Source organism: Spirosoma endbachense (assembly GCF_010233585.1).
Lineage (GTDB): Bacteria > Bacteroidota > Bacteroidia > Cytophagales > Spirosomataceae > Spirosoma > Spirosoma endbachense.
Genome location: NZ_CP045997.1, coordinates 1,165,244 through 1,222,914, shown reverse-complemented (window position 1 = coordinate 1,222,914; position 57,671 = coordinate 1,165,244). Strand labels below are relative to the sequence as shown.

Here is a 57,671-nt window from a genome sequence, read left to right as displayed (position 1 = left end):
ACCCTGGGTAGAACCCGAAGACGTTTCGGCTATGGTTCTCTACCTGGTTTCCGACGGAGCACGATACATAACCGGTTCGCAGTTTGTGCTGGATGCGGGCCTGCTGACACGGTAAGAAAGCGGATAAGATTTTACCCGATGGCGATGTATCTTGCCAATTCATTCAGAATCGATAGTGCTGTATGCGTTTCCGACGGATCGAAGAAAAAGATGCGGATGTAGTTTGGGACATCGTCAGCCACATTATTCAGACAGGTGACACCTGGGTTTTCGCTCCTGATTCGTCACGGGAGAAAATGCTTGACATTTGGTTCGACCCACAGAAGTACGCATATGTCTGTGAGCTGGAAAACGAAGTAGTCGGCACATTTTTTATCAAAGCCAATCAGCCCGACTTGGGTTCGCACGTAGCCAATGCGGGTTATATGGTGAAACCTGAATGCAGGGGCCGTGGTATAGCCGAAGCCATGTGCCGTTTTTCGCTGGATGAAGCCAGGCGGTTAGGCTTTAAAGCCATGCAGTTCAACAGCGTTGTCAGCACAAATGAGGTAGCGATCAGGCTTTGGAAACGGTGTGGTTTTGAGGCTATTGGTACGCTGCCCAAAGCCTTTCACCACCAGACATTAGGCTTTACCGATGCGCTGGTTATGTATCAGTGGCTGGAGTAAAGAGACATCCTGTTTCCCATTGTTTCCCTATCTGGCAAACGCTATCACTTCCGCTATAGTCCCACAAGTCAATTGCCTTTTGGTTATGCTGATCATGCAGCATCAGGCCACCAGTAATCTGGCCAGCAATTAACCTCCCCTCAACACAGAATCTTACCCGTAAAGGCGTTTTTTTACCCATAAACACACGGCTATCTATAAGTCGACACCAGCCTGTGTTCATTATTTTGTTAGTTTTGGAAATGTCAATATTAAATTAGTGTTAATAAATTATTAACAAATTGTTAAGAAATATGAAAAGACATTTCCGTTCATTTACCCTCAAAAGGCTATCTCTGAGTATGATAGCCTTTTTGATTTCTGGGTTTTTGTGGGCCCAGACAGCTATTCAGGGAACGGTCCTGGATGCTAAAAAAGAGCCATTAGTGGGTATAAACGTTCTCGTAAAAGGAACCACTCGTGGAACGGTTACCGATGTTACCGGTAAGTTTTCGGTGAATGCTGACCCTACAGCAACGCTCATTTTTTCGGGTGTTGGATTTGTCAGGCAGGAAGTGCCCGTCGGGAATCGAACCGAACTTTCGGTAACACTGGCCGAAGACAACGCCGTGCTGAGTGAAGTAGTCGTAACGGCCCTCGGTATCAAGCGCGACAAGCGTTCATTGGGGTATTCAATCCAGGAATTAAATGGGCAGGACATTTCAACGGCCAAAGAAGCCAACGTAGCCACTACACTGGCCGGAAAAATGGCGGGTGTTCAGGTAACTCGCTCAGCGAATGGCGCAGGCGGCTCGTCGCGGGTGATCATCCGGGGTGCTAACTCCCTCGTTGGAAACAGTCAGCCACTGTATGTCATTGACGGTATTCCAATGGACAATCAAAATCCAAAGGCCCCCGGCAGCACGGGCGGTATTGACTATGGCGATGGAATTTCCAATATCAACCCTGAAGATATTGAAACAATTTCCGTGTTGAAAGGACCCAACGCGGCAGCCCTATACGGTCAACGGGGTAGCAACGGCGTTGTTCTGATTACAACCAAATCGGGTAAAAACCGAAAAGGCATTGGTGTTAAATACGGTATCGATTACTCGCTGGGCAATGCCTTGGTTTTGCCTGATTTTCAGGACGAATACGCACAGGGACTGGATGGCACCTTCACAAATTTCCGGGGTAACGACGGCAAAATTTACACCTGGGCTGCGGCTCAGGCAGCTGGTATTCAGGGCATTCCCAAGATGAGTGGTGGCCGCGATCGCTTCACCCGAGCCAGTTGGGGCCCTCGCATGGATGGTCAGCAGTATGAAGATCAGTGGGGCAATGTGTTGAGTCTCACACCGCAGCCAAACACGTTTCAGAAGTTTTTCAATACCGAAAAACAGATGGTCAATAACCTGAGTCTGGAGGGTGGGAATGATGCGGTGAGCTATCGTCTGGCTTATTCCAATACGAACATTAATGGCTATGTGCCTACCAACACCCTCAACCGCAATAACATCAGCCTGCGCACCGTGGCCAAAGTAACATCGAAGCTGGAAGCTGATATTAAAGTCAACTACATTGCTCAGGCGGGGGTAAATCGCCCTACGGTTTCCGATGCCGCCGATAATCCGGCTTATATTTTCATCAGCCAGCCAAGAAGTATGCCAATGGATATTCTGGCGAACTCGGCCTGGACTGCCGCCGATATTGCCAAGCAACTCGGGTATGGTACTACCGCTTTTGTTGGTCTCGAAAAGACGTATGCAACCAACTCATCGACTGCCAATCCCTACTGGACGATGACACGTACACGCAATTCCGACGATCGTCGTCGTATTATTGGCCTGGTTAAATTGAGTTATCAGTTCAATGACTGGATTCGCCTGACGGCCCGGACCGGAACGGATTTTTATACCGATCAGCGTTTCCGGTATCGCGACAAAGGTACCTACGTAACCACCAACAAAAATGGCGACATCACGGAAGAAGTTACGCGTACCCGCGAGGATAACAGCGATGTTTTGCTGTCACTTACACCCAAAATTTCGGAGGATTTTTCATTCGGTTTAAACATTGGCGCCAACCATCAACGCTATTATTCCCGTACAACCGGAAATACGGGCAATGAATTTATTGCACCCAACCTGTTCATCATCAACAACACACTAACGAATTCGTATGTATTTGGCCTTACCGAGTCGTCGATCAATTCGGTGTATGCATCAGGATCGGTAGGGTATAAAGAGATGGCCTTTATTGATTTTTCGGCCCGCAACGACTGGTCGTCGACACTGTCGCCAAAAAACAATTCGTTCTTCTATCCCGCCGTCAGCGGCAGCCTGATCCTGACGGATGCCTTTCGTTTACAGAGTCCTACACTGAGTTTCCTGAAAGTGAGAGCATCATGGGCACAGGCAGGCAGTTCGGGCAGTCCGTATCAACTCAACGGAAATTACTCCCTCGATCAATACACCCAGGGCGGCATCCCCCTCGCTTCGTTTGCATCGACCATTCCCGATCCAAACCTGAAAAACGAGTTGACCACATCAACAGAATTTGGCGTCGAAGCCCGTTTGTTCAAAAATCGCCTGGGCCTGACGTTTGCGTATTACAATGCCGGAACCAAAAATCAAATTCTGAATGTGCCTTTACCCCCGTCGAGTACGTTTACATCGCGGTTGATCAATGCAGGGGAAATTCGTAACCACGGTATCGAGTTGTCTTTCAACGCAACGCCCGTTAAAACGGCATCTGGTTTCTCCTGGGACGCTACGCTGAACTATTCGCACAATCGGAACGAAGTGGTTTCGCTGGCAGAAGGCGTTTCAACGTACATTCTGGGTAGCGATCGGGGTGTACAGGTTATTGCGACTCCGGGCAAGCCTTTTGGTACGATTCTCGGCAATGGCTTCCAGTGGCTTCGGGATGGGTCAGGAAACCGGATCATCGATCCGGCAACGGGCCTTCCGGTGAAAACAAACGCCAAAATCCTGTACGAAATGGGCAATGCATTGCCTAAATGGATTGGTGGTTTCAACAACGTATTCCGTTACAAAGGCCTGATGTTGTCAGGTCTGATTGACGTCAGCCAGGGTGGCAAAGTATACTCGCAGAGCTTACGCGAAGAATTGATTTACGGAACGATCAAGAAGACGCTGCCAGGCCGCGATGGAAGCTATGTGGCGGAAGGAGTTGTCGGTTCGAAATCGGCCGATGGCACCTGGACCGGAACCGGACAGGCCAATACCAAAACCGTACGAGCGCAGGATTACTGGAACGTTGTGGCTCCCGATAAAGACAATGTTGTATCAGAAGAGCTTCTCAATGACGCCAGTTATGTGATGCTGCGGGAAATGACGCTCAATTACAGTATTCCAGCCAAGTGGGTCAACAAAACGCCCTTCCGCAGTATCCGGGCGGGTGTCTATGGCCGGAACCTGTTCTATTTACAGCGCAAGACGGATGGATTTGCTCCAGAAGCCTCCTCCTTCAACGTCAACAATTCTTCATTAGGTCTTGAATCGACGGCCTTACCCCTACTTCGGTATTTCGGCTTTAGTCTGAATTGTGAACTGTAAATCGTACCCTGAATCGATACGATTCTTTACTCCAAACTTGATTCGTCAATGAAAAAAATACTGACACCCATTTATATAGCTGCAACTCTGTTATTATCGCAGGCCTGTACGGATGACTTTGAGAAAATAAATACGCCACCAACTTCGGTCACAACAATTGATCCTGGGCTGGTGCTGTCGAAAGTTCAGCGCGATGCTGCCTTTTCGGAAGGTTTTGAATACCCAAATAACCAATTTGGCTCCTGGATACAGCAATGGGCTGGCGGAGTACTGATTTCAAGCTCGCGCTATGTTCAGCAGGCCGATACTGACCTCTGGGCGAGTCATTACGTCTATCTGCGGAATATCAGCCAGATCAGAAATCAGTTATTGAAAGGACTGGAAAACGATCCGAAAGGCCGTACCAAGCTAGCCATTGCCCGGATTGTCGAGATTTCGATTTGGCAGCGGCTAACCGATTTATTCGGTGACGTACCCTATTCGCAAAGTGCGCTGGGTGTCGAAAATGTGAATAACCAACCCGCGTTCGATACGCAGGAATCTATTTATAAATCACTGATCACCAGCCTCGATGCGGCTATTTCGCAGCTCAATGCGGCTGACGATAGTTATGGCACAGCCGATTTTTACTACAAAGGCGATGTGACAAAATGGAAGAAATATGGCAACTCACTGAAGCTTCGATTAGGGATGCGCATTCGCTACGCCGATGCGACTCTGGCTCAGAAAACCGTTACCGAAGCGATGGGCCAGCCGTTGCTGGAATCGAACGCCGACAATGCGGCCATTCCAACCTACAACGATGCGACCAACGCCAACGTCCACCCTGTACTGAACCATTGGCTGGCTGGAAGTCCTGACCTGAAATACCTGGCCGATACGTTCGTGAACCAACTGGTAGCAACCAGCGATCCCCGATTGCCACGCCTGGTTGAACCGACTGTCAATTCTGTAAAAGCCGGAAAACCGGCCTTCAAAGGGATTGGCGTCGCCCTGACTGATGCGCTGCTCAAAACCATCATCAAGGACGATTACTCGACGGCTTCGCAGACAACGTTTTTCAATAAAGCGTACTCACCCGCCATTCCATGCGCTCAATTTACCTTTGCTGACGTGAGTTTTTACAAAGCTGAAGCCGCTCTTGAAGGCTGGGGCGCAACAACCGATCAGGCCGAGAAATTCTATCAGGATGGTGTAAAAGCAGCTATGTCAATGGCCCCGTATAATGTAACAACGATTCCGGCCACCTATACCGAGTTATCATTTACGGGTTTGACGAAAGAACAAAAACTCGAAAAAATCGGTACCCAAAAATGGATTCAGTTGTTTGGGCGTTCCTACGAAGCCTTTATTGAATGGCGGAGAATGGGCTATCCAAAACTGGCTCCCGGCCCAAATCCGGGCTCGACAAATGGACAAATTCCCCGTCGGTCGGTCTATTCCACTCAGGAAGCATTGCTTAATAAAACCAACTATGATGCGGCTGTAGCTCGATTTGCCAGCGGTGATTCGTACCTGAGCAAAGTATGGTGGGATAAACGCTAACTACCAGGCAGGTTCAATACGTATCGCTCGATCAGTGGAGGCCGTTTCAGAAGTAGCTGAAACGGCCTCTTTTTATACCATTGGCAACAACGGAAACGGCCCCATCAATACCTGCTGCACCTCATTGGGCGGCAGGTTGAGCCACTGCTGCAATACCGTCGCGTAGACCGAACGGAAATCATACTGCATGGCCACATTATCATTGACCGTTGCGGTGGTAGGCAGTTGCGGATTCGTTCCAATAACACCTGCCTTAACCACATTTCCAAAGTAAAAAACCGGAGCAGCCGCACCATGATCAGTGCCACCGCTGGCGTTGGATTTGATCCGGCGGCCAAACTCGGAAAATGTCATACCCATCACCCGATCAGCTACGTTCAGTCCTTTTAGGTCGTCCATAAAGGCCCCGACGGCTTCCGATACCCGGCGCAGCAATTGTGCGTGTGTGCCCGTAGTCGTATCATCGGGCTCGGCTTGTTTCGCATGCGTATCGAAACTGCCGGTACTCACCAGATACACCTTTGTCCGAAGCCCACCCGCTACCAATCGGGCAACGATTTTCAACTGATCGGCAAGCGGGTTTTTGCCGGGCGCGGGATATTTTTCCGATTGTCTGGTTATGCTCAGCGCGGCTTTCTTAATCACTCCAGCATATTGATCGGTTTTCTGCGACACTTTTTCGAGGTACGCCAGTTGTTCGCCCCAGCGGGTATTACTCGTTGCATCGGTTTTGTCCTCAATCAGGTTATAGAAATTGGCCGGATTACTAATCGCCAGTCCCATCGTAAAGGCCGGGCCCTGAAAAGCCGAAGCCACTACCGAACCAACCTGAATTGCCAGCGGATCGGGCATGATTTCATTAGGGTACTTATCCGGGAAACCCGGAAACGAATCGTTCAGATAACGCCCGGCCCAGCCCGTATTCAGCACTTTGTCGGAGTCAGAGCCGGTCATCCAGATGTCGGTAGCCCGAAAGTGAGAGAAATTAGGCTTAGGATAGCTTACAGCCTGCACAATGCCCGCTTTACCCTCGTTGAATAACTGCTGAATTTCTGCAAGCGCAGGGTGCAGAGCCATGGCGTCGGCACCGTTGAGTTTCAGAACTTTGTTTTGTGGCAGAGCGATATTGGGTCGGGCCGCCTGATACGCGCCATACTGATCGACAGGAATAACCGTATTCAATCCATCGTTTCCGCCGTTGAGCTGAATAAGCACCAGTACCCGGTCATTAATCTGTTCATGACCAGAGGCAGGCATCAGCGATGTCTGGGCTATTGCCTTAAGCGAAAACCCGTTCAGAAACTGGGGCAATAACACCCCGCCTACCGCTGTGTTTTTTATGAAGTCTCGTCGTTTCATAGGTAATGAGCGAAAGAGTCAATGAGCAATAAAATAGCATAAGCAATTCACTCTTTCGCTCATTCACTCATTCACCATTAGGTTAACTGATACTGCGGCAAATTCATCAGGTACTTGTATAAGCTCTTTAGCTTGCGGGTCACATTGGTTTTGTTTACGGTATCATCGGGTTTGGCAGTCAGGTTTTGCCAGGCCTGCGTCCAGTAATGATCCGACATCATGTCCTGCAAACCCGACAACAAAATGCTGGTTTTGATGTACTGTTTGTCTTTTTCGGGCAGTTCCAGCATATACAGTCTCCGGACAGCATCGTCGATGAGCGCAACCGGATCGGCAGGATTTGGCAGTGTTTGGGTAAATGTCAGTACATCTATAGCCAGTTTTTTGCCATTACGCCCAATGGCACCGTTGGTCATGCCATCCGTAAATACGTTACGCTTAGGCAGTGTATCGGAGTTTACCCAGAGCTTATCGAACATCGGTTCCTGATAGTAGGCAGGCCAACCAGCCACGTTGGGTGGATCGCCAATATTCTGCTGCATGGCCGCCGTCTGATTTTGAACGGCCAACCACAAACCGTATTGATCAGCGTAGTCTGTAGATTCGGGGAAAGCGATACCAAACTCGCGGCAAAGGCCCACCGTATAGTCGAGCGGACTTTTGATCATGGCGCCCCGATTCATGGCCTCGAAAAAGTGCTGGCTGCCGAACAGCTCGCATAATACGGGTTTGATCTCATAGTTATTGGCCCGAAAAACGTCGGCCAGGGGCGTAATGATCGTCGCTTCAGTATTGGCATCAATCTGGTGATAAACAAAAAAGCGGTAGAGTTTCCGGCAGATAAACCGGGCCACTTCGTCCTGCGCAAAAATCATTGTCAACAGGTCGTCCAGTTCCTGTTCACCATCGGGGCCACGCCGTCCTTTTATGGTTGTGTTCTGATAAAATCCGGAGAACGTTTTGTCACTACTGTCGTGTCGGCCCGGATCAAAAAGGCTAACGAACGTAATGGTATCGTTTCGAAAGCCAGTGAGCACTTTAGCCGCTGCTTTCACGTCGGCTTCGGTATACTGCGAACCCGGTCCTTTTCCGACCGTAAAGAGTTCCTGCAACTCACGACCGTAGTTTTCGTCTGGTGCTTTTTTGTTGCTGGCCGTACCGTTCAGGTATTTCAGCATGGCCGGATCTTTGGTTATCGCTTTTACCAGTTCTTTAAAATTGCCCAGCGCGTGCTGACGCAATAGCGCATTGTGCCGGTAACACATCAGCGCATTGTCGACCATATTTGCCTCGGTGGCGAAATGATTGTGCCAGAATACGACCATTTTCTCGCGCAACGTCCGGTTCTGATTCAGCATCAATCCCAGCCACCAGGCTTTAAATGAGTTTCTACGCCGACCATTGTTCGTGCCATCATAGTTGATGGATGTTGTCCAGGTCTCGCCAGGCATAATCTCATCGTCGGTAAACTTGTTGTCGTTGTAGTTATTGATCGGCGGAGGTGGGGCCGGTTCGTCGGCCAGAAGTTCCTTAAGTGCCTTGCGTGGTGTGAGCGTACGAACGTGCACGACATCATCGGGCTTTGCCCCAAACATAGTCCGTTTCAGCAAATGCTTTACGTCTTCATCACTCCATTTCCCACGAAATGTTTCCAGTCGGGTTGTGGCTTCTGTGCTTTCCATACCGTTGATTCGTTGATGGGTCACGACTCTTCAGATAGGTATCTAACACAAATCAGCACCTGAGTGGCTCATTTTTAACAAAAGTTTAACCATTCAGGAGCATTTTTCGCTGATCATTCAGCGGTTCAACCGCCGGAAAATGCACCCATTGCTTTCCCATTCGCTCAGCCAACATCCCATTCCCGCCACTCATCAAGCGTCCAAACCGTTCCAGTAGTTTGCATTACATAGTACCAACTACTGCCTATATCTTTGTTTCACCAACCGGAAATAACCCGGCTAGATTTTAAACTGAAACAAAAAACACATAAATCATGAAAACGCTCATCAAACCCCTGCTTTTGACCCTTTCACTGGGAATCCTTACCTCATTCGCTTCGTTTTCTGAAGCTAAACCAGGTCGTCCTGCTACAGTCGCTTCGTATAAATCGGGTATTTACACGACCCTGGCCGGGAAGTTAAGCATTGCTCTCGACAAAGAAACTGGTGGTACTGTCGATGTTCGTCTGAAAAATTCGGATGGTTCGGTCGTGTACAGCAAACACCTGGGTAAAAATGAAAGCAAGTACCGGACCCGCCTGAACCTGAGCGAACTGCCCGACGGCGTGTATCAGGTAGAGATTACAAATGGCGTCGAAACAACCACGCAAAACGTGACCCTGGCAACTCAACAACCAACAACACCCAGCCGCGTTGTTGCTATTAAATAACGGTTTGCACCTGATCATCTGCAAAAATCCTCGCCTATTCTGATGGGCGAGGATTTTTCTTTTTAGCCGAAAAGAAATCCACTCATTTTAAACCGGTTTCGCTGCAATTCAGGTATCCTTTAGGCTGGTCTGGTGATTTTATCGTAGTTCGTCATCGGTAATATGCCAAGTTTAGCATCCCAGAAATCGCCTGAACTCACATGAACCGCTCATCCACAAAAGATAAATTTCGGATGCGTACACTTCGTCATCGACTCGCTATTACTTGCTTAGGCTTAGTTCTGGCCGTTGCTACCCTTGCGCAACCATCTGATTGTACGCCCGACTATGCTCAGCAAGTTTCCACACCCTGGAAACGTCAGGCGGCTGTAGCAACGAAGCTAAACACCAGCTTTCCGAAACAGTCGTTACCCGCCATCAATGCGCGTCAGGAAAAGTTACTGGACTTGTTTCAGCATGCTTACCCAAATCCCAGAGGTCTGGAAGCTCGGGCTTATCGTAATTTTTATAGTTCCCCGGATAATTACAGACCAGAGCCGACGGGTTCACCTTTACATTACTCGGTGGTCACCTATTACAAGCATTTCTGGTGTTTTAAAGGTAAAGTTGAGCTTTCGGGGGAAACCGGCACCTGGCTCGAATGCTACGTCAATATGCTTTGGCGATTCATGGATTCGATCGGGAGTGAGTTTACACTCCCGAATGGCCAGGAAATTTATTTCATGCCTGATAAAACGGGTGAGCTTAAAGGGTATCCGATCTACAGCACCCAACGCAATGACCGGACCAACCCGCGCGAATCGATCATCATTACTGCCGATGGCCGCTTACCTGTTCGACCAGTTAGTCAGGAGGAGTTTGTTCGATCGCTACAGCGTACACTTCAGCAATGGATAAAGGAAAATGACGAAACAACGGTACAACTTGAAGCGTCCTTAAAAGAATCGACGGCCTATGCCGATAAAATTCCGTTCAAGACAGAGGCTGAACGCCAGAAATACAAGGATGATAATCGGCGAAGCGTAGAAGATGGTCGTAAAATCCGGGATAAAACCGCTCAGAAAAACCGTATTCGTTATCAGGAATTAGAAGCCATATTAGCTGCTATGACACCTGCCCAGCGGTCCTCTCAGGCTATTATCGAGCATGCGACGGGTATGCTGCTAAACGAGCGTGGGCAGGGCACATTCGACGAACAGGCCAAAAACGGTCGCCCGCTCGTTACCCATGATTTTAAGTATCCCGATCCGAAATTACCGCGTCATGCCATTCAGTTTGTGCAATTATGGTTGCGCTACGAAGACGCGCCAGACATGGTGGCTAAACGAGAATTAATGCGCCAGTTTCGACAAAACATCGATCTGGACGGTTTCAGGGCATTAGTCGAGAAGAAATAATTTACCAGCAGAATACTTAAAAAGCAGAAATCAGTCTTTTCATTAATCTTAACTGGCCTTATTCTTAATCAAAAAACACCGGGTCGGCCTACCAATAGGCGACTGATGGGCCGATAATCGGTAAACATAATGTCGGGAGCAACATAACCTGGTTTTACAGGCTCCTCCCTGACCAGATCGGTGCTCAGGTATTTTTTGTTACTGTCGCACAGAATAGTCACAACGCGGGCATAGGGGCCCAGTTCACGCTGAAGATTAATGGCCCCAATCAAGTTAGCTCCCGATGAGATCCCGACGGCTACACCCAGTTGTAGGGCCAGTTTCTGAGCCACCAGAATAGAATCGCCATCGCTGGCCTGCACCACCCGATCCAGCTCATCCAGTTTCAAAATATCCGGAATAAACTCATCGAAAAAACCCTGAATCCGGTGGGTTCCCGTTTTGTAGCCTACCGATAATGTTGGCGATTCGGCGGGTTCAAGTGGGTGAATCCGAATATCAGGCTTCCGGGATTTAAGATAGCGTCCAACGCCCATCACCGTACCGCCCGTGCCAACTCCGGCCACAAACGCATCCGGTGTAATATCAACACCCTGTAGCTGCAACCAGATTTCCTTTCCCGTAGTCAGACGGTGCGCTTCGGCATTATACTGATTAGCGAATTGACGAGGTAAGAAAACGTGCGGATCGCTGGCAGCTAACTCTTCCGACCGCCGGATGGCACCCATAAAACCGCCCTCTTCCTTTGTAAACAGAACAATATCAGCACCCAGACTCCGAATAATATCAATCCGCTCCTGACTGATGCCTGCGGGCATAATGATCGTTACAGGATGGCCCAGTGCCCGTCCTACCGCCGAAAAGGCAATACCCGAACTGCCACTGGTCGCTTCTACAATGCGGTCGCCCGGTTGTATATGCCCCTGCCGGTAGGCTTGATGAAGAACATGCAAAGCCATTCGATCTTTCATGCTACCCGTCAGGTTGTAATGTTCACACTTAACATACAACGAACGGGGTTGCCCCTGATCGGTATAAAATAATTCCAGCATCGGCGTATTGCCAACCAGATGCCAGAGGTGTTCAAACTTTTCCTGAATAGCCGGTTTCAACCCGGTTTCGATCGATGAATTCATAAAAACCACGCCCTTAACAGCACTACGGACCAATTGCAGGCTGGATTTGGCTTACAACTTAATCATTAGTGAGCAAAAAAATGCCATAAGTCAGCATATAGCTGACTGGATATGATTGGTCATCCATTGATTTCAATTGTAGCCCGTGTTAAAGTTTACCTTTTGAGCAATTCTTCGAAATAGTAGTAAGTACATTTAACAACCTTTTAATTAATGTTTTGCCTGTTTTAGCTGATGGGCGTTGTTACTTTGCTAAGTTCACTTTCGATCGAATGCTGGTAAAAAGAATCCTATACAGCCTACTATGCATGGGTTATACAAGTCTGGGTGTGTTGGCCCAGGCTCCCCTAACGTTACGCCAGGCCCTGCAGCAAGTTCGTGCCAATAGCCCTGCCTTACGGGTTGAGCGCCTGAACATAAACGCTGCCCAGGCCGATCAGACCACGGCCAACCTGCGCCCAAATCCCGTTCTGAACAACCAGACGCTGATTCAATTGACGCCAACACCCGGTGCCGAAGCGGTAGGCCCATTTGGCCGACAACGGCGACAGTTCTGGCTTCAGGCAACGAAAGAATTTGACATTTACAATAAGCGGCAATACCGCAATCGCTTTGCCGAAGCAAACACCAATCTAGCCACCCAGAGTGTAGCCGAAACCGAGCGAAACCTGCTCTTTGATGCTGCCAATCGATTTCTGGATGCCTGGTATGCCCGAATTCAGCTTTCACTGCTGCAACGTGCCAAAGCAAACGTCGATACACTGGTTCAGTTGAATAAAGTACGGTTAAAAAATCTGGTCATCACCAATACAGATCTGACACGTACGCAACTCATTTCAGATCAGTATGAAATTCAGACCCGCACCGCTCAACAGGACCTGCTCAACCGGTTGAATGAATTACGGCTTGTGCTGGCAACGACCGATAGCATCAACGTTGCGATGAACGACTCGATTGTCAGTGCAACGGTGATCAATCCACTGGGCTTTTTCCCGACAGTAAATGCCAGTGCCGACAGCCTGCTTCGGCTGGCGACGACAACCCGGACGGATGTAAAAGTCGCGGAGGCAAACCTCGAAACGGCCCGACGCAACGTAGATCTACAACAGGTTCTGGCCAAGCCCCGGAATGAAGCGGGCCTTATCTGGAACCCGCAGAACGCCATGCCTTATGCCGGTGTCTTCCTGACCATAGAATTACCCGTCTACAGTCGAAATCAGGGCGAAATTCAGAAATCGCGGGTGTTGCAGGAACAGGCCGGGCAAGCTGCCGCTTTAGTACAGGCACGAATCCGATCTGAAGTCCAGACATCGTATCAATCATTTGTAACCAGCCGCCAGAATGTAGATCGATACACCGCCATACGGCGCGATGCCGATCAGGTGCTCGCTTCGGTACGGTACGCCTATCTGCGGGGAGCCACTACCCTGATCGATCTGCTACAGGCTGAAAGTTCCTGGTTCGACACACAAACGGCTTATTATCAAACCCTCTATACCTACCGTCAGAACTACGTTCGATTGCTGTATGCTACCGGGCAAATCAATTCATACTAAAATGAAATTTTATCATATCCTATTCGCGCTCATCGTGCTGATGGCTGGCTGCAAAAGCAAACCTAAGCCAGTTGTTAAGTCGATACCACGCCCAACGGTGAGCACAGACGGTAGCCGCATTGCCTTTCCAGATGCGGTTATGATGCGCTCATTTACCACACAACCTGCTCATTCAGAAGTAATTCGGACGGACTTTTCGGCTCCGGGCCACGTAGCGGCTATGGTATTGAAATCGACCGAAAATCCGGCTGAGCGGTTGGTGCTGTTCGATGATCCGGGCTTGTCGGATAATTATACCGCCATTTTGCAACACCGAATAAACATCCAGTCCCAGCGGGGTAACCTCGACCGGGTGAAAGATTTACAGGCTCACGGTGCCGCATCAGGGAAAGAAGTGATCGAAGCTCAAACGCAGCTGGCCAACGAAGAAGCAGCCATCATTTCCGACGAAGCCACGCTCAAACTTGCGGGCTTCGATCCCGAAGAATTACGTCGAGCCCGTCCGAATACGATTCTGGTCGTTTGCGAAATTCCTGAAAATCAATTCGGTATTATCACGAAAGGCTTACCCTGTACGCTCAACTTCACCTCCTTTCCTAACGATCGCTTTGTTGGCCGGATCGACAATGTAAACGATTACGTAGACAATACTACCCGCCAGATTAAACTGCGCATTTCGGTCGCGAACCCCGATGGCCGGCTTAAGGCAGGGATGTTCGCAACGGTGGGCTTCGGCGTTACGGAAGGTAAATTTATGACTGTATCGCGCGACGCCGTGGTAACCGTGCAGGGCCGCGATTATGTCTTTGTAAAAACGGGTCCGCAGGTTATTGAACGTCGGGAAGTGCAGCTTGGCCAGCAACGTAAAGATCTGGTGGTGGTTCTTGGCGGCCTTCGCGAGAATGAGCCGGTTACGGTAGAGAATACACTCCAATTGAAGGGATTGAGTTTTGGCTATTAACCATTAAGATCTGGAATGACAGACGCTGTACACTGAGTTTAATTCCGAAAATTCATTATCCAGCATCCAACGTTCCAGGTCCTCTACTATGATTCAGAAACTAATAACATTTTCCCTCAAAAATCGCTGGATCGTGGTTGGTCTGGCGATCGCTGTCATGGGATTGGGGCTCTGGTGCTTCAAGCTGCTGAAGATTGAAGCTTACCCCGATATTGCCGATACAAACGTCATTATCATTGCCAAATATGACGGTCGTGCGGCTGAGGAGGTCGAGCAACAGGTAACGATCCCGATCGAGCGGGTTCTGAACAATGTTCCTCACGTTACGGACCGACGCTCCAGAACCATTTTCGGCCTGTCGGTCGTTCAGCTGAACTTCGATGAAACCGTTACGGATTATTTTGCCCGGCAACAGATCATTGAACGGCTGAGTGGCGCTCAGCTGCCGGATGGCGTCGAACCTGAACTGGCTCCACTTACAACAGCCGTAGGCGAGATTTACCGCTACGTTATTGAAGCGCCGGCGAGCATGACGCCCATGCAACTGCGTGATTTGCAGGACTGGACCATTATTCCGCAACTATTGCAGGTACCGGGTCTGGCCGATGTCACAACGTTTGGTGGACCGATCAAGCAGTACCAGGTTATTCCCGACCCGGCCAAGCTACGTAAATACAGCCTGACGTTACAGGAAGTCATTGAAGCCCTCCAGAAAAATAACCAGAACACAGGCGGCAACATCATTGCCCGAGGAGGTCAGGGATTTGCCGTACGGGGTTTGGGGGCACTCAAATCACCGGAAGACGTTCAGAATATTGTCCTGAAAACCAACGAGGGCGTTCCGGTACTTGTCCGCGACGTAGCCAGCGTCGAAATCAATCCGCCGTCGCCATCCGGTATTCTGGGGTATCGGATTCCCGACGAAAATCTGGACGTAATCGGATCTACGGAAGGTATCGTTCTGTTGCGCCGGGGCGAAAACCCGAGCGAAGTGCTGGAATTGCTGAAGGAAAAAATAGCGGATCTCGAAGCGCGGGAATTGCCCAAGGGCGTTCACCTGCGCGTACTATATGACCGAGGCTTCCTGATCGACCACTCGCTCGAAACCGTTGCCCATACGCTCATCGAAGGCATTTCGATTGTCGTTATTCTACTGGTCTTGTTTCTGGGGAGCATTCGGGCCGCGCTGGTGGTTACGGTCACGATTCCGTTTTCGCTGTTGTTTGCTTTTATCCTCATGAAACTGGTGGGTATTCCGGCCAACCTGTTGTCGCTGGGAGCGATTGATTTCGGTATCATTGTCGATGGAGCCAGCGTTATGGCCGAGCACCTGATCCGACGCTATCGGGCATCGGGACCTGCCGAACAAAATCAGGGCATTGTGAACCTTACCGCGCGATCGGCCGGTGAGGTGGCGCGGGAAATTTTCTTCTCGGTCACCATCATCATTCTGGCCTATATGCCCATTTTGCTCATGCAACGGGTTGAAGGAAAGCTATTTAGCCCGATGGCGCTAACATTATCATTTGCCGTCATTGGCTCGCTGCTTTGCGCGCTGACGGTTATACCGGTGCTGATTTCATTTGCGTTCCGGAAGGCTCTCGCTCCCGGCGGCAAGCCGTTAAAAGAACACAAAAACTTTTTACTATCACCCTTAGAAAAAGGGTACCAGTGGCTATTGCACTCGACTTTGTTTCGGGCTCCCCGTTTGGTGGTCGGCGTTGGCATGGCCGTTGTACTGGTGATGATTGGTTTTGGAATAAAGCTTGGCACCGAGTTCCTTCCTGAACTCGATGAAGGCTCTATTTTCATGCGGGCGTTTATGCCATCGGGGATCACAATTCAGGAAAACGCCAAAATCGCGCCCAAAATCCGCGACATTGTTGCCAAATACAAACCCGTTAGCTTCGTCATTACCCAATCTGGGCGGAATGACGATGGCACAGACCCGTTTCCCTCCGACCGTACTGAAATTCTGGTTGGCCTGAAGGATTACAGCACCTGGTCCGACAGCATCTCGAAGAAGGAGATTGTAAGCCAGATGCAGAACGAATTGCAGGAAGCTTTCCCCGGTGCATTTTTTTCATCCGGCCAGCCGATCATTGATCAGGTCATGGAAATTGTGACGGGCAGCGCGGCCGATCTGGCAATCTCGATCGTAGGGAATGACCTGACGCTCATGCGAGCCAAAGCCGACAGCATTGCCGCATTGGTTAAGGGCATGAATGGCGCAGTTGCTGTTAATATCGAACAGGAAGGCCCTCAGGATCAGTTGGCTATAAAAATAAATAGACCGGCAGCAGCCCGCTATGGCATCAATGTGTCAGAAATTGAAAACATGATCGAAGCGGCTATTGGCGGCAAAGCCATCGGTACGATCTATGACGAAGCGAAACGGTACGACATCGTCGTGCGCTTCACACCCGAGAGCCGGGGTAGTATCGACGCGATCCGGCTCCTTCAGGTTCCGTCGGCAACTGGCGCGCTGATTCCCATGAACGAACTGGCCGACATCCGTTACGTACAGGGGCAGACCAACATCTACCGCATCAATGGCAAGCGCATGGTTACCGTACGGACCAACATCCGGGGTCGCGATCAGGGCGGTTTTGTGAAGGAAATCAGTCAGAAAGTTCGGAAGAATGTCAAGATTCCGGAAGGCTACAGCATTATCTATGGCGGCCAGTACGAAAACCTCGAACGTGCTGGTGGTCAGCTCAGTATCTCGATCCCGCTGACTATCGTTGTGGTATTTTTATTCCTGTTTATGCTCTACGGCAATGTGCGCGATACGTTACTGACACTCACGTGCCTGTTGTTTGCCCTGGCCGGTGGCATAGGCGCCCTGCTGCTTCGTGGCTATAATTTCAACGTCTCAGCCGGGGTTGGATTCGTGTCTATTTTCGGTATATCGGTCATGGCGGGCGTATTACTGGTATCGGCCCTGAACCGCAATCTGATGGCTAGCTCCAAACCGTTGCTTGATATCACCATCGAAACGGCACAGGAGCAGTTCCGGGCCATTATGGCGATCATGGTTGTGGCGATTATTGGTCTCGTACCGGCGGCTATTTCGAGCGGTATCGGCTCCGATGTGCAGCGCCCTCTGGCTACGGTTATCATCGGCGGTTTAACAACAACATTGTTCTTTACGCCCCTGATCATTCCACCCTTATTCTACCTCGTTTACCGTCGCCGTCCTCGCCCAACCCCGCTCGACTCGACCGGCAAACACCTGCCCGAACCGATTGAAGAAGGAACAGAAATCTGAACCGAGCAGCCTATTAAAAGATACCGATAGCCATCCCACAAGCATAGTATGTTTCATTTATGGATAAGTTCATAAATGAAACATACTACATAGGCTCGTTATACATTCCATTCAATTTATCCCGAGTACGCTTTAACCGCATTTTGACAGCACTCTCTTTAAGGTTATGCTGCTGCGCAATAGCTTTTATGGAAAGGCCTTGTTCATATTTAAGCCGAACCAGATCTAATTCAGAGCCTGGCAGACAATTAATCATTTTTTCAAGCGATTGAAGACGTAGTTCAAATAAGCCAGACTCATCCTGTTCGGCCAACGATTCGCCCAGATTATCGGACAGGTACTCAAGATTGATTCGTCGACTGGCCTTAATTTTGTCTATACAGTAATTATGAGAAATGGAAAAAAGCCAGGTAGAAAAAGCCGATCGATTCTCAAATGACTTTATATTCTCAAACACTTTCAGAAAGATATCGTGTGTATAATCCTGCGCTATTGACCTGTTTTGTGTCATGAACAGGCATTTTTGATATACCTTCTTCACATAGCGCGTGTAAATCGTTTCAAACGGAGTAGTAGCATAAGACGCCTGATTACGGGTATGCCATTCTTTTTTAGTTTGTAAAGATGGATTCATAATATTTATCTTATTAGGTAGAGTTAATAGAGATAAATATAATAGACTAAGTATAAATACAAATAAGGCTGTAGTTATGGTTACAGCTATCAATTATAGTAAATACTATAACATACAATTAGCATGATTTCAGTAAGATCATATGTAATCTTCAATTAGGTATAAGGTCCAAAGCAAAGCGAATCTGATTAGTTACAAATATACAATGTCTATTAACTAGGTATATTTACTAAACGGCACGATCAATAAATGGTTTTATAATCGCTTATCGATAGAACTGACTACAAAAGAAGACTAACTTAACTGTTTAATTTGTTCAGGAACTTCATTTTACGACCCATCCAGAAAAATTAGAAGCGATTACCAGGAGTAGGTTAAACTCAGTCGGGCGAAGAACGGCGTACCCGGCGTAAAGTGAATCTCATCGACCGGAGCGGCTTCACCCGGCAACCGACTTTCGGTGGCAAACTGCGTTTCTTTCCAGCGCGTGTTGAAGAGATTTTGTATAGATAGACCAATGTTATAGCTACGCTTTGTATAGTTAGCCTGTAGGTCCGTTACAAAATATCCTTTTGCAACAATGGAGTTGTCTTCATTGGCCGGACGATCGCCCATGTATCGGTACCGAATTGATCCATTCAGGCCCGAACGGGTTTGCAGCGATAAGCCGCCCGTCGAGGTAAACGTTGGCGCCAACGGCAGATAATTCTGGCCCGTTTCGGCATCTATGGCACGCGGTTTAGCCGTATTCAGATCGACATCGGCATACAGATTTTTGGTAAGCTGATACCGCACCGACACATCAATACCTTCCCGGCGCGAGCGACCACTAGGTTCCACTACACCCTCATCGCCGACATAAACAAACTCCTGCTGTAACCATAAATACCAGGCAGCGGCATTGACCAATAACTTAGGAAACGGCTTGAAAATCACACCCAGATCGGAGCCATAAGCACCCGGCAAAATCTGCCGCCCATCCTGAGCAACTACCACGCGGGCATCATTGGAATGGAAACCTTTGCCCGTATTGAGGTACAGTTGCAAACTCGGATTGAAGGTGTAATACAGATTCAATTTGGGCGATACAATGGCCTGTGTCGCCCGTTTGGTCGTTGCTGTCACGGGTAGCAAACCTTCATACTGGCTCCGAAAATAATCCAGACGAACCCCGGCATTAAGCGTGAAATGATCCGAAAACTGTATAAGCTCGTCGGCGTATGCAGCCGCATTGATCTCGTTGACATTTCCGAATTTGATTCGATTCAGCGTTTCTGTGCGGTTTTTGGTATGCGACAGTTCCGTATGATGGGTTATATCCTGTCGATATTGCGCGCCCAGTGTTGTGGTCCAGCGGCTTTTGCCAACGTAAGTCTGTGTTGAATAACTGCCATTGTAGCCAAACAGATTGCGATGCTCTTTCTGCCGGATCTGATCGCCATTGATGCTGTCTTCCTTGAAAAAGGTAAAGTTGGAATACAGTTCAAAATTATAATTGCTGTAGAAAAACTGATTTTTGATGCTGTGATTGCGGGGCGTAACCGTCACCAGTTGTGCATTGAAGTTGGTCCGGCTGGTTTCGCCACCTTCTGAGGGATCGACAGAACCAAAGAACCCAATCAGGCCGGATTCTATAGCCCGGTCGGGCACCTGACCGGAGTGGTTCCATTTGCTCCAGAATGTGGAGCCCGTCAGGGTTAGGTTTGTGTTGGGCGCGAGATGACCGTGATACTTGCCCATTACGTTCAGCCGCTTAAAATGCTGCGGATTATCGAAATAGGAATCTGAATACGAATATTCCGACGCCAGATAGGCCGACTGGTTTTTGGCTCTCCCCTTCTGGCCCAGTAAATCCAGACCGGCCACAGCGCGATAGGTATTATACTGCCCGGCTTCGAGTTTCACAAAGGAGTGGTCCAGCGCGGTTTTCGTCCGAAAATCGACCCAGCCTGCCGTCGCCAGATTGCCTTTTTCGGTCGTATAGGGCCCTTTTTTAAAGTCCGCGCCTTCCACTAATTCCGGAATAACAAAATGTAGATCAGCATAGCCCTGCCCGTGAGCGTGCGATACCATGTTAACTGGCATACCATCGACAGTCAGCCGAATATCGGTGCCGTGGTCGAGGTCGAAACCGCGCAGAAAAATCTGTTCGGCCTTCCCTCCGCCGGCATGCTGACCAATAAATAAACCGGGTACCAGTCGCAATATCTCCTGCGAGTTAACGATCGGGCGAAGCTTAATATCCAGGCTGCTGATTAGTTGCTGATCATGCGCCCGCTGCGACGATACGACCACTTCACTTAGTTCAACCGGCGCATTGGTAAGTGCCGTTTTCAGAAAAGTCACCTTATCATCGTGAACAATTACGTCGATGATCAGCGCTTTAAAGCCAAGGTGCGACAACTCAACTTTATACGGAGCGGCCACTAAGCCATCAAAACGAAACTGCCCTAACTCATTGGTTAATGCCGCTTTGCCCAAACCCGTTAGCTGCACATTAACGCCCCGTAGTGGCAGGTTGGTAGCCTGATCGTAAACCACTCCTGAAATACCACCAAGATGCGCATACACCGGCGCACTCATGAACAGGAACAGCAGAAAGGCTAACAGCACCTTAAGCAGTTGTGATCTGGCCAAAACTTTTTTATCAGAATCGTCTGACATTGCCATTGGCAGCAGCGACGAATAAAAATAAACGTAAGGCATAAAATGGAGTAAAAGAGATGCTCGACGGCTTCAGTTGTCGACAGCATTCGGTGAAGAGATAAGACAATCCGACTAGTCGAAATTAATCGGCGGGCAAAGGCCCAAGGCAGGTCTTATGCACTCCAGGGAGGGTTATCTACTTCTCTCCGTACTCCAGTTGCAACAACAGGAAGGTAAGGGATTGGCGTACTGACAACCTGATCTAGTACCGGAACCGGCAGGAACCAGTATGATGGTAGCACATCATGCGAGTCGATGCCGTTAAGTACCGAAATCAGGTGTTTGGGTGGATGCGGTGGAGCGTTCTGGTAACGACTGGCTAATGATTCGAGTAGAAACGACTCAAGACCATCCATCCGAAGATACCGGCATTGCTGATAATGCCCAGTTTCTCCAGCAGTTTGGATCATCAGTAATTCATGCGGATCGTCCGGACGGTTCACGCAGCCAGCTCCAACCACCCAGAGGTAGTTGACGAGCAGGAAGATGGCAAACCACGGACGAATCAGCATATAACAACTAGTCAAAAAAATCTCTTAATCCAGCTATAGTAGTCAGGAAAGCCTTTACTTAGAGGGCAAATTTAGGGTTTGTTTTGCGGGCAGCCGCAATCAATTTATTCCCCTGATCGGCATGGCCCATTGCCAGTTCGATCGATCCAGCCTGGCGCAACAGTTCCGGGTCTTTGCTACCCGTACGCAAGGCCACTTCAATGTGTTGCTGTGCTTTGGGCAGGTCTTTCTGGTTGAAATAAACCCACGCCAGCGCATGATTGACGTCAATATTTTTCGGGCGTTTCTGGTATTCCTTCAATCCATATGTTTTTGCCAGATCGAACTGGCCCGACTTTGTGTACAGTTTGCACAATTCCAGATCAACGGCATGGCCCGAACGGGCATCCTCATCCAGCATTTTAGCCACTTCGGCAAATTTCTTCTGTGCTTTCTCTTTATCGCCCTGCAACGCGTAGATTTCGGCCATTTCTTCATGGAATGAGAACTCAGGCATGATAGCAGCCGCTTTATCGAGGAGAGCCAGCGCTTTGTCGTATTCTTTTCGCGCTTTGCGGACACGGGCTTGCCCGGCCATCGCAAATGCGTAGCTGGGGCGAAGAATCAGAATACCAGCATATTGGTTTTCGGCTTCCGCGAGCTGGCCGGTTGTTTCGTATAAATGACCCAGAATATTCTTACTCCAGCATTGCGGTTCTGATCCGGGTAGACCAGCCTGCACGGCCAATTTCATGGCTGCGATTGAGCCGGGATAGTTCCCATAGATTTCACGCAGGTAGGAAGCGCGCGAGTAGGCTTCGAGCGACGGTTTCAGGGCCTGCATCTTATCCGACATAGCTACTGCTTCCTCATAGTTGCCCAGTTCGACGTTGGCATCGACCAACACACCGTACACATAGGCATTGTTTGGATTAATCTGCCGGGCTTCTTCGGCTAATTCCCGAGCTTCGGCAAACTGGTGCTGAGACATTTTTACGGATGCCTTAAACGTCGTAGCTTCAAAGTTCTTGGGGTCCATTGCCAGAACGCCGTCCAGAATGGTCAGAATAGCCGGATAGTAATATGGATGCTCGCCTGTAATCCGCGCTTCCGACAGGTAAATCACCGCAATCTGCAAACGAGGTTTCACGTCGCCCGGCTCTTTTTTTATTTTCTCTTTCAGTTCAGCAACTTTCTCTTTGGTCTTCTGCCATTCTACCGCTGACGCCAACTCACCCCGACGGTCGAATAGAGCCGGAATTTCCATGTTCGGCCCCGCCGTAGTTGTGGCTGTAGTTTCTTTTGGGCTGTTTGTGCAACTGAACGATCCGACGATCAGTAAGCCAGCGAAAATCAGCGTACATGCCGACAGGATTCGCTTGTTGATTGTTGTATTGAAACGCATGATTGATAGGGAGATTGGGAGTGTTGTCGGTTCATTCTGTATGGCGTATTGCTACCAGGTAGGGGCCATACATGAAAACTGCTTTACTTGGAAGACTTGACTAAGAGGAGTCAGACTCTACGATCTGACTCCTCTTAAAATCAGCTCGCTTAATTACGAATTATCTTAACCGTCTGGCGTTCCGTTGGAGTAACAGCCTGCAGGAAGTAAGCGCCCGGCTGCTCGCCCAATCGCACAGTCCGAAGCTCGACAGCACCGGGTATACTGATCGTTTGTTGGCCAATCCGCTGCCCCCGGCTGTTGCTGAGGTAGAGTTGCACCGGACCCGATGCACCACTCACTTCTACCGTCACTTCATCGCCAATGGTCGGGTTACCCATGATCCGCACAGCCATAGGCTCGGTGAACTCGGCAGCTCCCTGACGGGCCTGGCCACAGGGGGTACGGAAGTCATACATGAAGTTTACCAGCGAAGACTGATCACCTACATAACGTGCCCAGATCCAGAGGAATCGGTTGCTATTCGCATCTTTCCGCAATTCAGCCTCAATCTGGCGGGTTACACTCGTATTCCAGGTGCCATTGACAACACCCGCAGCCTGGTATTCGACTACGCGATTCGGATCGCCACCAATGCGCCCAAAGGTAATATCCCCCGTATTGCAGTTGTAGCTCAGCACGGTTGCGGCCAATGGTTTGGTCACGTCGGCATCCGGACCGATGTAGGGATTACCCAGGAAACCGCGCCAGGGGTCCTGCACGAATGGGAAAGCCCCTTTCAGTGTGGTATCGTTCTTTGTAACACCCGCGTTAAAGCTCAGCACTTTTACCAGATTCGGCGTAACAGGATTTGCGCCTGGGCCTGGCGTAAAGTCGTCATACCATAACCCAACGGCAGCTAAAACAACACCGCCAACAGCTTGTAATTCAATGGTGGTCACGTCATCTTCCAGGCGACGACCGTTCGGGAAACCATCCATGTTCGGAATGAACTGGAGGTTTGTATTCGCATACATTGGATCGGTCAAGCCTAAAACAGCCGCCTGAACCAATCCCAGTGAACTAAATTTGGCATCGTTACGCGGAGTGGCCGGAACCGCCATGTTCAACCGCAGCATATCGCCCAATGTAGGCAGAAAGTTGTGAATGAACGGCTTACCGACTGCCAGTGGATTGCCCCCCTTGCCCGTTGCCAGTTGGTAGGGAGCCAGGTTCGGAACGCCGGTATAAAAGATCGGCAATAAGTCAACCGCACGGGGACTGGCTGCGTCAGGAAGCAAAATACTCCCAAAAGCAGCTTCGGCCAGAGCCGTTCCGTTCAGAGCGGCATTGCCTTTCAGGCCAAACAGACCCGGCTTGCCATTGCGGAAGTCAAACGAACCCAGCGATTTCGACTGTATCCGAAGGGCAGCTAAACCGGGAACGGCACTACCAAACTGGGAATCGTCCATGTAAAGGGCCAGCTCGGGATTGGTGAAGTATTTGGCAAACTGAAGATCGTTGCCGTTATAAGGGGTCATCGAATTCCACTTGTCTTTCATGCCCACCGGAATGACCGCTTCGTTGGTGAGGGGCATACCCAGGCGCGAAACCTGCACCCAACCACCATCGTAGCCTACATCGCCCGCAGCATAGAGGGTTTTGATCATTTGCCGACTCGAAGAAGCCCACACCCCGATCACATAATCAGGATCGAGAATAGTGGCCGCCTGTGCTACTGCTTTTCCGCTTTTCTGCAAGGTCGATACGGGCACTTCAATGGCAATGGTATGGCAGTTAAAGCGCGATAAACCATCGCGACCCTTCGGCCTGAAGTTACCTACGTCAAACGCGCCACCCAGATCGACAAAGAAGGGATCGTCGATTGGCCCGCAGAAAATTCGCTCACCCGATGTCGCCGTCGTAATGGCCTTTGTCGCCAGAGCGTTATAGTTAGCAGCGCCCAATCCAACCGTTTTGTCTTCAATCGAGCGTGGGCCGATGTTAGCCGGTGGCACTACACCGTTGGTAACGATGGCCGTAAAGGTTCTGCCACCATCAATGCTGCGTTCACAGGTGTAGGTTGCTTTCTGATTTTGCTTTCCTAACCGAATGTTGAAGAACGTCGTTGGGTCTTCATTAACAACCGTAAATGTAAATCGGTAGGTAATGTCGTCTCCGGCCGTAGCTGCATTGTTTTTAACGTGGATTTCGTACCGGATATTCTGACCGAACGTATACCAGTTTGGCCCGCCTGATGGATCTTCAAACGGAATGTAGTTGGCAATCAGAACGATCTTTTCCGCATCGGTTGGGCTTTTAAATGCATAAACGTCCGTATTGTCAGCGAGTGGATCATTCGAGATGAGCGGTGCCTCCCGGTGCGACGAAGCAATAACCTGACTATAGGGCAGATACGTCAATACTGCCATCAGTAATAAGGAAAGTAATTTTTTCATTGTCTTATCCGAAGAATGATGAGCAGATTAGAAACGGTTCTTTTTCGTATAGTCAAGACCTCTCCACGGGGTTTGTACGTAGGGGAACGATGCCTTTAGCGTCGTATCATTTTTCGTTACTCCTGCGCTAAAGCCCAATACTTTCGCCAGATTCGGCGTAACAGGGTTTGCGCCTGGACCCGGCGTAAAGTCATCGTACCACAACCCAACAGCAGCTAAAACAACACCACTAACAGCTTGTAATTCAATGGTGGTCACGTCATCTTCCAGGCGACGACCGTTCGGGAAACCATCCATGTTCGGAATGAACTGGAGATTTGTATTCATGAAGTCCGGAACCGTTAATCCAATGACCGCAGCCCATACCAGACCGAGCGAGCTAAAATTCGGGTCGTTGCGGGGAGTGGCCGGAACCGCCATGTTCAACCGCAGCATATCGCCCAATGTAGGCAGAAAGTTGTGAATGAACGGCTTACCCGCTGCCAGTGGATTGCCCCCCTTGCCCGTTGCCAGTTGATAGGGTTTCAGATTCGGCACACCGGTGTAAAAGATCGGCAATAAGTCAACCGCACGGGGACTGGCCGCATCGGGCAGCAGGACACTCCCAAAAGCAGCTTCAGCCAGCGCTGTACCATCCAGAGCGGCATTGCCTTTCAGGCCAAACAGACCCGGCTTGCCATTGCGGAAGTCAAATGAACCCAGCGATTTGGATTGAATCCGCAAAGCCTTCAATGAAGGAACGGCTCCACCAAACTGGGAATCATCCATGTAAAGGGCCAGCTCGGGATTGGTGAAGTATTTGGCAAACTGAAGATCATTGCCGTTGTAAGGGGTCACCGAATTCCACTTGTCTTTCATGCCCACCGGAATGACCGCTTCGTTGGTCAGGGGCATACCCAGGCGCGAAACCTGTACCCAGCCGCCATCGTAGCCTACATCGCCCGCGGCATAAAGGGTTTTGATCATTTGTCGGCTAGCAGAGGCCCACACCCCGATCACATAATCAGGATCGAGAATAGTGGCCGCCTGCGATACCGACTTCCCGTCTTTCTGTAGAATGTTTACTGGAATCTTAATCGCTATGCTATGTACGTTATAGCGGGCCAGTCCATCTTTGGGCGGGTTAACTTTGTTGCCGTCAGGACGAAAGTTACCCGCATCAAACGCACCCGCCAGATCAACAAAGAACGGATCATCGGCAGGACCACAAAAGACCTGCTCACCGGTCTTTGCTGGAGCGATTGCATTCTTGATCAAATCGTTGTAGGTAGAACCCAATCCTAACCCCGGCGTATCGATAGAACGAGGCCCAATGTTAGCTGGCGGAACAATGCCATTACTAACGATGGTCATATACGTCTTACCCCCATCGATGCTTCGTTCGCAGGTGTAGGTTGTTTTTAGATTTTGCTTCCCCAGCCGAATATTGAAGAACGTCGTTGGGTCTTCGTTCGTATTGTTAAAGGTAAACCGATAGGTAATATCGTCTCCGGCTGTGGTTGCTTTGTTTTTAATGTGGATCTCGTACCGAATATTGGAACCGAAGTTGTAATAGTTCGGTCCGCCTTCGGGCAACTGAAAAGGAATGTAATTAGCAATGATCGTGATGGTATTCGGGTCGTCGGGGCTTTTGAACGCATATACGTCGGTATTGTCAGCCAGTGGATCATTCGAGATCAACGGGGCTTCGCGGTGGCTGGAGGCAAAACCAGCAGTTGCCAGCAGCACTAAGGCACAGCTAAGAATTTTAGTCCTTAACTGACCCCTAAACAAGGGAAACGTGCGCATTGTCGTTTGGGTTTGAGCGTGAAAAATGAGCAAAAAATCCTCTAAAGTGGTTACTAAAGACAAACAGATACCCATAGAAGCACAATTGGGCAATGAGCTTTACCCTGCGCTACTTTAGCGAAAAAACACAATAAAAATCTGGTGATTTTACTTAAGTATAGAGATCCATAGCCACCTAGTTTACAGGACTTTAGAAGATTGATTATATATACTCCGATAGTGAGCAAATGGATTTTAAAACAGGTATTAATTTTCTGAGTACAAGAAATTATATGATTTTAGAAATAGGACTTTCGCTTAGAGCCGTGCCACGGTTAGTAAGCCTATCATCAGAAACCGTGGCACGGCTCCAAGCGAAAGTCCTAAGAAAGTATCTTCGTTCGACTAATTTTCTATCTTAGAGTAGACTATAGCTATTTGCGCCTATAGTTGTTCGTTTTACCCAATCCTGTAGACATGGACGTAATTGAATTACTCGCAAAGTGTTTTTTTGAGTTTCTTGGCGGAGGTGGCGTACAGGTAATCGTAGAAAAATTTGACGGGAAGAAGGAAATTAGCCCAAGACCCCCAAAGGCATAACGTACACGCCCAACTTGTGAAGAACGAAATCCAATAAAAAAAGTCGGCCAGACAAAATGCCCGACCGACTTTTAGTGTATTCATGCCAATTCTTATTTTCCCGTTGCCTTTTTGATGGCTGCCACTTCGGCCGGATCAACAGGAGTGCCGTCCTGCTTGAATACTTCATGAAACCAGATGGCCGGTTCGCGACCGTTGACATATGGTTTCTGCCAGCTATCCCAGGGCAGGAATGTTTGTGTTTTACCCGCAACAAAACCCCAGTTAATCATACCCACTTTGGCTTTTTTAGCAATGGGTAAATGAGTCTGGAACTTACTATTGACACCACGGGCCATGTATTCCGTGCAGATAACCGGGCGGCCAAACGACTCTAGCGCTGGAATTACCTTTTCGAGTTCCGTTGGATTTGAGTATTGGTGGAACGTAATGATATCCGAATTCTCAAACTGAATTTTCTCCATAGGTGACCATTTCGCCGGATTCTGCCAGTCGGCGGGTGTACGATAGATCCAGACACCCGACGTCAGTGGTTGCGTTGCCCCGGCCGACCGGGCCCACTGAAATACACGAGGTAGCAGTTTGGTCACCAGTGCGACTTTATTAGCCGGTTCGAGCTTCTTGTTGTTCTTACCATAACTATTATCGTTGGTATTGTCGGGCTCATTCCAGACATCCCACGCCAGAATTCGTTTGTCATTCTTAAAAGCGCCAACTACGCCTTTTACGTAGGCCTCCAGTCGTAGGTATTGCGATTCGTCGGTCAGGGCCGCTGCGCCGGGGCTTTGTAACCAGCCAGAGTTATGGATTCCCGGAACCGGCTCATGCTGTTTTCCCAATTTTGGAAAAGGGTCCCAGCAGGAATCAAACAAGACCAGCATTGGCCGTATCTTGTGTTTAGCGCACAGACTCAGGAACTGATCCAGTCGTTTGGTAAAGCCAGCAGAATCTTTCCAAAGCAAATCATGGAGAAAAACACGCATGGTATTCATACCAATACGCTCGGCCATAGCCAGTTCTTTATCGATCGTTGCCGGATCGAAACTGCCGGCCTGAAACATCTCGAGTTCATTGATGGCATTGGCCGGTGCATAGTTTGACCCAACCAGAAATGGCTCTTTGGCATACCAGGCATTCGCCTTTTCGGCCGACCAGCGGCCGGGTGCATTCTGCCCATGTGTAATGGCAGCACTAAACAGACAAAGTATGAGCAATAAACGCTTCATAATTGAAATAAGGGTTGTTCGGTTATAAAAGGAGTAGAGAGTATTATTTGGGCTTCCATCGATCAAATAGTTTATCTCTAATCGGCGGAAGCCTTCAATAATTGATTTAAGTATCGCTACTAACTGTTACTTCACGGTCGAAAATCGATACTCGGTCGTCTGGCTGTAGGTCTGCCCCGGCTTCAGAATGGTGTTAGGGTAAGTCGGGTGATTGGGGGAGTCAGGATAGTGCTGCGTTTCCATGGCAAAGGCACCCCGATAGACTATTGGTTTGCCATACTTACCGATATCTGTCCCCTTAAAGAAATTGCCTCCGTAGAATTGTAAAGCTGGTTCAGTTGTCAGCACCTGCATCTTAATGCCCGATTTATCGCCGATCACTTCGGCAGCGGAAGTCAGCTCACCGGCTTTCGGTTTGTTCAATACCCAGTTGTGGTCATATCCTCCGCCAAAACCAAGTTGCTCGTTTTTCTCATCGACCCGTGCAGCAATGGTAGTTGGCTTCCGGAAATCGAAGGGGGTTCCAGCAACGGAAACAGGCTCTCCCTGCGGAATCAGCCCCTTGTCGACCGCCGAGTATTTATCGGCATTGATCATCACCAGGTGATCATTGATCGTGCCACTACCTTCGCCGTTCAGGTTGAAGAAACCATGGCTCGTCGGATTGTAAGGAGTTGCCTTGTCCGTTTTGGCTGAATAAACCAGCTTCAGGGCATTATCGTCAGTTAACGAATAGGTAACGCTGGTTGTCACCGTACCGGGAAAACCGCCCTCTCCATCTTTCGAGACATACGTCATTTCCAGGGTTTTATCATTGACCTGTTTTGTATCCCAGACATGGTTATGAAAACCGCTTGGACCGCCGTGTAATGTGTTGCCATTGTTATTGAGAGCAAGCGTATATGCCTTGCCATCGAGCGTAAATTTACCCTTGGCAATCCGGTTCCCAAATCGGCCTACAACGGGGCCAAAGAAAGCTCCGTCGGGTTTTTCATACGCAGCAACGGTCAGAAAACCGGGAGCAACATCGGTTACTTTCCCGTTTTTATCCGGCACGAGCAAGCCAACAATCCGGGCACCATAATCAGAGATCGCGACCTGAATCGTTTTGTTCTTCAGAATATAGAGGCTGGCTTTTTTACCAGCTACCTCACCGGCAAACGAAGCTGGGTCAGGGAGTTTAGCATCAATCATGGCGGTAGTGTCACCAGTAGCTACAGCAATAGAATCTGCTGCTTTTTGTTCGTTCTTGTTGGCTTTCTGACAGGCGTTAAGGCCGATAATAGCTGCGGCTGTCGTAAGAAAAAGGAATTTCTGCATTAGTTTGATAATTGGGTAAATGGGTGATTAGGGAATCCGGACGAATCGATAATTGAGTAATTTGACTGAATAAACAAGTTAAAAACGGATCTAGCCTGCCCGTTTGTTGCGAATTACCTCAATTATCTGTTTACCTCAATCACTCCCTGTTATTTTTCTGCCGGTACGGGAATGGGCACATTGGCAACAGGCTTCCCAAAACTAGGTGACCCATCGGCATTCCAGGTAAAGGGTTGAATATGCGGGGCGCGTTTGTTCCCGCAACCGTCGGTAGCCGACGGATTAGCGTGATAGATCATCCAGTCCTGCTTTCCGTCGGCCGAGCGAAAAAAACCGCCATGACCAGGTGCCCAGACCCCATTCTCTGGTGCCTGCGCAAACACCGGACTTTTACTTTTGGTCCAGTTCGCCGGGTCCAGCAAATCACCTGTACCGCTATAGGTCAATAAGCCAAGGCAATAGTCGAGCCAGCAGGCATTGGCCGAATACACGATGAATAGTTTGTTGTTACGGCTTAAAAACTCAGGCCCTTCATTCACGTAAATTTTGGGAACTTCACCATTTTTCTGCCACTCCTGCGGCACATCGCCGTGCATCTCCCACGGCTGATCGGGCTGCGAAACCTTGACCCGGTCGCCGTCAATTGTCCAAGGATTCCTGAGTCGGGCCAGGTAGATATCCTGTCGACCATTTTTAGGTCCCTCCCATCCCGACCAGGTCGCGTAGAGCTGACCCTTATAGTCAATCACCGACATATCTATTTCCCAATGGTCAGCTTTGTCGCCGATTTTGCCTTTCATGACCCATTCGCCCTGCATCGGATCCGTTGATGTATTCTCGATCACCCAAACCCGGTGCGACAGGTTGTTGAGCGAATCGGCCGAGAAATAGATGTACCAGCGACCGTTGAATGAGTGAATTTCAGGTGCCCACAATTCCTTTGAGTAGGGCTTCCCGGCGGGAGGAGTATAAACGACTTTTTTCTCGGCAGTGGCCAGGTCGGCCATGTTGTGCGTTCGCCAGAGCGTCAGATTGCTACCGGTGGTATTCATGTAATAATACCAGCCGTCCTTTTGCAGCACCCACGGATCGGGGCCAGAAGGTTTTATGGGGTTTGTAAACGTACGCTGAGCCACAGCGTGCTGCTGCAAACTAACCAGTATAAACGTGTAAATAAACCAGGAAAAGTACTTTTTCAGTAAGTGATAAGCTGGTTGAGGATGTGATCGGCTACTGAGCGACCGCGCGTAGGTTTGACAGGTTCGCATAGAATAGGCAAGGGAGTTTATCAGGTAAAGAGCGAAAGTGGCGATTTTACCCCTGCTACCCACCATGTAATTATCCGTACCCTATGGCTTTGTTAACACCTGCGCACTATTCCTGCGTTTTACGGGAGTCTTCCGTATTGGCAGAACTATCGGCTGGTTTGGTCTCGCAGGCATCATCCGTACATTGACCGTAAAAGACCAGCGAATGCGATTCGACCTCAAACTGTAGCGCATTGCCAACGTTTGTTTGAATCAGATGCAAACGAGGATCGCAGAATTCCTTCACGCGATGACAGACCGTACAGACCAGATGTGCATGCTGTTGCCGCCCCAGCGACTTTTCATAACGACTCTTGCTGTTGTCCTCCTCTCCGAAATGATGCCTCCGAACCAGCCCGCAATCGACCAGCACATCCAGTGTGTTATAGACCGTTGCCCGGCTAACCGGATACGATCGCTGGTGCATGGCCTGAAATAGCTCTTCTGCGTCGAAATGGTCGTTTCGCGAGTACACCTCTTCCAAAATGGCGAACCGCTCGCCCGATCGACGTAATCCTTTTGCCAGTAGCGACTTTTCCAGTTTGGCGCGGGCCGTGGCAAGCAATGACTGTGATTCCTGCATAACCGATTTGTTTGCCAGAAAGGAACCAGTCAAACGCCAGCCCCTTTTCTCATAACCTAACCTATGACTTGTCTCAAACTTTATGGAGCTTATTGATTAATAAGCAATTCACTTCATTTATCTTAGCTAAATTTCTTATTTAGACTAATTTTAAACAAACTTAAGTGAATACGATTTGAAACGCAAGAATTGGTCAAAGAAATTGGTTACAGGCTAGCTGGAAAGTAGTGGAAACCGCACTTAGAACGCCGTTCTGCCACTTCCCGTGGAAGTAGTGATCGGAGGTGGCGGGGTGGGCGTCGGTTCGCTGGGCTTTTCGGGGGTTAAACCGGGTGCATTTCGCTTCCCGCCAAATAACCGATTAAAGGAGCGCGTATAAAGAAAACTCAGCCCACCACCTGTTGTAATGGTACTGCCAACGCTGTATTGACTCAGAATACTTTGCTGATTTCGGTTGTAGACTTTAGCCCGGAACTTTCCATCCGGCGTAATAAAGTACTCAAGAGTCCATTCACCAAGCAGACTGGCGGCATTGTATTGGCTTTGGCCGTAGGTAAACCCGCCATCCCGGCTAATGCGTAAGCGGTCGTTCAGGAGCCGATAAGAGAACCGGAGTTGCAGGTTATTAAGCAGGTTTTCGTTCTGCGTATTGTTGCTGGTGAAACCTCCGATCGACACCCCAATATCAAGTTTTTCGTCCAGGTTCGATGCCAGCCGGCTAATCTGGTTCGAGATTAATTCGCTCACGCTGTTGGCGACTCCGGAGTTAACCTGCCCCTGATCGAACAGGTTGGTTCCTTCGGGTAGTAGCTGATTGAACAGCAGAACACTGCTCACCTGTCGGGTCAGCTCCTGATCGTTACTCTGGATACGGGATTTAAACGCCGTTACTGCCTGCCGGAAATCCGACGAAGCAGGATATTCTTTCACGTCCAGGTCATAACTGATGGCTGGAGAACCTAACTCACCGTTCAATTTAATGACCAGATCCACCGGATACCGACGCGTCTGATCGGCACTCGTACTTGATGAAGGCAGTAAAGGCGATAGTGACGTGTATTGCGTATAAGCGGCTGTTACATCGAGCAAGGCACCATAAGGGTCGCCCGTCCAGGTCATGCGGCTGTTGGGGCGAATCTGGAAGCGTTTATTGATGATGTTTTGAAAGGTGAATGTGTATTCTCCCCGCTGAATTTCGTAGTTACCCGTCATCGAGAAATCCCCTTTCGTATCCACCTTCATTGCCAGTCGTCCCTGCCCATAGGCTTTGATAATGTCGCCGGTCTGACGATCCAGCTGGATTTCGCAGTATGCATCGGGCGTAATGTCAAAATTGAAGTCCATCTGAATCCGCGACAAATCAAGGTCAGATGCTCCGTTTTTGTTCGACGTATTGGCTGTTGTCTGACTCGTTGGGGAGCTACTGCGGTTTACAAATCGAATCTGATCGTCGGACGCCAGCGTTGTTGCTCCATCTAACGGGATATAAATACGGGTTCCTTTATTACTGGCAACGTTGGCCCGGATTGTCAGGTTATTGAGCGGCCCATATAGTTCAGCCTTACCCGTCACAACCGCCTGCCCATAGAACATATCGTTGTCTTTGGTTGCCGTATTCAGAATTCGGAAGTTTTTCAGGTCGGCGTCAAAACCCAGTGTGAAGTACCGGAAGCCATCATGATAAACACCCCCTCGTATTTGAGCGGTATTGCCATCTGGATCGCGCAGGGTCAGCTTGCGGGTAACGATCTCATTCTCGCCAAAATAGATCTTATCGTCGAATGTAAAATCGGCTTTCAGATAATCGAAACGGCCACGGCCGCCGACCACATCGACATCACCGTTCAGAACCGGGGCCGATGGCGTTCCGGTAATGGCCACCATTCCACTGGCAGTACCGCCCAGGTTAGAAAACAGGTCGGTCGTAAATGCTTCCAGAATGTGCAGATCGGCATTGTTGAGATTCGCTTTCAGAGCCAGCGGATTGGTCTTTTGCTGGGGCGTATAGTTTCCGGTAAGCGTTAGCACATCGGCCCCGTTCCGATTTAGGTTAGCATTGACATTAAGTCGCTGTGTTGCCTGGTCCCACTTAGCCCGACCACGCATATCGCCCACCAGCGCCTTTTGATACGACAACGTATCAACCGAAAATTCGCTCTCAATAATAGGCGTTGCGTACACATCGCGCACCGTCAGGGTTCCATTGAGGGTCCCACCAAAATCCGTATTCAGCAAGGGGTTCAGCGACCGAAGCAGGAAGTGTTGAGCTTCCAGGTTTAGTCGCTGGACAGAATCGGCCGAGAGTTTTCCTGATGCCCGAATGAGTTGGTTCTTATTCAGTACCGACAGATTGGTAATGGTGTATTCATCCCCTACTTTCCGAATAAGACTCTGTGGATTTAGTGTCCAGTCACCATCCAGCACCCTGACTTTCGATTGGTGAAATGTCAGGTCGATGGCATCGCCTTTGAAACGCATTTCACCATTCAGGTCGGCCCGATTCGAGCTACCCGTCTGTTCGACACTGCTGGTAAAATTGATGTGATCGACATCCCAGGAGGCTTCAGCCTGAAGGTTGCGGGTAGGAAGCAATGCACTAAAGGCCTGTCGCTGCGAGGTCACCACGGCCGATGCCAGCACCTCTTCATCATACGTAAATTTGGAAGTAGTCAGATCCAGTTCGCTCGGTCCGAACCCCAACTTATTAAAGCGCAGCGAATCGGTCTTGACGTTAGCCGTCAGAAAGGATGTATTGTCGACCATAAAGCGACCTTCAAGGCGGGTTGCGGGTGCTATATAGACCGATGGACTCAAAAACGTCAGCAACGGCGCAATATCTTTGGAAACAAACTGAAAATCGACACCGTATCTGGCCATCGCTTTAGCCCGAAGAACGCTGGCCTGGCGCTGTTTCTGTTGATAATAGGCCTTCATTCCGGCAGCGTCGCCCGCAAAATGAAGTTCATATTCACGAGCCAGTCGCTTTAGATCATCGATCGTGCGCTGGGGCTGGAAATTACCCTGCAACCGGGTTGTCAGGAAATCGGAATCAAGGTCAAAATAACGCTGCGTACCGATGGAGTCTTTACGTTCAATCGACGACAGCAACGACAGTGTCCCAACGCTCAGCTTCCGCTTATTGAGGCTCAACTCGGCATTGTGGAAATAGGCATTTCCTACAATATCATCCAGCTTACTGCCTTCCAGCTTAACATCTAAATCTGTTTTCACCACGAGCGAGTCAGACATATACCCCAACTCACGCAGGTCGGCGTGTCGAACCGTGCCTTGCAGGTCATAACGGTTCTTTGGACCGCGCAGGTCAAACTCACCGTCTACCAAAAAGTTCAGATTCGCATCATTCATGTTTACGTGGCCATGAAAAAACGCTTTCTGTAAATTGCCCTGCGCCACTACATTGTGATAATCGTACCTCTGCCAGCCCAGCCGCTCCAGTCGGCCATCAATGTCGATACTGGCCCTTTCCAAATCGGTTCCATGGCCGGTAATACGACCTTCACCGTCGAGTTTACCAAATTGGTCGGGCTGGTCGATCAACTGACCGAGTTCCAGATTCTCACTTTTCAGCGTGGCCGTGTAGGTAGTCTGATCAGAATTGTTGGCTAGTTTCAGGGCCAGATCGCCCGTTACGGTGCCAATGCTCGTCCGGAAGGTGCCTTTGGTCTTGAAATTATCGAACGCACCGACAAACTTGGCGTCAAAGCCAACGGTGCCCAGCTTTTGAATCGTATGATTGAACGACGTGTCTGGATAATACTGGCGAATATCGGCCATATTGACCAGTGAAGGCGTAAAGGCAAAATCGACCGTTGTCCGGTCCATATCCGGCAACCCTTTCCAGGCAATGTCACCCGCGAGTCGGCTACGGCCACCGGGCCCAAAACGCAGATCGGTATGACTCAACCGAAACTCATTGACCGTACCCGTAAAAATGCCACTCAGATACCAGGTTTCGTTGAGCTCCCGCAGGTAATCCGAGAAGAAACCCAGATCTTTTGACTGCACTTCGCTATCACGAAAATGGGCCTGCATGAGCACACGGCTGTTGAAATCGCTGAATGCCGATGGCCGATCGTAGAAGAATGTCAGGCTGTTACGAATGATCGAGTTGCCGATATGAGCGCGCAACCTGGCCAGCTCCATTTTTGTATTGCAGTACAGAAAACGGGTATCTAACTGCCGAATCAATAATCGCGAATCACGATCAACGCCGGACAGTCCCTTAATGTCGAGCGCAATCGTATCGCCCAGTACTAAAAAATTACTAACCTCTGCCGTCAGGTTTTTAAGCGTAAAGTGGTTGTAGTCGAACCGTTTATGATTTCGCATAAACGGTTCGCGCGGATCTTCGAGCGTGTAGGCTCCCTCAACCAGATGAATGTGACTGACGGTGAACGGAACATTCTGATTCGGAATACTGGGCTTGGTAGGATCAGACGTCAGTTCTTCGATCCGGGCAATAAATTCGTCTAGATTGGTATCGCCGGTTTTCGGATTTTTGATCATCCGGACATCGGGCCGATACAACACAATTTCGTCCAGATGAATGTTGTGCGCCGATGAATCGATGAGATTTTGCAGATCATAATCTGCATCGAGTCGCCCAACCCGAATCATGGGCCGCCCTTCACGATCGCGAATACGAACGCCGGTGAGCGTGATCGAATCAAACCATTTGATCGAAACACCCTGAATATCAACAGGAAACTGAAGTTTTTCGGAGAAACGGGTAGCTAATTCACTCACAACCCTGGTCTGCACAGCCGGAATTTGCAGACCCAGCACAGCACCTAGCAGCAAACCGATCACCGTGAGCAGCAGGTAGAGCAGTGTTTTAAGGAATATGGCGAAGAATTGACGCATTCGGGCCGGAAATGCCTAATGTACAATGATTATTGGAAAATACTCCTACCTCTGACAACTAAGAGAGGGAACGGTTTAAGAGCAACTTCCATTATATATTCTACAAGAATCATTATCCATTAGTTTTGTACGGTGAATATTTTAGCCATTGAATCCTCCTGCGACGAAACGTCGGCGGCTGTTTTAGCCAACGGACAGTTGAGATCCAACATCATTGCTACGCAGTTGATTCACGAACAATACGGGGGTGTTGTACCCGAACTGGCCTCGCGAGCCCACCAGCAACATATTCTCCCCGTAGTCGAACGGGCTTTAGTTGATGCAAATATAGCCAAAACGGAACTGTCGGCCATTGCGTTCACGCGAGGACCTGGTTTATTAGGGTCATTACTGGTTGGTGCATCCTTTGCCAAAGCCCTGGCGCTGGGATTAAACATTCCGCTCATTGAGGTTAACCACATGCAGGCTCACGTCCTGGCTCACTTCATCGACGACCAGCACGAAGGCATTGCCCGCCCGAAACCGGGATTCCCCTTCCTGTGTCTGACGGTCAGTGGCGGGCACACGCAACTCGTACGCATCAATAGCCCGCTCGAAATGGAGGTTATTGGCCAAACGCAGGACGATGCCGTTGGTGAAGCCTTTGATAAGTCGGCTAAATTGCTTAACCTCCCCTACCCTGGCGGCCCTTTAATCGACAACTATGCGAAAGCCGGTAATCCGCTGGCCTACAAGTTCCCAATGGGTGAAATGCCGGGGCTGGATTTTTCATTCAGTGGTATAAAAACGGCTATTTTGTACTTTCTCCGCGATAACGTCAAGAAAAATCCTGATTTCATAGCGGAAAATCTAGCCGATATTTGCGCCAGTATCCAACATACACTGGTGCAGATGTTACTGACGAAACTAAAGCGGGCAGTCCGCGAAACCGGGATTCGCGACATTGCCATTGCGGGAGGAGTATCGGCCAACAGCGGTTTGCGCTCGGCACTAACCCAGCTTGGGGATGAACAGAACTGGAACGTTTTTATCCCGCGATTTGAGTACTGTACCGACAATGCGGCTATGATTGCCATGGCCGCTCAGTTCAAATATGAACAGGGCGATTTTACGGCGCAAACTGTAAGTCCTCTGCCAAGAATGAGTTTTTAAGGCAACAATTCCGAACATGGTCACGATTTCCGAACTCCACATTTATCCTATAAAATCACTCGGTGGTATTTCCGTAAACGAAGCGGTTATTGAAGCAAAAGGGCTTCAATACGACCGGCGATTTATGTTGGTTTCGCCCGATGGACAGTTTATGACCCAACGCGCCAATCAGCAGATGGCCCTGATCGACGTAGCCATTGATGGCGTTCGATTACGCGTCTGGCACCGACACCGCCCCGATGATGTGCTTGAACTGCCTCTGGTCGTACCAGAAGATTCTACCGCTCTGCCACAATCACGAGAGACGATGTTGGTCAATATCTGGGATAGCCACGATGTACCGACGGTTACGGTCAGCGACCAGGCCGATCAGTGGTTCTCGGCGGCACTGGGCGTACCAAGCCGACTGGTTTTTATGCCCGATACCACCCACCGGGCCGTTGATCTGAAATACGCCCGCCAGGATGATGCGGTTAGCTTTGCCGATGGCTATCCGTATCTGCTCATTGGCGAAGCCTCGCTCGACGAACTTAATCGACGCTTACCCGTCCACGAGAATGGGCAGACTCAGGCGCTTGAGATGCTCCGGTTTCGGCCAAATATTGTTGTATCCGGAAGCTTACCGAATGAAGAAGACGCCTGGAATCATTTCCAGATCGATGGAATTGATCTATATGGCGTGAAACCCTGTGCCCGCTGTGTTCTGACCACGATTGACCCTGCAACGGGACAAAAAGGCAAAGAACCGCTCCGAACACTGGCTACCTATCGTCAGTGGAATCACAAAATTCTGTTTGGCCAGAATGTTCTGGCAGCCTCAACGGGAGATCGGCCACTAGGTACGCTTCGCGTCGGGCAGTTGGTTGACGTGATTAGTCGTCAGGAGCCCTGGCTGGCTCTGCCCATTACCTAAATCATACAGGGTTTCAAAACCTATGGGGTTTACCCAAGTTTATTGCCTATTGTTACCTGTTCATTGAGTCCTTTGCTTACACCTTTACGCAACGCTTATTACCTGAGTTTACCGGTCGTATTTGGGGCCGTGCTGTCGAATCGTATGGCAGCCCGGCTATCGGATGTAACACCGATACACTGGGCTACACCCCTGGTCCTGGCTCTGGTTGTCTTCATTATTTATACTGTTGACCGGCTTCTGGATATCAGGAAGCCTTCTGAACCCGCTACCGCCCGGCATCGGTTTCATCGGCACTACGCATCTTTGCTCTGGCGGGCCGTAATGGCAGCAGCTGCACTGGCTTTTATACTAGCGTTTTTTCTACCAGGCAGTGTTATTAAGTTCGGTATTGTTTTAGGAGGCATTTGTGCCGCATACGTTGGCGCGGTGTTTCGGCTTCCGGCACGACACCCGGCGCTGTTGTTGAAAGAGCCATTAGTGGCTATACTCTATTCGGCGGGTGTGTGGGGCAGTGTATGGGTACAGCGTCCACGGGTCAGTGGGATTGAGATTGCCGAATTTCTGATGTTTCTCGGCATTGCGTTTCAAAACCTGCTTCTGTTCGCCATCATGGAAAAGCGCGAACAGTCGGGCAAACGTGAATTCTCGCTGGCCACCGAATGGGGTGAAGAACGAAGTGACACCCTGCTTCGCTGGCTGACATTTGCCGTCATCGCTACGGGTCTGACCCTATGCTTCGTTACAAACGATCGCTTTGCCCAGCGGTCGGCAATCATGTTAGCGCTGATGAGTTTGACATTATATGGCATACAGCGTTATCCCGCTTATTTTCTCAGAAACGAACGATACCGCTGGCTCGGTGATGCGGTTTTCTGGTTCCCGGCACTGGTCCTCTGATTAAAGGCACATTCCAGCAGAGCGAATACGCACAACACAACCAATTGACTATCAGTACCATATGTCACTATTCAGTCTTTTGGCTGAGCAATCTATCTTTGATAATTTTTGTAAAGACGCCAGTTATAGGGGTGCGAAGAAAATTAACGTATGCCCAACAAGTTCAACTATTATATTCCCTCAGTGCTCACATTTTTAGTTTTAAATTCTGAGTTTTAACAAAAATTATCCTTTCGTACATAAATATTAGTCGAAACGCCACTATCCCGTTTAGAGTCTAAAAACGTATCTGCTCTTTTTATTTACTTTACTGATAAACCATGCTAGATGGACTGGCGTCAATCAAACATAGCATCGGTTTTACCACCATTCAGCCTGATCTGAATGACCTACACCCCATAACTTTTGAAACGATTCAAGACTTAGAAAACTGCCAATGATGGATCATTTGGAGGTTTCATACGAAAAAGCATGGCTTCTGCTGCTGAAAAGTAATTGGATCTAAAATTTATGACTACTAAACAGGCTTAAACTTTCAGGTATGGCTCATCATCCTCTGTTTAACACATTACTCAATTAACAATCGCGCCCACATATATGAAACAATCTCTAACTACAATGCGAGGCTTCATGGTACTACTTGCCGCCTGTTTTTGTCTACTGACAGAACGTAGCGGACTTGCTGGAACCGTATCTTCTTTTCCTAAACCGGCCGATGTTGAAGTGACAGGTACAGTCACCTTCAAAGATGATGGCACACCACTTCCCGGCGCTTCTGTTTTGTTAAAAGGTAGCCCCAATGTTGGTACGATTACCGATGCGAATGGCAAATTCCGCATCAATGTACCCGACGATGCTACGCTGGTTGTGAGTTACATCGGCTACATCGCCCAGGAAATTAAACTAAATGGTCGCTCTACCTTGGCTGTTTCTTTAGAAGCGGATGCTCAGCAGTTGAGCGAAGTGGTGGTTACTTCATTTGGTATAGCCCGCGACAGAAAAACGCTGGGCTACGGCGTCAGTGAAGTAAAAGCCGAACAGATTACCAAAGCCCCCACCACCGACGTGACCAACTCGCTGGCCGGTAAAGTTGCCGGGGTTCAGGTAACCGGAGCAGGCGGTGGCTTTGCGGGTTCTAACGTAACGATACGGGGTTTTTCGACCTTCACGGGGAGCAACCAACCGTTGTACGTCGTCAATGGTGTTCCGCTCGATAACTCCAACGGTAGTGGCGCATCGAACGGCAGTAATTCGGTCAATACGGGGGTGGTCAACTCCAGCCGGATATCCGACATAAACCCGCAGGATATCGAGAGTATCAGCGTCCTGAAGGGAGCAGCAGCTACCGTACTGTATGGTTCGAGAGCCGCATCGGGCGTTATTCTGATTACGACCAAGAAGGGCAAAAAAGGAACGAACAAGCAGATTTCCTTCTCGACCAATACTGCGGTTGGAACGATCAGCCGTTTCCCCAAATTCCAGAATCAATATGCACAGGGGAGCAATGGAACGTATGCCAACAACGTAGCCGGTTCATGGGGGCCGCTCATTCAGGGGCAAACCGTGACGAACTGGTTTGGCAATCCGGAAACCTTGACCGCGTATCCAGATAATGTTCGGGATATTCTGCAAAACTCGATCTCGTCGCAGAACGATCTTAGTTTTTCGGGTGCCAGCGATAAATATGACTACCGGGTATCGTATGGTAATGCTTACGAAACAGCGCTTATTCCGAACAATAAATTAAGCCGAAACAACCTGACCGTAAATGCTGGTACCCAACTGACCAATAAGTTCAGAATCGCGACAGCTTTTACGTATACCAATAACGTTTCTGACCGTACCCAATCGGGCAATCAGGGCTCTAACCCATTATGGCGGGGTATTTATACGCCACGCAGTTATGATTTAACCAATATGCCTTCGCAGGATGCGGCAGGCAATCAGCTTTGGTTTGCGGCAGAAGATCAGCCTTACTGGGCCATCAACCACGTTAAAAACCATCAGGAAGTAAACCGGTTTTACGGCAACATCAACCTGAAATATGATATTACAGATTGGTTACAGGCCGATCTGAAAGTTGGTAGTGACGTATTCACTTACGTTACCAAAGGGTTCGATGACAAAGGCGTTCGGAGTAATGCCAACACCTCTTCGGCTGGTGCAGGTGGTGTTTTAGATCGCTCAGAAATAACCCGGAACCTGAACTCGTACTTAACCGTAACGGCGAACAAGAAACTCACCAGCGACCTGCACCTGACAGCCACCGTTGGGAATGAAATTATTTCCAACTACAACAGTTTTATTCAGGATATTGGGTTAGGCATCGTTGTGGCCGGATTCGATAACGTTAAAAACTTTTTGACGTTTAATCCAACATCCGCTATTACCAAACAGCGAACGGTCGGCTTCTTTGGTGACGTTGTTTTCGACTATAAAACCTGGCTTTCGGTGAATGCAAAAGCGCGGAATGACTTTGCATCGACCCTGTCGCCGGGTAATCAGTCTATTTTCTATCCGGCGGTTGCCGTGAGTTTTGTGCCAACCGAGGCATTCCCTTCCATCAAATCCAAGTTCCTGTCATCGGCCAAAATTCGGGCTAACGTCGGTGAAGTTGGTAAAGGCGCGACGCCCTACGTAATCAATACGTATTACGGAAAAGCAAGCGCATCGGACGGTCTTGGCTCAACCGCCGTTAACTTTCCGTTCAACGGCCTGGCTGGATACACGTACAACAACAGTACCGGGAATCCAAACCTGACACCAGAATTTACGCGTGAAATTGAATTGGGTGCTGAACTGGCCTTTTTCAATGGACGACTCAGTATTGATGGGTCGGTTTACCGGCGGGATAGCCGGAATCTGATTTTCTCCGTTCCGGTTCCCTCTACGTCAGGTTTTACGAGTCTGGCTACCAACGCGGGTAAGCTTTCCACCAAAGGGATTGAATTGCTGGTCACCGGCAATATTATCGAAAAGGAAAACTTCAGTTGGGAAAGTTCACTCAACTTTACCAGTTTCAAATCAATTGTTGAAGAACTGGCTCCCGGTGTAGCCAATATCTCGATCGGTGGTTTTACATCGCCTAATATTCAGTTGGTTCCCGGTCAGCCTTACGGACAAATATGGTCAAATGCCTACCAGCGGAACGCACAGGGGCAAATGATCATTGGCAGCAATGGATTGCCTAAACCAACCACCAACGTTCAGGCAGTTGGCAATCCGAACCCGAAGTTCACGATGGGCTTCAGCAATACCTTCAACTACAAGGGTTTCAGCCTTTCGTTCCTGTTTGATTACAAAGACAAAGGCGACCAGCTTTCGCGCACCATTGGTGATTTGCGCATCAACGGTGTTTCGGAAGAAACTGCTAAATATCCCCGATTCAATGCCGATGGCACCGCCAATAAGCCATATGTGTTCGATGGTGTTCTGGACGATGGCACGAAAAACACGATTGGTGTAACGGCCCAGCAATACTTCAGTCTGCAAGGCAAGTATGTAGCCTGGGAAGGATATGTACTGGATGCTACCTATCTGAAGTTGCGCGAAGCCAACCTTACCTACAAATTACCCGCATCAATACTGGGCAAGTCGAACTTTATTAAAGGCCTACAATTGTCGGTTTATGGTCGCAACCTGTTCATCTATGCACCTAATTATCCAGACCTCGATCCTGAACAAAACCTGTTAGGGGTCAGCAATGCACGCGGTCTTGAATTTGGTATTACACCTACTGCACGGACTATTGGTGGCAGCCTGAGAGCAACGTTTTAACCGTGACTAACCCACAAAAAATTGACATCATGAAGAAGTTACTCTATACAACTGTACTTGCCACTGGATTGGCCTTTAGCTCTTGCAGTACGTTTCTGGATGTAAACGACGACCCAAATAACATTAAGGGCGTACAAGTCTCTCAATTGCTGCCATCCGTTACGGTAAACATCGGCTACATGGGCGCCAGCGATCTGTTGCGCTACTCTACGCTGCTGATGCAGCAATTCAGCGGACAGGGGCCTAATACGGGGTTTGCCACCTTTAAGGAATATGAGCGGTATAACATCAACAATTCGGATGTAAACGGCCAGTGGAGCACTATCTTTTCGACCATTGTGAGTGATCTGGAATTAATGATCGCTCAGTCAACAACCGAAAATAGCCCACACTACGCAGGAGTTGGCAAGATCCTGAAAGCCTATGTCTATCAGATCGTTGTCGACAGCTGGGGCGATACGCCCTACTCAGAAGCAGGTCGTCATAGCGCTAACTTCTATCCTAAGTTTGACGATGACGAAGCGATCTATAAAGATCTGATTCGTTTGCTCGACGATGGCATTAAAGACGTCAGTGCCACCACGTCGACCATGTCGCCCAACGTAAACAGCACGATTTACAGTGGTGCTACCTGGGCCGCATCGCAAACCAAATGGATTCAGTTTGCCAATACCCTGAAACTGCGCATCTTTCTGCATTATTCGGCGAAAGATCCCGCCTTTACATCGGCACAAATTACGGCACTGATCAATAGTGGCGCTAAATTCATGGCCAGCAATGCGGATAATTTCCAGATGCTTTTTCTGTCAGAATCGCAGCGCCAGAACCCACTCTACAGCATGGAAAACGGTCAGTTCAAAAACCAGTTTTTCCCGCATCGCTTTATTGTGGATTTGATGAATTCGAAGAATGATCCCCGTCGGGCATCCTATTTCATTCCATTTCCGTTCAACTCAAGCCCTGCAGCCTATAAGGGCGCGAGCGCACTCGACCCCGATCCGTCGGCAAACTACTCGCGTAGCTATCAGTATGTATACGGCACGCCCTCTGCGCCGAACCAGGCGCTGATCAACGCCAATGGCAGTTTGAAAGATGGCGCTATTACGTTTAGTGGTAACAGTCCGGCGCGGTTACTTACGTTTGCTGAGTACAATTTCATTCGGGCCGAAGCGGCACTGTTATACAGCGCTCCTGGTAGTGCACAGAGCTTTTTCGAAGCCGGAATTCGGGCATCAATGACCGATGCAGCCGTACCGGCAGCCGATGTTACTACGTATCTGACTGCTAACGGAACGCTGAAAGGAACTCCTCAGCAAATGCTCCAGCAAATCATCAACGAGAAATACGTGGCTAACCACGCCGTACTGGTAGAACCGTGGACCGACTACCGCAGAACGGGTTATCCGGCTTTAACGCCTTTCAAAACACCGTTTGCCATCTACGACGAAGTACCGCGGTCACTCTTCTATGCTCAGTCTGAAATAAGCAATAACCCAAATGCCAAACAGAAAAGCACAATGCTTGAACGGGTATTCTGGGATACGCGCAAGTAATCAATAAATAGTCCGACGTTTGGCACCCGAAGTTTCGCCGTTTCAATTATACTTCATCAATATCCTCTTAAAAGTAACTTCAACAGTCGAACGTCGGACTATTTATAACCTATTTCCTTTGACCAGTACGCCATGCTGAAATTCTATTTTCTGCCTATACTCTTCCTGTGCGTTGCGGGCAACTTATCAGCCCAACAGGCTGGCGATACCAAAGCAGCACAAACCCTATTGGAGCAGACCCGAACGTTGGTGCGCGGTCAGCTTCGACAAAGCACTACCGGTAGAGCCGCAATACTCAAACGGATGTTCGATCTTGGTCTCTGGCAGGAAGCAACGGATGCCCTCAAAACAGGGAAAGGCTTAATTAACGCTGAGAAATCGCTTCTTTGGGCTGAGTATCACTGGCTAACGAACGATTTTCAACAGGCTGAAAAAGACGTAAAAAGCGCGCTGGCATCCGACAAAAACAACAGCTGGGCAAAACGGTCAAAGGCGCTGCTGGCCATTGAAGCGTGGGATCTCCAGAACGCCGAGAAGCAATGCAAGGCGATGCTTGCCAGTAATCCAAATGACGAAGAAACGTCGGTGGTGCTGGGTCGGGCGTTGTTGCTCCAAAAGAAATACCCGGAAGCGCTCACCGTTGCGAAAAAACTTCAGAATAAGAACCCTAAACTGGCCGCAGCTTACCTGCTTGAAGCCAATGTCTATTTCTGGGATCAACATCCCGAACAGGCCGAAGCTCCGCTCGTGAAGTCCTTAACGCTCGACCCGTTGAACGCCGATGCCCGCTTCAGTTATGGCTATGCAATCTGGCGACGGATCGATGCTACGCAGCTGAACGACATGGCGGCACAGTGGCAACTGGCACTCGCTATTAATCCGCTCCATTTTCAGACACACTGGCATTGGGGAAATGGCCATACCAACCTTACGTATGCCGATTATGCGGATAAGGACGAGAAAGAAATTCGGGAGAAGTTAAAAGAAGTCGATAAGTTATTCCGGGCCAATCGGCTGGCCGACGCCGTTGCCATTACTCGTCAGGTTGAGCAACAATACCCATCGTCGGTGCTGCCCGCCATGCACCGGGCGTCTATTTACTACAGCGATTTCGATAGCCCCAACCGCAAGGCCAATCTGGATTCGGCTGAGCAGATATTTACGACCATTCTGGATCGAAAAAAGCATTATGGTCCAGCTCACAATGGATTATCGGCGGTCATCAAATCGAAGCGGATACCGTATCTGATGACCTATGATTCGATTACGACCGTACTCAAAACCACAAAAATTAACGATCCGGAAAACTTCGCGAATGTATTTCCTGATCTGAGTTACTATTCGGGCAACCGCGCCAAAGCAATGGTCTGGAATCAGATGTATACCAGCGTTGTGTATTTCCCTTTCCTCTCGAAACAGGGCAATGCGTTTGTGGTGCCTCCACTCCATATTGACCTGGCCATCGCCATGCGATCTCCTTATTTTCGGTTCACGACTACGTTCGATAACCGGCAATGGATGGACATTCGGGGTGTAGGTAGCGGAGCCGCAGCCATCGAATACGTAGAACGCGGGGCTTATGAGGAACGGAACGTAGTGTTGCATGAATACGTCCACCTGTTTCATGGCCGAGTGCTCACCGACGCCGAAAATCGTCAGATCCGTGAGCGGTATTACCATGCGATGAAAAACAAGCTCACGCTGGATTATTATTCGCAGAATAACGAATCTGAATATTTTGCACAGACATACCCCGCTTATTTTGAGTCGATGAAAGTGCATCCGCTGGACTTCAAGTCGATGAATATAACCGCGGAACTCAAGGCTAAAGATCCGGAAATGTATAAGTTTTTGGACGCTTTGGTCAAAAAAGAACGTGCGTATCTGAATGGCAATAAGGCGGTTATGGCTTCCAACTGGGCGCAGGTTTACATTAATCTGAGCAACAAAGTTATCAAGTCAGATTCGGTAGCTGCGGCTAAGTACCTCGATACGGCCTTAGTTTACGATAGTAAATACCAGCCTGCTTACCTGGCCTACGCCCGACTCAAACAACAACAGAAGGATTTCGAGAAGGCGCTCAGTTACATCAAAGCGGCCGAAACGATCGATCCCGGCTATGCTCCTGTTTATGCGGCTTATTCGCAGCTTGAAGAAGCGAAATACACCCCCGACAAAAGCCGCGATGAGCTAATTAAAACGCAGGCTGGCTGGTTGCAAAAAGCACTGGATCTGGAGAAAGATTTTCAGACTCGGGCCTCCGTTGCTATCCAGTTACGGGATATGTATTTCCAGAACGGCCGAATCAGCCAGGCGATCAAAGCAGCCGAAGACTATGCGGCCAACGGACCCGACGTGTCGACCTACCTGCGCGACCGGCGCGACGATGCGAAAGCGTTTGCCGCAGCCCAACGGGGTATGTTAGGCTATGCCAATCAGCTCGACGTGCTAAAGAAGCTGGTCTTACAACGGCCGCAGAACTATGAATTACGCGGTTTATACGCCGATGCGTTACTGGCTAACGGACGCTATCAGGAGTGCATCGAAACCATGAAGCAGGTGCAGCGGATACTGGAAGCGGGCAAAAACGGGCGTACCGATTTTGATCTACGCATCGCAGAAAGTTATGCAAAACTGAATAAACAGGATTCACTCACGTACTATCTGGACAAGGTGAAAGCCGAGAAAACCGAGCTTACGGCTATCGATAAACAGCGATTGGTCCGTCTGTTTGCGCTGGCGAAACGAGTACCCGAAGCCGAAGCCCTTTTCACCAGCCTGCCAGCAAAAGGGACATTGATTTATCAATCAGCAGCATTCCAGTCGAATGGGCACATTCAGGCACTGAATGGCAAATCGGATGACGCCATAACGAATTTCAAAAAATCACTGGAATACAATCCGTATAACCTCGATAGTTACGTCGGGCTGGCTAGTCTATACAAGCAGGCAGGGAAGCAGGCTGAACTGAAGGGCCTGATGGCAGCCGCCAACCAACTCGATATTAAACCGGGCGAAATCGCTGGTTTATAAGAAGATAACAAAACCACAATGACTGTAAGCCCATGAAACAACCGATTACCTTATTCCTCATTTACCTCGTTACCCTTACTTTTTCATCTGCCCAAACCCGTTCACTGAAACTCGATTCCGACGTAGTCACCAACGATCAGGTTACGATTAAAGGAAAAGTTGTTCCCTACAAAGCGACGGCCGGAACGCAACCCGTATGGGATGAAAACGGAAAGCCAATTGCCTCCCTGTTTTACGTATACTACGAGCGGTCAGACGTTTCTGACAAGACGACCCGCCCGCTGTTCATTTCGTTTAACGGTGGACCTGGGGCCGCATCCTGCTGGATGCACATCGGCTACACAGGACCCAAGCGCGTAATGACGGATAGTGAAGGCTATCCAATGCAACCATACGGCGTTAGAGACAACCCAAATTCCATTCTGGATGTCGCCGATATCGTGTATGTTGAGCCCGTTAATACCGGTTTTTCACGAGCCATTAATGACTCGATACCCAAGTCGAAGTTCTTTGGTGTGAACGCCGATATCAAGTACCTGGCCGAATGGCTCAACGTGTTCGTGGGTCGCAAAAACCGCTGGCCTTCGCCCAAGTACCTCATTGGCGAAAGCTACGGAACCACCCGCGTATCGGGCTTGGCTCTGGAGTTGCAGAACGCCAACTGGATGTACCTCAATGGAGTCATTCTGGTCTCGCCTACCGATCTGGGTATTGAGCGGGGTGGGCCTATCGAGGCTGCCAACCTGCTACCTTACTATTCGGCAACGGCCTGGTATCATAAAGTACTCGCTGCTGATCTTCAGAAAAAAGATTTGAACGATATCCTGCCTGAAGTCGAGCAGTTTACTATCAATGAACTGGTTCCGGCCATAACGCGAGGGGGTTTTCTGGAGCCAGAAAAAAAGAAGCAGATTGCCGCCAAAATGGCTCGCTACTCGGGCCTATCCGAAAAAGTGATTCTGGAACATAACCTGATCGTTCCTTCTACTTTTTACTGGAAAGAGCTATTGCGGGATAAAGGCTACCAGATCGGCCGTTTGGATTCACGGTATCTGGGTATCGACCGGGAAACCGCTGGTGATCGTCCCGATTATGCCGCCGAATATACCTCCTGGCAACACTCCTTTACGCCAGCTATCAACTATTACCTCCGCCAGCACCTCAACTACAAAACCGATCTGAAATATTACATCGCCGGGCAAACCCGTCCCTGGGATCGTGATGGCGCTAATGCGGACCGAACCGGCGAAAATCTGCGGCAGGCCATGGCTCAGAACCCATACCTGCACGTCATGATCCAGTCGGGTTATTTTGATGGCGCTACGGATTATTTCAACGCTAAATTCAACATGTGGCACATTGATCCGAGCGGCAAACTAAAGAGTCGCCTTGACTGGAAAGGCTACCGGAGCGGCCACATGATGTATCTGCGGGATGAAGACATGGCAACCTCGACCGACGACATTCGCACGTTCATCCAGAAAACGTTACCCAAACCCAACCAACCGGCGAAGTACTAACTAACATCTTACAACAAAACAATTACCACTCATTCTTTAACCAGTACGCTACTACATGAAACGGATTGCTATTTTATTGCTCATTGGCCTCACAACAGGTTCGTTATCGTTTGCGCAAGGGCAGCGCGGGCAGGGTCAACGAGCAGCGGGAGGTCCACCAGCCGACGCACCGGCAGCAAGACCCAACTCCGGCCCTGCTGCCAAACCAGCTCCAGGCGACCTTACATTGCCAATGGACTCAACCATTACAACCTCCAGTGCCGTTACCATCAAAGGACAGCGCGTACCGTATACGGCTACCGTTGGTACGCAGCCGGTTTGGGATGAAAACGGCAAACCCATTGCTGGTGTGTTTTATACGTATTACGAGCGGTCGGATGTAAAAGACCGGACAACCCGCCCATTGGTGATTTCCTTCAATGGTGGCCCCGGTACAGCATCGGTCTGGATGCACCTCGCCTATACGGGTCCTAAATTGCTCAATATCGACAATGAAGGCTATCCATTACAGCCTTATACGATCAAGGACAATCCGAACTCGATTCTCGACGTTGCCGATATTGTTTACATTGATCCCGTCAACACCGGCTATTCCCGGATGGCTAACAAAGACGTTCCCCGGTCGAAATTCTTTGGTGTGAACGCCGATATCAAGTACCTGGCCGAATGGCTCAACGTGTTCGTGGGTCGCAAAAACCGCTGGCCTTCGCCCAAATACCTCATTGGCGAAAGCTATGGAACCACCCGCGTATCGGGCCTGGCTCTGGAGTTGCAGAACGCCAACTGGATGTACCTCAATGGAGTCATTCTGGTCTCGCCTACCGATCTGGGTATCAACCGGGAAGGGCCTGTAGGCGCGGCTAACCTATTGCCTTATTACTCAGCAACGGCCTGGTTTCACAAAGCGCTCCCAACCGATCTTCAGCAAAAAGACCTGACGGCCATGTTGCCTGAAGTGGAGCAGTTTACCATCAATGAATTTATTCCGGCCCTGGCCAAAGGTGGTTTCCTGGAAGCGGATAAGAAAAAACAGATTGCAGCGAAGGTAGCCCGCTACTCGGGTTTATCCGAGAAAGTAATTCTGGAGCATAATCTGATGGTTCCAACTTCTTTCTTTTGGAAAGAACTCCTGCGGGATAAAGGTCAAACGATTGGCCGTTTAGATTCGCGGTACCTGGGTATCGACCGGGAAGATGCTGGTGAACGGCCCGATTATTCACCAGAACTTACGTCGTGGCTTCACTCGTTTGCGGCTCCCATTAACTATTATTTCAGGGAGTTCCTGAACTACAAAACAGACCTGAAATACTACATGTTTGGGCCTGTTCATCCGTGGGCACGCACGGCCGAAAATACGGACCGAACCGGCGAAAACCTTCGTCAGGCCATGGCTCAGAACCCCTATCTGCATCTGCTGGTACAATCAGGTTATTATGACGGTGCCTGCGATTATTTCGGCGCTCAGTACAACATGTGGCAAATGGACCCAAGTGGAAAGCTTAAAAGCAGAATGGACTGGAAAGGGTATCGCAGCGGTCACATGATGTATCTGCGTCAGGAAGACCTTGTCAAGTCGAATGATGACCTGCGTGATTTCATCAAAAAATCGACTCCAAAACCCAATCAACCAGCGAAGTATTAACTGGATTCTGGTTGGCTGACGCATTATTCTTAGTGCCGTGTCAGCCAACCAGAACCTGAAAGCTACAACCTGAAAACACTTAAATACCTCTCCTCTTTATTTCCTTCTCAATTAAAAACAGCTCCCTGCTGGTTTGTCCAGCAACGGAGCTGTTTTCTTGTGCGCGTCTCATCAAATACGGAATTACATCGTCAATCGGGCCATACGGCAGGTATTTACTCACATTACAGCCAATCTTGGCCAGGTTAAATGTAATGTTGTCGCTCATGCCGTAGAGTTGGGAAAAATGAATGTGCGGATGATTAACGGCGAGATTGGCTTCATCCAATAATCGGACTGCGAATTGAGCACTGTACTCGTTGTGAGACGCAATGATAACCGAGATGGTATCAATATGCTGGATACTGTATGAAATGGCTGCATTAAAATCCTGGTCGCTGGCCGATTTATCGCGTTGAATTGGCGAGGAGTCATTCAACGCATTCGCCCGTTTGCGCTCCTTTTCCATATAAGCGCCCCGAACAATTTTGGCGCCTAAAATAAACTTGTTTTTTAAGGCTATCTGATGGGAGTATTTTAAAAATTCAAGCCGGTCGTGCCGGTAAAGTTGGATGGTATTATAGATAATTGCTTTTTTCTTATTGTATCGCTCCATAACCTGCATGGTAAGCGCATCAATCGTATACTGTATCCACGACTCTTCAGCATCAATCAGAATCCCAACTTTTTTTTCAATAGCAAGCTCACAAATTTCTTCAACCCGACGCACAACATTTGCCCATTCCTGCTCTTCTTCCGGGTTCAGTTGTTTTGTATCGATCGAAAAACCGGCAGCTGAACTCGCAGAAAACTGGTTTAATTTCTCAAGGAGTGAAAAGCGGGCGAGTGCCGTTAATTTGATGCTAATAAAATTAATATTATCAAGGCTTGAGGCATGATTAATTACCCGAATAAATTCATTTTTAGCTTCCTCAAAATCCTTTTCACTTTCTTTTCCTTCAGCACCATAATCCAGGATAAGGCTGATGCCATATTTCTTTAAGTCGTTGACAATAACCGAGGTTTGCTCAAGGGTCTCTCCGCCCACAAATTGTTCAAATATTGTTGATCGAAGCAGGCCATTAATTGGTAATTTCCAGTTAACGGCAAGTAATGTTAATCTTGTCCCTACCTTCACTAACCAGGACTGGTTCATTAATTGAAACAGTCGATATGTTTTTTTTAGCTGGGCATTCGACTTATAAATAAAAGCCTGCTCAGTATCGTCAAAATAAATTTTTGCTTGTAAATTCATACCATTTTTCTTCAAAGCTATTGATAGAATTAATGCAATAAATGCATCGGCAATTTTCGATTAAACATGGATAATTATTGCCTATTCATAAAAACGGCAAACAAAGCATCAAAAGCATAGTCAGAATGGCATATCGTCAAAAGAAACCTATATTTCATTGTGGTGACAATATATTTGAAAATAAATACCTGCCACAAAAGCAAGTTCTGTAAAAATACTAAGTACTAATACTTATGTAATACATTTTTTCTGATAGATGACAAAAAATTACCATTATTTTTCTGCCACTTTGGTTCAGCCAATAAAATTCATAGTATTATCTTGCGGGCTGTACTTGCCAGGATAAGTATTGGTTAATGAGTTATTTACCAGCAAACGCGTCGAGCTGTGAATAATATAATTTAGTTGTTGAAAAATAATATTTACTCCTCTATTTATGAAAGTGTTGGACTTTACACCCCCGGTTCCTAAAGAGGATTCGGTAGTAGTGGATGAAGACATCCTGCCTAATTTTTATAATTACTATCATCGCCATAAACAATTACAGATCACCATGATTATTCGTGGTGAAGGCACTCTTATGGCTGGCAATTATAGTCAGGCATTTAAGCCAGGTGATATTTATATTCTTGGAGCAAATCAACCCCATATCTTCAAATCTGATCCATCTCATTTTGCAAACCCTGATAAAATAAATGCGCATGCCATTCATATCTATTTTGATCAGGATCGAATTCCAGTTGAGTTTTTCAGTCTTCCGGAGATGGAATCAATCAGTAGCTTTCTAAACACGACGCAAAACGGGTTCCAGCTTCCATCTGAACATGTCAATTATGTTGGTAAAATAATTAATAGATTGACAACCAGATCCAATCTGGAACGCTTACTTACGCTGATCAATTTATTCGATTATTTTTCAAAAGAAGTACGCGGCTGGAAGTCATTGGATTCCGGGTTATCCAACAATTATTTTCCTGAAGGAGAAGGAGTCAGGATGAATGAGGTTTTTCAATATACACTGGAACATTATGCGGAAAATATTACGCTAAATAAAATTGCAGAAATAGCTCATATAACACCGCATGCCTTCTGCAAATATTTCAAAAAACATACCAGAAAAACATACAATTCTTTCCTGAACGAAATACGTATCAGCGAGGCCTGTAAAAAGATCATTAACAGTAATCATGATGGCATATCTACCATAGCCTATTCAACGGGCTTTAATAGTGCAACTAATTTCAATCGGGTTTTCCGAAAAACCACAGGCATGTCGCCAAGAGATTACATAAGGGAATACAAAAGCAAAGGCAATCTGTATTCAAATTGATATAGACTTTCGCGGTGAAGCGTGTGATGCGTGCCACGGTTACTACTGATGAGCAAACAAACCACGGTCCGCCGTGCGGTGACACGCTTCTGAACGAAAGCCCTATGGTAGTACAGAAATGAGGCTATCTTTTTACGTCAAATGAAGTTTCATTCCCTCATGCGAGTCAATAAACCCCAGTGATTCGTAAAACCGTTTGGCTTCCGGGCGCTTTTTATCGGTAGTTAGCTGAAGCAGATGAGCGCCTTTCGACCTGGCCCGTTGAATGGCATACTGAAAAATCTCCTTCCCGATTCCCTTTCCGCGGTAGTTCGATTTCACCCGAACGGCTTCAATCTGTGCTCTTATACGGCCCTGATAGGTCAGGTACTGAATGAAACTCAATTGAAAGGTGGCGACAATTTCGGTGTTGACCTCAACCACAGTTAGCTCCTGATGCGGATCAGCGGCAATAATGTTAAATGCCTTCTGATACGCATCGGGCAATGGCACTTGAAAATTCTCCCGTAATGCGCCTAATTTATCATCGGAGAGCATCCTGACAATTTCTACCAGATCATACTCAGTAGCTAATCGATACGTTACTTCCATTCCCTATTTTCGTAGCCTAAGTAGCTTGAGACACTTATTGGGTGATTCAGGAAAATCGTTCATCTTTGCTCCATGCACATAGAACACCTGGCAATTTGGGTTCGTAATCTGGAGCAGATGCGGCACTTTTATGAAATGTATTTTGGCGTCGTTTCCAATGAAAAATACAGCAATGTAACGAAAGGGTTTTCGTCTTATTTTCTGACATTTCCGGCGGGTGGCTCGCGACTGGAGATCATGCAGATGCCCGGTATTCCGGAGACGCTGAATGATGCATTTGTCCAATTTACGGGCCTCACCCATTTTGCCATATCCGTCGGTAGCGAAACAGCCGTCGATGCATTGACCGAACGATTACGAGCTGATGGTTACTCGATAGTAGGCGAACCCCGTCGAACTGGCGACGGCTATTACGAAAGCGTCGTATTTGACCCGGAATTAAATCGGATTGAAATAACAGCCTAATGAATAAGTACTGATGAATAAAGGCCTTTGGTCGATTTTTCTCCTTTTATTGCCATCTGCTTAGGCTTCCCCACTGCTTTATTTATACGTTGAGTCAGAATGTCGAGCAGAATGTCGGTCATATACTCACGCTTATTAAATACGATGTCGTGGCGATTTTCAGGCAACAAAAACTGCTTAACCCGAGCATTAATGAGGTGTTGTTGCGCAAATGATACATTAGTCGGATAAACCAATTCGTCGCGCTGACCGTGAAGCATCGTGATTTTCGCCCTGATTTTAGGCCAATCGGGCAAAATTGCTTCTAATGCCTTCCTATGGGCTAATTTTTCGTCATTAGCCAGACGCAACAATGTTGGAATACCCCAACGCAGCAACGGTGTATCCACCCAATGGCTTATCGGATAGGTCCGCTCCAGCCCAGGCCCCAGCGCCGACGACACAAATACCACATGATTAACTTCTTCGGGGTTATTCATGGCCAACCGCGCCGATACAGACCCTCCATACGACGACCCAACCACCATCAAGTAAGGTGCATTCTTATATCGATTAATGAGCGGCTGTAAAAACTGAGCCTGCCGCACAACCGATGTCTCTACACGCCCGAAATCGGAGTAGCCATAGCCGGGCCGATCAACAGCCACCAATTGAGCGCGGTTCAATAAGGCCGTATCCTTGAAAAATTCATTGAAAAAGGAAAGTGAACTGGGCGCACCATGCACAAACAGGACCACCGGAAGGGCCGAATCACCCGAAAGGGCAGGTGTTTCCATGAATCGGATGGTCCGGGGTTGATTGTTACCGTCTTTTATCCGGTAATGGTGCACCGTAGGCCGTACGCGTTGCCCTTTGAATTCATCGGCTAACTCCTGATCAGTTTGCCGAAAATCTATAAACCAGGCCGCTAATAATGTTCCAAGAGCGAGAACCAGGATAGCCAATAGGCTCCATCGAAGTACAAGCAAAAACCGTTTCATATGCAGTGTCGTGTGAGGATATAACTGCAAATCGGCGACCAAAGGTTTACGAAAATACAGAAAGCTTCGTAAACGGCGTAATTATATAGAACAAGCTGGTTTGCCTGCACAAAAAAACCACCAGACAGATTGGCAAATCATCCCTGATTTTCAGTCCGGCACTATTGACCCTGGTCCATCAGCAATCCAGATAAAACCACTACGCGCAACCGACATTTATACGGTCACACCCGATCAGCGAACAAACAAATGATTATTAATCTATTTGGCAAATAGGTAATCGTGAGAGACTATTGGTGATTAAACCGGGGGCAGATGGCTATAAACTTTCTTTCACTTCACTCTCAACGGCCAGAAAGTGTGTCAATTCACCGTGGCTATCGTAGAGTGGATCGATTTCCACCCGGCATATATAGGATTCGCCATCCTTGCGATAGTTCAAAAGATCGGCTTTTACGGAGTCTGCCCGCTTGAGTGATTCATGTACGCGCAACAACGTGGCAGGGTCTGTTTCGGGGCCCTGTAAAATTCTGGGCGTCTTTCCCACTGCTTCCGCGTGTGAGTATCCGGTCATCGTCAAAAAATTGCGGCTTGTCCAAAGAATCGTCTTGGAAAGATCGGTTAGTACGAGTGTAAAACCAGATTGCAGTTTTTTGACATACGTATTCCGTTGTCGTCGAGGCATATTCCAGTCAAATATCTCTCCAAGTTGCCGAAACAGTTGAACTTCTTTACGACTAGCCCGCTGTTGTGCCTGTTCAAGCATAAAGATTTCGAAACAGGCAACAGGATACGACCGATTTCCCTCCTGTCGAGATCGGTTATATACCTTATTCACCAATTCTGAGTATGATTCCGATGTAAGCATCGTATTGGAGAAGAACGGTTTCTAGTAGAAAGATAGCAGGTGCGGTTAGCAAAACCTAAAACGGCATGTTAAATAATTAGAAGTACAGGCCGGCATTATTTTTTTTTGTGGTAAACGGGCTGATTTCCAAGGGATGTCCGTACGGATCAACCATGGATCTCATTTTTTTTTGATCCACCTCTTGTACATACCATCAAAAGCGTCTACTTTTGTGCCACGATTAAGGAAAACGGCAGCGTTGACCGAGAAATCAAAAATGGTTCGGTAGTTCAGTTGGTTAGAATACCTGCCTGTCACGCAGGGGGTCGCGGGTTCGAGCCCCGTCCGGACCGCCCAACAGTCAAAAAACCCGCATAGCGCCCTTCTATGCGGGTTTTTACTTTCCTAGGTCACTTCCGAATGGTCCAAAACGGACAAACATTTCCGAATTTTCTCCGACAAAAATTT

The 57,671-nt window shown here is 48.7% G+C and carries 37 protein-coding genes and 1 tRNA gene (1 of these 38 cut by a window edge); 20 read left to right on the top strand and 18 right to left on the bottom strand.

Going from position 1 to position 57,671, the window contains the following annotated elements; genetic code table 11:
• The 4 genes from GJR95_RS04895 to GJR95_RS04880 all read left to right on the top strand — a co-directional run.
• Positions 1 to 115, top strand: partial view of a mycofactocin-coupled SDR family oxidoreductase gene (locus GJR95_RS04895; RefSeq protein ID WP_162384814.1) — the 3' end only. Its footprint begins 689 nt before the window's first position; only the last 115 of its 804 coding nucleotides appear in the window; its start codon lies beyond the left edge, outside the window; it ends in the stop codon at positions 113 to 115.
• 67 nt (positions 116 to 182) lie between these two features.
• The gene (locus tag GJR95_RS04890; RefSeq protein ID WP_162384813.1) at positions 183 to 668 is read left to right on the top strand and encodes a GNAT family N-acetyltransferase; all 486 of its coding nucleotides are present in this window, start codon (positions 183 to 185) and stop codon (positions 666 to 668) included.
• A 341-nt stretch (positions 669 to 1,009) separates the two neighbouring features.
• Positions 1,010 to 4,228 (top strand): SusC/RagA family TonB-linked outer membrane protein, encoded by a 3,219-nt coding sequence (locus tag GJR95_RS04885; RefSeq protein WP_232541085.1) that lies wholly within the window; start codon positions 1,010 to 1,012, stop codon positions 4,226 to 4,228.
• A gap of 48 nt (positions 4,229 to 4,276) precedes the next feature.
• Entirely contained in the window at positions 4,277 to 5,773 is a 1,497-nt protein-coding gene (locus GJR95_RS04880; protein ID WP_162384812.1) for a SusD/RagB family nutrient-binding outer membrane lipoprotein, read from the top strand.
• Between the two features lie 72 nt (positions 5,774 to 5,845).
• Here GJR95_RS04880 and GJR95_RS04875 read toward each other — a convergent pair whose 3' ends face one another.
• Positions 5,846 to 7,132, bottom strand: coding sequence for a DUF1501 domain-containing protein (locus GJR95_RS04875; RefSeq protein ID WP_162384811.1), 1,287 nt, complete (start codon positions 7,130 to 7,132; stop codon positions 5,846 to 5,848).
• Between the two features lie 77 nt (positions 7,133 to 7,209).
• Entirely contained in the window at positions 7,210 to 8,814 is a 1,605-nt protein-coding gene (locus GJR95_RS04870; protein WP_162384810.1) for a DUF1800 domain-containing protein, read from the bottom strand.
• Positions 8,815 to 9,128: 314 nt separating this feature from the next.
• On the opposite strand from GJR95_RS04870, the gene GJR95_RS04865 reads away from it, so the two are divergent.
• Together GJR95_RS04865 and GJR95_RS04860 are read left to right on the top strand one after the other, a co-directional pair.
• Positions 9,129 to 9,524, top strand: coding sequence for a T9SS type A sorting domain-containing protein (locus GJR95_RS04865; RefSeq protein WP_162384809.1), 396 nt, complete (start codon positions 9,129 to 9,131; stop codon positions 9,522 to 9,524).
• A gap of 200 nt (positions 9,525 to 9,724) precedes the next feature.
• Positions 9,725 to 10,921 carry a hypothetical protein gene (locus GJR95_RS04860; RefSeq protein WP_162384808.1) on the top strand — a complete coding sequence of 399 codons (1,197 nt, stop codon included), beginning with the start codon at positions 9,725 to 9,727 and terminating at the stop codon, positions 10,919 to 10,921.
• Positions 10,922 to 10,989: 68 nt separating this feature from the next.
• On the opposite strand, the gene GJR95_RS04855 is transcribed toward GJR95_RS04860, so the two are convergent.
• The gene (locus GJR95_RS04855; protein WP_162384807.1) at positions 10,990 to 12,057 is read right to left on the bottom strand and encodes a PLP-dependent cysteine synthase family protein; all 1,068 of its coding nucleotides are present in this window, start codon (positions 12,055 to 12,057) and stop codon (positions 10,990 to 10,992) included.
• Between the two features lie 308 nt (positions 12,058 to 12,365).
• Here GJR95_RS04855 and GJR95_RS04850 point away from each other — a divergent pair, with 308 nt between their 5' ends.
• From GJR95_RS04850 to GJR95_RS04840, 3 genes are all read left to right on the top strand, one after another.
• Positions 12,366 to 13,613: a TolC family protein gene (locus tag GJR95_RS04850; RefSeq protein ID WP_232541084.1), complete on the top strand. Its 1,248-nt coding sequence runs from the start codon at positions 12,366 to 12,368 to the stop codon at positions 13,611 to 13,613.
• Position 13,614: 1 nt separating this feature from the next.
• Complete coding sequence (locus GJR95_RS04845; protein ID WP_162384805.1) at positions 13,615 to 14,574, top strand: efflux RND transporter periplasmic adaptor subunit; 960 nt, start codon at positions 13,615 to 13,617, stop codon at positions 14,572 to 14,574.
• Between the two features lie 88 nt (positions 14,575 to 14,662).
• Positions 14,663 to 17,845: an efflux RND transporter permease subunit gene (locus tag GJR95_RS04840; RefSeq protein WP_162384804.1), complete on the top strand. Its 3,183-nt coding sequence runs from the start codon at positions 14,663 to 14,665 to the stop codon at positions 17,843 to 17,845.
• Positions 17,846 to 17,930: 85 nt separating this feature from the next.
• On the opposite strand, the gene GJR95_RS04835 is transcribed toward GJR95_RS04840, so the two are convergent.
• From GJR95_RS04835 to GJR95_RS04785, 11 genes are all read right to left on the bottom strand, one after another.
• A complete protein-coding gene (locus tag GJR95_RS04835; RefSeq protein WP_162384803.1) occupies positions 17,931 to 18,479 on the bottom strand; it encodes an RNA polymerase sigma factor in 549 nt (182 codons plus the stop codon).
• Between the two features lie 360 nt (positions 18,480 to 18,839).
• On the bottom strand, positions 18,840 to 21,062 hold the full coding sequence (locus GJR95_RS04830) for a TonB-dependent receptor (protein WP_232541264.1): 2,223 nt from the start codon (positions 21,060 to 21,062) through the stop codon (positions 18,840 to 18,842).
• Between the two features lie 236 nt (positions 21,063 to 21,298).
• Positions 21,299 to 21,697 (bottom strand): hypothetical protein, encoded by a 399-nt coding sequence (locus GJR95_RS04825; RefSeq protein ID WP_162384802.1) that lies wholly within the window; start codon positions 21,695 to 21,697, stop codon positions 21,299 to 21,301.
• Positions 21,698 to 21,755: 58 nt separating this feature from the next.
• Positions 21,756 to 23,081 (bottom strand): tetratricopeptide repeat protein, encoded by a 1,326-nt coding sequence (locus GJR95_RS04820; RefSeq protein WP_232541083.1) that lies wholly within the window; start codon positions 23,079 to 23,081, stop codon positions 21,756 to 21,758.
• A 149-nt stretch (positions 23,082 to 23,230) separates the two neighbouring features.
• Positions 23,231 to 25,492 carry a DUF4331 family protein gene (locus GJR95_RS04815; protein ID WP_162391575.1) on the bottom strand — a complete coding sequence of 754 codons (2,262 nt, stop codon included), beginning with the start codon at positions 25,490 to 25,492 and terminating at the stop codon, positions 23,231 to 23,233.
• Positions 25,493 to 25,546: 54 nt separating this feature from the next.
• Positions 25,547 to 27,307, bottom strand: a complete 1,761-nt coding sequence (locus GJR95_RS04810) for a DUF4331 domain-containing protein (protein WP_162384801.1) — start codon at positions 27,305 to 27,307, stop codon at positions 25,547 to 25,549.
• A 671-nt stretch (positions 27,308 to 27,978) separates the two neighbouring features.
• Entirely contained in the window at positions 27,979 to 29,112 is a 1,134-nt protein-coding gene (locus GJR95_RS04805) for a cellulase family glycosylhydrolase (RefSeq protein WP_162384800.1), read from the bottom strand.
• A 126-nt stretch (positions 29,113 to 29,238) separates the two neighbouring features.
• Positions 29,239 to 30,432 (bottom strand): aldose epimerase family protein, encoded by a 1,194-nt coding sequence (locus tag GJR95_RS04800; RefSeq protein ID WP_162384799.1) that lies wholly within the window; start codon positions 30,430 to 30,432, stop codon positions 29,239 to 29,241.
• Between the two features lie 149 nt (positions 30,433 to 30,581).
• Complete coding sequence (locus GJR95_RS04795) at positions 30,582 to 31,700, bottom strand: glycoside hydrolase family 43 protein (RefSeq protein WP_162384798.1); 1,119 nt, start codon at positions 31,698 to 31,700, stop codon at positions 30,582 to 30,584.
• 106 nt (positions 31,701 to 31,806) lie between these two features.
• Entirely contained in the window at positions 31,807 to 32,322 is a 516-nt protein-coding gene (locus GJR95_RS04790) for a Fur family transcriptional regulator (RefSeq protein ID WP_162384797.1), read from the bottom strand.
• Between the two features lie 240 nt (positions 32,323 to 32,562).
• Positions 32,563 to 37,206 (bottom strand): translocation/assembly module TamB domain-containing protein, encoded by a 4,644-nt coding sequence (locus GJR95_RS04785; RefSeq protein ID WP_162384796.1) that lies wholly within the window; start codon positions 37,204 to 37,206, stop codon positions 32,563 to 32,565.
• Positions 37,207 to 37,338: 132 nt separating this feature from the next.
• On the opposite strand from GJR95_RS04785, the gene tsaD reads away from it, so the two are divergent.
• From tsaD to GJR95_RS04745, 8 genes are all read left to right on the top strand, one after another.
• Entirely contained in the window at positions 37,339 to 38,358 is a 1,020-nt protein-coding gene (tsaD, locus tag GJR95_RS04780; protein WP_162384795.1) for a tRNA (adenosine(37)-N6)-threonylcarbamoyltransferase complex transferase subunit TsaD, read from the top strand.
• A gap of 16 nt (positions 38,359 to 38,374) precedes the next feature.
• On the top strand, positions 38,375 to 39,271 hold the full coding sequence (locus tag GJR95_RS04775) for an MOSC domain-containing protein (protein WP_162384794.1): 897 nt from the start codon (positions 38,375 to 38,377) through the stop codon (positions 39,269 to 39,271).
• Between the two features lie 72 nt (positions 39,272 to 39,343).
• The gene (locus tag GJR95_RS04770) at positions 39,344 to 40,171 is read left to right on the top strand and encodes a hypothetical protein (RefSeq protein ID WP_162384793.1); all 828 of its coding nucleotides are present in this window, start codon (positions 39,344 to 39,346) and stop codon (positions 40,169 to 40,171) included.
• Between the two features lie 597 nt (positions 40,172 to 40,768).
• Entirely contained in the window at positions 40,769 to 43,948 is a 3,180-nt protein-coding gene (locus GJR95_RS04765; protein WP_162384792.1) for a SusC/RagA family TonB-linked outer membrane protein, read from the top strand.
• A 29-nt stretch (positions 43,949 to 43,977) separates the two neighbouring features.
• On the top strand, positions 43,978 to 45,501 hold the full coding sequence (locus GJR95_RS04760) for a SusD/RagB family nutrient-binding outer membrane lipoprotein (RefSeq protein ID WP_162384791.1): 1,524 nt from the start codon (positions 43,978 to 43,980) through the stop codon (positions 45,499 to 45,501).
• Positions 45,502 to 45,633: 132 nt separating this feature from the next.
• The gene (locus GJR95_RS04755; protein WP_162384790.1) at positions 45,634 to 48,534 is read left to right on the top strand and encodes a tetratricopeptide repeat protein; all 2,901 of its coding nucleotides are present in this window, start codon (positions 45,634 to 45,636) and stop codon (positions 48,532 to 48,534) included.
• A gap of 32 nt (positions 48,535 to 48,566) precedes the next feature.
• Positions 48,567 to 50,054, top strand: coding sequence for a S10 family peptidase (locus tag GJR95_RS04750; protein WP_162384789.1), 1,488 nt, complete (start codon positions 48,567 to 48,569; stop codon positions 50,052 to 50,054).
• A 55-nt stretch (positions 50,055 to 50,109) separates the two neighbouring features.
• On the top strand, positions 50,110 to 51,696 hold the full coding sequence (locus GJR95_RS04745; RefSeq protein ID WP_162384788.1) for a S10 family peptidase: 1,587 nt from the start codon (positions 50,110 to 50,112) through the stop codon (positions 51,694 to 51,696).
• 79 nt (positions 51,697 to 51,775) lie between these two features.
• On the opposite strand, the gene GJR95_RS04740 is transcribed toward GJR95_RS04745, so the two are convergent.
• Positions 51,776 to 53,005: a proline dehydrogenase family protein gene (locus tag GJR95_RS04740; protein WP_198424806.1), complete on the bottom strand. Its 1,230-nt coding sequence runs from the start codon at positions 53,003 to 53,005 to the stop codon at positions 51,776 to 51,778.
• Between the two features lie 421 nt (positions 53,006 to 53,426).
• Here GJR95_RS04740 and GJR95_RS04735 point away from each other — a divergent pair, with 421 nt between their 5' ends.
• Positions 53,427 to 54,320 (top strand): AraC family transcriptional regulator, encoded by an 894-nt coding sequence (locus GJR95_RS04735; protein ID WP_162384787.1) that lies wholly within the window; start codon positions 53,427 to 53,429, stop codon positions 54,318 to 54,320.
• A 132-nt stretch (positions 54,321 to 54,452) separates the two neighbouring features.
• Here the strand turns inward: GJR95_RS04735 and GJR95_RS04730 are convergent, their stop codons facing one another.
• Positions 54,453 to 54,911, bottom strand: coding sequence for a GNAT family N-acetyltransferase (locus GJR95_RS04730; protein ID WP_162384786.1), 459 nt, complete (start codon positions 54,909 to 54,911; stop codon positions 54,453 to 54,455).
• 72 nt (positions 54,912 to 54,983) lie between these two features.
• On the opposite strand from GJR95_RS04730, the gene GJR95_RS04725 reads away from it, so the two are divergent.
• A complete protein-coding gene (locus tag GJR95_RS04725) occupies positions 54,984 to 55,376 on the top strand; it encodes a VOC family protein (RefSeq protein ID WP_162384785.1) in 393 nt (130 codons plus the stop codon).
• On the opposite strand, the gene GJR95_RS04720 is transcribed toward GJR95_RS04725, so the two are convergent.
• Together GJR95_RS04720 and GJR95_RS04715 are read right to left on the bottom strand one after the other, a co-directional pair.
• The gene (locus GJR95_RS04720; RefSeq protein WP_162384784.1) at positions 55,373 to 56,356 is read right to left on the bottom strand and encodes an alpha/beta fold hydrolase; all 984 of its coding nucleotides are present in this window, start codon (positions 56,354 to 56,356) and stop codon (positions 55,373 to 55,375) included. The genes GJR95_RS04725 and GJR95_RS04720 overlap by 4 nt on opposite strands.
• 319 nt (positions 56,357 to 56,675) lie before the next feature.
• A complete protein-coding gene (locus tag GJR95_RS04715) occupies positions 56,676 to 57,224 on the bottom strand; it encodes a PAS domain-containing protein (RefSeq protein WP_162384783.1) in 549 nt (182 codons plus the stop codon).
• A 258-nt stretch (positions 57,225 to 57,482) separates the two neighbouring features.
• Between GJR95_RS04715 and GJR95_RS04710 the strand changes: the two genes are divergently transcribed.
• Positions 57,483 to 57,556 (top strand) — tRNA-Asp (locus tag GJR95_RS04710).
• Positions 57,557 to 57,671: the final 115 nt, after the last annotated feature.

Excerpts from the sequence above, each read along its gene's own strand:
- GJR95_RS04890 (WP_162384813.1), top strand. The coding sequence starts at position 183 with ATGCGTTTCCGACGGATCGAAGAAAAAGATGCGGATGTAGTTTGGGAC.
- GJR95_RS04885 (WP_232541085.1), top strand. The coding sequence starts at position 1,010 with ATGATAGCCTTTTTGATTTCTGGGTTTTTGTGGGCCCAGACAGCTATT.
- GJR95_RS04880 (WP_162384812.1), top strand. The coding sequence starts at position 4,277 with ATGAAAAAAATACTGACACCCATTTATATAGCTGCAACTCTGTTATTA.
- GJR95_RS04875 (WP_162384811.1), bottom strand. The coding sequence starts at position 7,132 with ATGAAACGACGAGACTTCATAAAAAACACAGCGGTAGGCGGGGTGTTA.
- GJR95_RS04870 (WP_162384810.1), bottom strand. The coding sequence starts at position 8,814 with ATGGAAAGCACAGAAGCCACAACCCGACTGGAAACATTTCGTGGGAAA.
- GJR95_RS04865 (WP_162384809.1), top strand. The coding sequence starts at position 9,129 with ATGAAAACGCTCATCAAACCCCTGCTTTTGACCCTTTCACTGGGAATC.
- GJR95_RS04860 (WP_162384808.1), top strand. The coding sequence starts at position 9,725 with ATGAACCGCTCATCCACAAAAGATAAATTTCGGATGCGTACACTTCGT.
- GJR95_RS04855 (WP_162384807.1), bottom strand. The coding sequence starts at position 12,057 with ATGAATTCATCGATCGAAACCGGGTTGAAACCGGCTATTCAGGAAAAG.
- GJR95_RS04850 (WP_232541084.1), top strand. The coding sequence starts at position 12,366 with ATGGGTTATACAAGTCTGGGTGTGTTGGCCCAGGCTCCCCTAACGTTA.
- GJR95_RS04845 (WP_162384805.1), top strand. The coding sequence starts at position 13,615 with ATGAAATTTTATCATATCCTATTCGCGCTCATCGTGCTGATGGCTGGC.
- GJR95_RS04840 (WP_162384804.1), top strand. The coding sequence starts at position 14,663 with ATGATTCAGAAACTAATAACATTTTCCCTCAAAAATCGCTGGATCGTG.
- GJR95_RS04835 (WP_162384803.1), bottom strand. The coding sequence starts at position 18,479 with ATGAATCCATCTTTACAAACTAAAAAAGAATGGCATACCCGTAATCAG.
- GJR95_RS04830 (WP_232541264.1), bottom strand. The coding sequence starts at position 21,062 with ATGAGTGCGCCGGTGTATGCGCATCTTGGTGGTATTTCAGGAGTGGTT.
- GJR95_RS04825 (WP_162384802.1), bottom strand. The coding sequence starts at position 21,697 with ATGCTGATTCGTCCGTGGTTTGCCATCTTCCTGCTCGTCAACTACCTC.
- GJR95_RS04820 (WP_232541083.1), bottom strand. The coding sequence starts at position 23,081 with ATGCGTTTCAATACAACAATCAACAAGCGAATCCTGTCGGCATGTACG.
- GJR95_RS04815 (WP_162391575.1), bottom strand. The coding sequence starts at position 25,492 with ATGGCAGTATTGACGTATCTGCCCTATAGTCAGGTTATTGCTTCGTCG.
- GJR95_RS04810 (WP_162384801.1), bottom strand. The coding sequence starts at position 27,307 with ATGCGCACGTTTCCCTTGTTTAGGGGTCAGTTAAGGACTAAAATTCTT.
- GJR95_RS04805 (WP_162384800.1), bottom strand. The coding sequence starts at position 29,112 with ATGAAGCGTTTATTGCTCATACTTTGTCTGTTTAGTGCTGCCATTACA.
- GJR95_RS04800 (WP_162384799.1), bottom strand. The coding sequence starts at position 30,432 with ATGCAGAAATTCCTTTTTCTTACGACAGCCGCAGCTATTATCGGCCTT.
- GJR95_RS04795 (WP_162384798.1), bottom strand. The coding sequence starts at position 31,700 with ATGCGAACCTGTCAAACCTACGCGCGGTCGCTCAGTAGCCGATCACAT.
- GJR95_RS04790 (WP_162384797.1), bottom strand. The coding sequence starts at position 32,322 with ATGCAGGAATCACAGTCATTGCTTGCCACGGCCCGCGCCAAACTGGAA.
- GJR95_RS04785 (WP_162384796.1), bottom strand. The coding sequence starts at position 37,206 with ATGCGTCAATTCTTCGCCATATTCCTTAAAACACTGCTCTACCTGCTG.
- GJR95_RS04775 (WP_162384794.1), top strand. The coding sequence starts at position 38,375 with ATGGTCACGATTTCCGAACTCCACATTTATCCTATAAAATCACTCGGT.
- GJR95_RS04765 (WP_162384792.1), top strand. The coding sequence starts at position 40,769 with ATGAAACAATCTCTAACTACAATGCGAGGCTTCATGGTACTACTTGCC.
- GJR95_RS04760 (WP_162384791.1), top strand. The coding sequence starts at position 43,978 with ATGAAGAAGTTACTCTATACAACTGTACTTGCCACTGGATTGGCCTTT.
- GJR95_RS04755 (WP_162384790.1), top strand. The coding sequence starts at position 45,634 with ATGCTGAAATTCTATTTTCTGCCTATACTCTTCCTGTGCGTTGCGGGC.
- GJR95_RS04750 (WP_162384789.1), top strand. The coding sequence starts at position 48,567 with ATGAAACAACCGATTACCTTATTCCTCATTTACCTCGTTACCCTTACT.
- GJR95_RS04745 (WP_162384788.1), top strand. The coding sequence starts at position 50,110 with ATGAAACGGATTGCTATTTTATTGCTCATTGGCCTCACAACAGGTTCG.
- GJR95_RS04735 (WP_162384787.1), top strand. The coding sequence starts at position 53,427 with ATGAAAGTGTTGGACTTTACACCCCCGGTTCCTAAAGAGGATTCGGTA.
- GJR95_RS04730 (WP_162384786.1), bottom strand. The coding sequence starts at position 54,911 with ATGGAAGTAACGTATCGATTAGCTACTGAGTATGATCTGGTAGAAATT.
- GJR95_RS04725 (WP_162384785.1), top strand. The coding sequence starts at position 54,984 with ATGCACATAGAACACCTGGCAATTTGGGTTCGTAATCTGGAGCAGATG.
- GJR95_RS04720 (WP_162384784.1), bottom strand. The coding sequence starts at position 56,356 with ATGAAACGGTTTTTGCTTGTACTTCGATGGAGCCTATTGGCTATCCTG.
- GJR95_RS04715 (WP_162384783.1), bottom strand. The coding sequence starts at position 57,224 with ATGCTTACATCGGAATCATACTCAGAATTGGTGAATAAGGTATATAAC.